We start from the raw sequence: 50,033 nt of genomic DNA, 5'->3' as shown, positions 1-50,033 counted from the left end.
AAACAGGCATCAAAATCAGTGATGCCCAGATGAAATCGATAGACATGGAACCCATTGGGCCATTTCCTCTCTGGAACTATCGAATCAATGGTTTTAAAAGATCAATTTAATTGCTTACAGTTCCTTAGTTGTGTTGAAACCAAGTGGTCAAAATGACAGCGCCCCGGCCATTGGCCAGGGCGCTTGTAACCTGTCATCAGATCAGTGCAGCTGCATACTGCTGCTGACAGATGGTGTTATCAGTTGTTATCAGGATCGGCCTGATAGGAGGTCTGCCCATCGCGTGGCAGAGCAGTGGCCTGTTCCTGACCTTCAAGATTGCTGAAATCGATCTTCTGAATGCTGTCCTGGCCACTGTAGAAGCTGGCAGGCATTTCAAAGTCACCCTCAACAGACTTGAGCAGGCGGCCCTCAAAGACCAGAACCAGGTTGGCAATGTCAGGGCGGGTCCAGCCTCTGCGGTCATAATGCACGTAGTACCAGCGGCTGTTGTCAAAGGCATCAGTGAGCATTGGGGTACCCATAATGAAGCGTACCTGCTCGGCGGTCATGCCCTGACGGAGCTGATTGATGGCTTCCTGTTCAACGTAATTACCCTGCTTTAAATCGACACGGTAAGCACAGCCATTAACAGCAACGGCAGCCAGAGCAATAGCGCATACAGAGAAAATCTTGGTGCTCAGTTTCATGTTTTTTAAAAAAGCCCCTGGTTGAGATAAGCAGCCGGGACAGGCTCGCAGCCAGAGCGAGGTCTCCGGATAAATATGGCAGAACCTTGCTGCCCGTTGCCATGTCCTGTTGGGGCTGCCGATAAAGCTCCAGCCTTGCTGTCAGCTCCCTTGCAGCGCCTTTGGGGGACAAAAGCCGCTCTATTTTAACAAAAAGGCAAAAGATTTGACCAAGCTCCCTTGAAATTGCCCGTCCATGGCTCCATATAAACTGGAGGTACTTCCCGCCTGTGGCTGGAAGTTCTTTTTCCTGTCTGCAAACTGCTGGTTTTTCCTCAGCAGAGCAAAGACCGGGACAGCAAGTTCTGTCAGTACCGTCATAAGAGCGCATGTTCAGGCACAGACTGCAGCATAAGCAGCCATTGCAGGATACTGTTACTGTGACATTACTGGCACTAAAACATCAGCTGTCATACGGGGCTTGTGCTGAGGAAAAGGTAGCAGTCAGCCGCACGGTAAGCGCTCAGGTTATCTGTCCCTGTCAGGCTTGCATCTGCGGCATGTTTGAGCAGGCACACAGATGCTCGAAGCCAGAGCTTCCGGTATATTGGTTTTTGTAAGACAGATTCATGCAGGAACAAGCAGATGCAAGATTTTGAGAATAACAAGAGTGTTCAGGATGCCATTAATACTTTAGAAGGTGCTGCCGGCACTGCTCAGGATCAGGCAGACTACGCTGCCCGCAAGGCTCAGGAGTATGCCCGCGCCCAGGCTGAGGCAAATGGCATTCAGCAGCCACGTTTCAGCAAGGCTGCCGCTTTTAATGCCAATGGCGATCCTACTGATGAGAACGTCGTCAGCGAAGATGATATTGAAGATGATGACGATACTGATTACACCCAGGATGACTGCGATACTGTCGAGGCTCCCCCTGTAGGGGATGATGCTGCCGCCATTATCAGCGACCTTCAGGGTCAGATTGAGATCCTCAAGCAGACCGTTGCCTCAGAGCATGACAAGATGATTCGTGCTGTTGCCGAGGCTGACAACATCCGTAAGCGTGCTGCACAGGACATTGAGCGTGAGCGCAAGTATGCTCTTGAGAAGTTTGTAAACTCCCTCATGCCTGTATATGACGCTCTGGAGAAGGCTCTTGAGTACAGCGATCGTAACAATGAGGCTACAAAGGCTACCCTGGACGGTGTAGAGAACACCCTTGCCCTTTTCTTAAAGGAGATGCAGTCCTTTGGTGTAGATCAGGTTGATCCAACTGGCCAGCCTTTTGACCCTAACTTCCACCAGGCTGTTTCCATGGTGCCATCAGCAGACGTTCCAAATAACCATGTTCTGTCCACCATGCAAAAGGGCTTCACCCTCAATGGTCGTGTAGTGCGTCCAGCCATGGTGGTTGTAGCCAAGAACGGCTAATCAGTCATGTGTATGGCTGCACTGTCTGTGCAGCTGACGTGGCCGGTGACTGAGCTCTGGCCGCAGGAAAACGGACCCGGATTTGACCACTGGTCATCCGGGTTCTGTTTTTTTTCAGCGCCCCTGGGGCGCTGACTGTCGCAACGTTCTGCCGCACGTCACGCCCTTGCGCTTAAAGTACTCATAGCCAGTTATGGCCAGTCAACAGGGGCATATGGCCCATCTTCGTGTGGCTGTGCCGGGCATCATTCCTGGGAAGGTGTGGCTGTGCCTGGTAAGGCCTGGTCAGGTGTGATGGCAGAGGCTGTAAGGATGGGCGGGCGCAGAAGTGCCTGGCAGCGGTCGCATGGACAGGCAGGGGCAGGTGGGACTGGCCGGGGCGGCTGGGATAGGCGGGCGCAGATGGCCTGTTTAAGGGATTCAGGCGGAAAGGGCTTAAAAAATTAAAAAATTTTTGTGATCTGTACTTGAAAAAATTTGGGGCTAACCCCAATTGATTAAACAGTTAGAGATAAAGATTTTTTCAGAACCAGTGCACTGTGAGCCGGTAGCGACAAGCAAAGACTTACAGCCTGCGCACCAGGGGCTCTAACTAAATAAGATGCCTTTCTGACGAATAGAAAGGGCAGCAGTGCTCAGGCATTCAGTGAAGCAGAAAGATGTAAGACTTAACTGACTGCTCCTGGTTCAGATACAGATTAATCAGCGGAGATAAAATCATGGGAAAGATTATTGGTATTGACTTAGGTACTACTAACTCTTGCGTTTCTGTTTTAGATGGTGACAAGGTTCGCGTTCTTGAGAACTCTGAGGGCCGCCGTACAACCCCATCTATCGTAGCTTATGCTGACGACGGTGAGATTTTAGTAGGCGACGCCGCCAAGCGTCAGGCCGTTACCAATCCTGAAAAGACCTTATTTGCCATCAAGCGTTTAATTGGTCGTCGTTACGATGATGCTGAGGTCCAGCGCGACATCTCCATCATGCCATTCAAGATTGTCAAGGCTGACAATGGCGACGCCTGGGTTAACGTAAATGACAACAAGCTGGCTCCTCCACAGATTTCTGCTGAAGTCTTAAAGAAGATGAAGAAGACTGCCGAGGACATCCTGGGTGAGGAAGTTACCGAGGCCGTTATTACCTGCCCTGCCTACTTCAATGACTCCCAGCGTCAGGCTACCAAGGATGCCGGCCGAATTGCAGGTCTGGACGTAAAGCGTATCATCAACGAGCCTACCGCCGCTGCTATTGCCTACGGTGAGGACAAGGCCAAGGGCGAGCAGAAGATCGCTGTTTACGACCTTGGTGGTGGTACCTTCGATATTTCCATCATCGACATCGATGAGATCGACGGCGAGAAGACCTTCGAGGTTCTCTCTACCAACGGTGACACCCACCTTGGTGGTGAAGACTTCGACAACCGCATCATCAACTACCTGGTTGAAGAGTTCAAGAACCAGCAGAATGTTGACCTGCGTCAGGACCCACTGGCCATGCAGCGTTTAAAGGAAGCTGCTGAAAAGGCCAAGATTGAGCTGTCCTCTTCCCAGCAGACCGACGTTAACCTGCCATACATTACCGCAGACGCCTCTGGTCCTAAGCACATGAACCTCAAGATCACCCGTGCCAAGCTCGAGGCTCTGGTTGAGGATTTGGTAAACAAGACTCTGGACCCTGTAAAGACCGCTTTAAGCGATGCCGGTCTGTCAGTTTCCGAGGTTGACGACGTAATTCTGGTTGGTGGTCAGACCCGTATGCCAATGGTGCAGAAGCTGGTTGCTGACTTCTTTGGCAAGGAGCCACGTAAGGACGTAAACCCTGACGAAGCTGTTGCCATGGGCGCTGCCATTCAGGGTGGTGTACTCTCTGGTGCCAAGAATGACGTTCTTCTGCTGGACGTTACCCCATTATCCCTGGGTATTGAGACCCTGGGCGGCGTAATGACCACTCTGATTCCTAAGAACACCACCATTCCTGCTCAGAAGTCTCAGGTATTCTCCACCGCTGAGGATAACCAGCCTGCCGTAACCATTCACGTACTGCAGGGTGAGCGTAAGCGTGCCTCTGACAACAAGTCCCTGGGTCAGTTCAACCTTGAAGGTATTGAGCCAGCCCCACGTGGCAATCCACAGATCGAGGTAAGCTTCGACATCGACGCCGACGGCTTAATCCACGTATCTGCCAAGGACAAGAAGACTGGCAAGGAGCAGAAGATTACTATTCAGTCTTCCTCCGGTCTGTCTGAGGACGATATCGAGCGTATGGTCCGTGAGGCCGAGCAGCACTCTGCTGAGGACAAGAAGTTCGAGGAGCTGGCCGCTGCCCGCAACCGTGCTGACAACACTATTCACATGGCCCGCAAGGAGCTCAATGAGAAGAATGTCAGCGGCGACGACAAGGCTGAGGTCGAGCGTGCCATCAACGGTCTTGAACTGGCCGTACGTGGCGACAACAAGGATGAAATCGAGAGCTCCGAGAAGAAGGTTCTCGAGTCCTTACAGGCTATCCTGGCCAAGCAGCAGCAGGCTCAGGCCGGCGCAGGTGCCGCTGGTGCAGGTGCTTATCAGCAGGCCGACCAGGGTCAGCCACAGGGCTCCAAGCAGGATGACAATGTAGTCGATGCCGAGTTCGAAGAAGTTAAGGACGACAAGAAGTAATTTCTTGAAGTAATACCTGAAAGTAATCCTTAACCTTTACTTTCCTAATTGCCGTGGTTCAGTTATGCAGATGTACAGCTGAGCCCGGTAAAAACAGCAAGAAAACGGGCGGCCCGGGATGCCGGGCAGCTCTGAGCTAAGGCGGAAGGAGCCTGCTGATCTGCTCTGATAAATGTTCAGGGCCGGTTTTCAGCCGGTTCTCTCCGCTTTTTAGGCTTTAGGGCTCTGCTTGAGGCTGATGTCATCATCAGAACTCTAAAGCCTAATAATGCCCTACAATCAGATTTTTCACGCATTCAATCCTGAGCTGTCGGCAGTATCCGTATGAGCAGGGCGCAAGAGGCGCCTGAACAGGAGACAGAGCGTGTACCAGATTTAATCGAGATAAGCATGGCAACAAAGCGTGATTATTACGAGGTGCTGGGTGTAGCACGAAGCGCGACTGATGATGAGATCAAGCGTTCTTTCAAGCGCCTGGCAATGAAGTTCCATCCGGACCGTAACAAGGATCCGGATGCCGGTGACAAGTTCCGTGAGATCAACGAGGCCTATCAGGTATTAAGTGATCCTCAGAAGCGCTCTGCCTATGATGCTGGCGGCTTTGATGCTGTTAACAACAGCGGCGGTCCAGGCTTTGATCCATTTGGCGGCGGTGGTGCTGATTTTGGCGACATCTTTGAGACCATCTTCGGCAGTGCCATGGGTGGTGGTGGCGGCCGTCGTGCCCGTCGCCCATCAGGTCCGGTAAGAACCCGTGGCCGCGATCTGCGCATTATGGTTCCTCTTACCCTTGAAGAGGCTGTTAAGGGCCTGACCAAGGAGGTCAAGATCAATGCCCTTACTACCTGTCCTGACTGTCATGGTGAGGGTACCAAGGATCCTAAGAGCCGCAAGGAATGTCCTGTATGTCATGGTCAGGGCGTGGTTATCGGCCAGCAGGGCTTCTTCTCCATTCAGCGTACCTGTGACCACTGTCATGGCGAAGGTTATGTAGTTACTGACCCATGTAAGACCTGTAATGGTCAGGGCCGTATCAACAAGGCCCGTACCGTTAAGATCAATATTCCAGGCGGTCTGGATACCGGCCAGTCCGTAGTAGTTGAGGGAGAGGGCGAGTCCGGAACTCATGGCGGACCAAGCGGCGATTTAATCGCCGTTATCCAGGTTAAGGACCATGAGCTGTTCAAGCGTGACGGTGACAATCTCTACTGTGAGGTTCCAATCACTTTCACTACTGCAGCTCTGGGTGGCAAGGTCACCGTTCCTACCCTGGATGGCAAGCTGGCTATTACCGTTGAGCCAGGCACACAGACCGGTACTACTTACCGTCTGGCCGGCAAGGGTATCAAGGCAACCTACACCAACCGTACCCGTGGCAATCTGTACTGCACCGTTGTAGTAGAGACTCCGGTCAACCTCAACGACTACCAGAAGGATCTGCTGCACAAGCTTGAGCAGTCCTTTGAGGATGACGCCAAGGACGGCAAGGAAGAAGGCGGCAAGCACAAGCCAGGCAGCAGCCAGAAGCCAATGAGCGACTCCTTCATTGACAAGGTAGGCAAGTTCTTCAAGGACCTGGGCAAATAGTCCAGGGGGTGGCGGCAGCAAAAATCACCGCGCAGCCTGCGCAAGGCGCATCCTGCGCTGCTGCGTGCAGTGCTGACAGGCCTTTGCCTGTCAGCATGCTGCCCGCCACCTTTACCTTTGCTCAAGAGCAGACTTACTACGGCTCTTTAGCCGTGCTCATACGAAAAAAGCTCTGTTAGATGTCAGCCATCCAATAGAGCTTTTTCATTATCTGCCTGAACAATTTTCTACTCTGGACCTCCCCACCACTAAAGTGAGCTCTGGATGCAGAGGGCATTGCTAATCTCCCTGTCTGGAGCCTTGCGATTCTCCCTGTCTGGAGCCTTGCGATATGCGACCCTGCCTGACAGGGCATGCCTTACGGGGCAGTACGTCCGTTATGATGGCACGACATTCCAGGGCAGGTCTTATGGTGGGCACTGTGCCCGGGTTATGACCTTATGAGATAAAATGGCATATTTTAGCCATTTTTGCAGACAGTTAGGGGCATAACTTTAAGTGGCTCAGTACGGGCCATGCTATAATCATGAAGTTCCGCAGCATAACCCCGGGACGGGCTTCGGAATATCAGGTCCCTGAATTTCTTACACGCCTGCTGCTGTGCAATAGGCGTTTTTTGTTGTTATAAACCGCAGCTTATGGTTTTTCTCCAGAGCTTGCTCAGCTGCCGGCTGCAGCTGTCCTCATACAGAGCTGAGTGCACTTAATCTGTCCAAGACAGAGGCAAGTTCAGTTCAGCGGTCATCAGGACGGCCTCAGATGCGGCGCCACGGGCAGGGAGAGATGATTGCCAGCAATAAGCAGGCAAGGCCATCAGAGCCTCCTCAGTTGAGCTGGGCGGTTAAATTTTTGAGGTTAACATGGAACAGACACCAATGACTGCACGTGGCGAGCAGCTCTTACGCGATGAACTGGAGCGTCTTAAGACTCAGGAGCGTCCACGTATCACAGCTGCCATTGCTGAAGCACGCAGCCACGGTGATTTAAGTGAAAACGCCGAGTATGATGCTGCCAAGGAAGAGCAGGGTCTGTGCGAAGCCCGCATCAAGGATATTGAGTCCAAGCTGGCAACTGCCAACATTATCGACGTTACCAAGCTGGCCCACGGCGGTCCTTTAAAGGTTGTCTTTGGCTGCACAGTAACCCTTATTGACGTTGATACCGATGAGGAAATCACCTACAAGATCGTAGGCGAGGACGAGGCTGATATCGAGAACAATCTCATGTCCTACAAGACTCCTATTGCCAAGGGTCTGCTGGGCAAGGTTGAGGGCGACGAAGTTGCCATCAAGATTCCTAAGGGCACCGTAACCTACGAGGTTGCCGAGGTTAAGTACATCGCCTGATGCCCAGGTAATACCCCGCATCCCAGTACTTTACAGAGGTGAAACCGCTGCCACTGATACATGGCAGTGGCAGTGGTGCCCAGCAGCTTTCTGTGACCTGGCAGTGCCAGGTGGTCTGGGCAACCTTCTGTAACCTGGCAGTGCCAGGTAGCCAGGGCAACTTTCTGTAATCTGGCAGTGTCAGGTTGCCGGGGCAACTTTCTGTAACCTGCCTTTGGGGCAATAAAAAAAGCTTAGTCATGCTCATGACTAAGCTTTTTTTGATCCCGTGCCGGCACGCCTTGCAGTGCCTGGGATCGGGCAATGATTCATTATGCCGGATATCAGCGTGGCAGAATGAAACGGCTGTCATCCTTGCGCTGTCTGAACAGGATAGCGACACGGCCAACTACATTGATAAGCTGGGCGCCTACTGCATCAGCTGCCTGCTGAGCCTGTTCCTTGCGGCCATCGCCGGCGTTTAACTTGATCTTGATCAGTTCATGATGCTCAATGGAGCTGTCAATTTCCTTAATCACGTTCTCAGAAAGGCCGTCGTTACCGAGCATGACTACTGGATTCAAGGCATGAGCCTCAGCCTTTAAGAACTGACGCTGCTTTGCATTTAATGCCATATTTTCTAGATTCCTGGTTAATTTGTCAGGCCAAACCTGAACACAAACGCATATTGTAGCAAAATCACAGCCTGTGCGGCAGCTGCCTGTTCCTCAAATTTGCCCTGAATTTACGATGAATACGCCAGCATTCTCCGTGCTTTTGCCAGTCATATTCCCGTCGGGTACTGTTCACCTGATGGCATCGGTCCAGTAATAGATTTAAGCGTCCCGGTCAGCAGCCTGAGAAGGCGCACAAGAGTGACTCAGTGCGCCATGGCCTGATGACAGAGGCTGCCAGCAGTCCATACATTCAGGCCCGCAGGCAGGCCTGCCGGCCTGACGGCCTGTCGGTCTGCCAGCCTGCCGGGCCTGCACACTTGCAGGCAGTGCAGGCTATGGTGCCTTACATGGGATGATGCTCCAGGGCCGGGGATGGTGGCACTTGATTATTGGGCAGGTGGGCAGGGAGAATCTGAATATTTGCCGGTATAAGTGATTATTGGCTGTAAAAGTAAAATTTGCTCAAAACCGGTGTTTTTTGAGCAAAATTGGCGCAATTGCCAAACAATTTGCCGGAAAATCTTTATCAGAGATGTTTTTAAACTGATGTTTATGCTTAAAATTAAAGCGCAGTTTGCATAGGGTAATGTGATTATTGCCCCGAAATTGCTGCTGTATTTTTACATACTGACAGTTTACTGAAATTCACATGCAGGGCCCGGGATTAACACCAGGAATAATGCACAGCTTAATGTGCGGCTGTTTTGCTCAAGTTTATCTGCAGTGGGCGCCCTCCACTGTGCAAAATACAGATCGCATATGTATAATTGAACACTTTATTAAGTGTTATTGATGGCAGTATGGCTGCCTCACTGTTTCAGCTGGGAAGCTGATTGGGGAAATGGCTGATGCCGGTTCGTAAAAGAAGCGCCAGTTCTACTCGCTGGCTCAAAGAACATTTTGATGATCCCTATGTAAAAGAGGCCCACAAGCGCGGCCTGCGCTCCCGTGCAACTTTCAAGCTCGAGGAGCTCCAGAAAAAGGATCGTTTAATCAAGTATGGCAATATCGTAGTTGATCTCGGCGCCGCACCTGGCGGCTGGTCTGAGTTTGCCATCAAATGCGTAGGCGAAAGCGGCCGTATTGTGGCCTGCGATATTCTGCCTATGAGACCAATTCGCAATGTTGACTTTTTACAGGGCGACTTTCGCGATAATGAAGTTTTCAAAACTCTATATGGCATGATTGGCGAGGGTGCCGACGTGGTCCTTTCTGACATGGCTCCTAATATGTCAGGCAACAAGGCCATTGACCAGCCACGCTCGATGCTGCTGACCGAGCTGGCCCTTGATATGGCACGCCGCGTACTAAAGCCAGGCGGCAGTTTTGTCGTCAAGGTCTTTACCGGCTCAGGCTCTCAGGAGTTCCTGGCTGAACTTAAAAAGGACTTCACCACAGTAAGAGTGCGCAAGCCAGATGCTTCACGCGATCGCTCTTCAGAGGTCTATATGGTGGCCACCGGCTTTAAGGGCCATGAGCTCTCCGGCGTCGCCCCTGAGTTTGATGACGAAGACCTCTAAGTGAGCCGTTGCCTCGCGGCAGTAGCCGGCAGCGCGCGCGGTCAGCGCAGCCTGGGCGGCCCTGGCAGTTCTGCCACGCAGCGCGGCATGAGCAGGACGCCGCAGTGCGCCCCCAGCGCAGCAGTGCGCTGCAAGGCCCGCTGAGGTCATGTTCAGCTAAGTCTGCACAAAGGCAGACATAATATACTCACTGTTTTGCAGGGAAAACGTTTTACATGCGCCTGCAGGCCACAGGGCCTGACCCCTGACCGTTATCTGCAGACTCTGTGATGTCACTGCACGATACGGAAGTTTATCCACAGACCTGTTCGTAAGCAGCCGTTAAGAGCTGCAACCTGTTTGCTAAGTTACAGCAACAGAGTCTGACAACTGTATTTGGTTGATAAGGAATATGGCAGCCGCTGCTGACAGTCAGCGCGGAGCCGTAAATCACTGGTGTATTAGCCAGGGGCATAAGGACTGCCGGTCATGGCCGCTTTGCTGGGGCACATGATGGACAGATGCCTGTAGCCTGTTAATACACAACAACGAGGATGGAATGGCAAAGAACTTAATACTATGGCTGGTAATAGCGATCATTCTGATGTCGCTGTTTGAGTCTTTCAACAGCTCGGAGAACAATGGTCGCAGCATTGACTACACCAGCTTTGTCTCATCTGTACAGAATGACCAGGTGCAGGAAGTGGTCTTTGACGGTGCCGTCATTAATGGCCTCAAGCGCAACGGTGAGCAGTTCACCACCGTTATGCCTATCCATGACAGTGCTCTGCTGGATACTCTGTTAAATCACAATGTCCGTACCTCCGGCACCCGTCCTGAGGAGCCAAGCCTCCTGACATCCATCTTCATCTCATGGATGCCTATGATTATCCTCATTGGCGTGTGGATCTTCTTCATGCGTCAGATGCAGGGCGGTTCCAAGGGCAATCCTTTATCTTTTGGCAAGAGCAAGGCCAAGCTGCTTTCTGAAAGCCAGGTAAAGACCACCTTTGCTGATGTCGCCGGCTGCGATGAAGCCAAGGAAGACGTGGTTGAGATGGTGGACTTCCTGCGTGATCCTTCCAAGTATCAGAAGCTCGGTGGCCGTATTCCACGTGGCGTGCTGATGGTAGGTCCTCCAGGTACTGGTAAGACCCTTCTGGCCCGTGCCATTGCCGGCGAAGCCAAGGTTCCTTTCTTCTCCATCTCAGGTTCCGACTTTGTTGAAATGTTCGTAGGTGTGGGCGCCTCACGTGTACGTGACATGTTTGCCCAGGCCAAGAAGAACGCTCCATGTATCGTATTTATCGACGAAATTGACGCCGTAGGCCGTAAGAGAGGCGTAGGCGTAGGTGGCGGTCACGACGAACGTGAGCAGACCCTTAACCAGCTGCTCGTTGAAATGGACGGCTTTGAAGGATTTGAGGCTGTGATTGTTATCGCCGCCACCAACCGTCCTGACGTTCTGGACCCAGCTCTGCTCCGTCCGGGCCGTTTTGACCGTCAGGTAACCGTAGGTCTGCCTGATGTTCGTGGCCGTGAGCAGATCCTCAAGGTTCACATGAAAAAGGTTCCTCTGGCTGAAGATGTAGATGCCGCTCTTCTGGCCCGTGGTACTCCTGGTTTCTCCGGTGCTGAGCTGGCCAATCTGGTAAACGAAGCCGCTCTGGCTGCAGCACGCAGCAATCTGCGTACTGTAGGCATGATTCAGTTTGAGCAGGCCAAGGACAAGCTCTTAATGGGCGCTGAGCGCCGCAGCCTCATCATGAATGATCATGAAAAGGCCAATACCGCCTATCACGAGGCCGGTCACGCCATTGTAGGCAAGCTCGTACCTGACCATGACCCTGTTTACAAGGTTTCCATTATTCCTCGTGGTCGTGCTCTGGGTGTGACCTCATACCTGCCTGAGCAGGATCGCTACAGCCAGTCACGTCAGTATCTGCTCTCACGCATTTCCGCCCTGTTTGCAGGACGTATTGCCGAAGAGCTGGCTTTTGGTGAGGATGCCGTAACTACCGGTGCCTCCAACGATATCGAAAGAGCTACTGATATTGCCCGTCGCATGATCACCCGCTGGGGCTTCTCCAAGCGTCTGCCTCCAATGCAGTTTGATCAGGACCAGGATCAGTCTCAGTACCTGGGTGGCGGTCATGTTTCCACCATGCCGGTTTCTGACAAGACCACTCTCATCATTGATGAGGAAGTATCTGAAATCATCAATTTCTGCTATGACAGAGCCAAAACCATGCTTACTGAGAATCGCGATATTCTCGAGGCCATGAAGGACGCTCTGCTCAAGTATGAGACTATTGATGCCGACCAGATCGACGATCTCATGAACCGTCGTGAGTGCCGTCCACCAGCAGCCGATGACGAAACCCGTAAGAAGGGACGTGGTCGTGGCAGCAAGACTGGCAGCAAGTCAGACAAGGGCGATGAGTCCGGCTCTGACAGCTCCGGAAAGGCTGACAGCAAAGAGACCGATAAGGTTGACAGCAAGGAAGGCGATAAGTCCGAAGCAGACAGAAAGTCTGATGCTGAGAGTAAGGCTGATACCGCGGCTGCTGCCCCAGAGGCTGCGGACAGCAAGTCTGAGGACAAGGCTGAAGCAAAGGGCGATACTCAGGTTGAGGCCGATGCTGATAACAAGGCTGAGGCTAAGGTCGAAGAAGAGAGTTCAGCTCCAAAGCGTGGCTGGCCATTTAACACTCCAAGTGGCAACAAGTCAGACAAGGACGATAAGTAGTTTGTCCACAGCGTCCTGTCATTTACAGGAGCGCTGATTAACACAAGACCCGGAAGGCATGTGCTTTCCGGGTCTTCGCATATGTGGGGCAGATAATTCATGGTCCTGATGGCTTTAGAAACAGGCTCCAGTGCGGCACAGCCGGGACCGCAAGGCTCATCATGGGCCGCGCGGCACGGCGCCGCGCGTCATGGCGCTGCCGGCGCATGCTGTCCGGGCTGGCCTTGAAGGCTGACCTGAATGGACGGCTGTAGTATGTGCACTGTATTGGATACTTTGCTATGTCGCAATGCTTTTTGTGGGCAAATAGTGGGCAAAAGGCACCTGTCTGGAGCATAAAGTTTGAGCATTGTCTCAAGTGCACCAATGTATTTGCGTCATAATGCTCTTTATACAATATGATTAACTTGTACCTCTGTCTGCTCTGCAGGCCGGGTCAGGGTAACTGAACAGGCCGGTGCTGCTCAGCAATGATGCAGCTGCGGAAGTGTCAGGCAAACAGATATCAGCTCAAGCGGAGATCGTTTTTATGCAGTTACAACTTAAAGACACCAGTATTACACTGCGCAGCTCCATGATTATGGGCATTATTGACATAAGTCATAAAAACCCTCTGTCTCTTGATGAGATTGTCGAAATCGCAGATGAGTACAAGGACTCTGGTGCTGCTTTCATCGAGTTAAGCGTAGACAAGTACACTGAGCACAGCTGTTCGGAGTTTGAGGAGACTGATATCCTCTGCGGTGCCCTTGAGGCCCTCAAGGACTGTGAGCTTATCGTCGGCGTTTATACCAGCCGTCCTGAGGTGATGAGAAAGGCTGCCGACTGCGGTGCACAGTTTGTAGTCGACCCTGATGCCCTGCGTCAGCCCGGCGCCATTGAAGTCATTGCTCAGACCGGTATGGCTGCAGGTCTGCTTTACGATCAGAAATGCTGCTTTAGTGAAAATGACGACGATGTTGACCCATGTGCCGTAGTCTCTGAGTTCTTCTACGAGCGCCTTGATGCCTGCATGAATGCTCATATTGACCGTCAGAAGATCTTTATTGACCCTATGATTGGTATCAACACTTCAGTTGATTACCGCCTCAAGCTTTTCGGCCGCCTCAAGACTTTCAACAGCTTTGGCCTGCCGCTGAGCTGCTCTCTGCCACGCATGGTTACTGACGATGGTTATGCCAATGAGCAGAGTATGTCCATTGTTACTGCTGTGGCTCTCTTTGCCGAGCAGCAGGGCATGCGCATTATCCGCACCCACAAGGTCTACGATATTGCCCTTGCCATCAACAGCTGGCACGCTCTTCATCAAAGTGCCCGCCCATTCAAGCTGACCCGCGCCATAGGTGAAAAACTCAAAAACCTGGCAAATCGCCGTCGCCAGCAGTAGTCTGCTGCTGCCCGACTCTCCTGCAGCTTCAGCGCAGGCCGTCGCCAGCAGTAGTTTGCTGCTGCCTGACTCTCCTGCAGCTTCAGCCCGGGCCGTCGCCTGCTGCTGCCACAGGCAGCAGACACGCTGAGAATGCATGGCGGGGCTGAGTTCCTGGGGGGCGGTAATCGCATGCTGTGCCATGGGTGTGCACTGCGTGCCCTTTGCATGATTTTGTTTTGCATAACAATGCCCGTAAAGAGCCACTCTTTGCGGGTTTTATTTTTTGGAAGTGTCAAAGGGATTTGCAGTGCGTGCAAGTGGTGTACAATCTTGGGTGCCTGAATTTTGCCCCTGAGCGCCTGTCAGGCTGCCCCAGTGCAGCCGGTGCCGTACACGCCTTGCTTAGGCTGTGGGGTAATATTCACTTAACAGCACGATGCCGTGCCGCATTATGGTTTTGTCTAAACCAGACCCGGTCTGAAGCGGGTAACGGGGCTGAAATCTTATCTGCCATATGGACTTGCAATGAGGTCCTTTCGGCAGCAATACGGAAAACAGACAGGGCGGGTTAGCCTGAAACGCAGAGCAGAGGACGCACGATGACGACATCTATCAAGCGCAAGTATTTCGGAACCGACGGTGTTAGAGGCCGTGTTGGTCAGTTTCCTATCACTCCTGACTTTGTGATGAAGCTGGGCATGGCTGCAGGCAAGGTACTGTTAAAGAATGATCAGGGCCGTGTCATTATCGGTAAGGATACCCGTCTGTCCGGTTATATGCTTGAGGCGGCTCTGGAGGCCGGTTTCAGTGCCTCAGGTGTCTCCACCGTGCTGCTGGGCCCTATGCCTACCCCGGCTGTCTCCTATCTGACCAGAGCTTTCCGTGCCGACCTGGGCGTGGTTATTTCTGCCTCCCATAACCCTTTTTATGACAATGGCATCAAGTTTTTCTCAAGCGAGGGCACCAAGCTGCCCGATGAGGTAGAGTCTGCCATTGAAGAGGCCCTTGAACATGAGGTACAGATGGCTGAGCCTGCCTCTTTTGGCCGTGCTTACCGCCAGAATGATGCCCCGGGCCGTTATGTGGAGTTCTGCAAGTCCACCTTCGATACTCACATGAATCTCGATGGCCTTAACATAGTGCTCGACTGTGCCAATGGCGCTACCTATCATGTGGCTCCGCTGGTATTCAGGGAACTGGGCGCCAACGTTCACTGCATCGGCATCTCACCTGACGGCATCAATATCAATGATGGCGTAGGATCCACTCACATTGGCCACCTCGCTGAAAAGGTCCTGGCTCAGAAAGCAGACCTTGGTATTGCATTTGACGGTGATGGTGACCGCGTGATGATGGTCGACCGTCATGGCCGTATTCTCGATGGTGACGCTCTGCTGTACATCATTGCCCGTGAGCGTGCTATCCGTGGACGCATGATGGGCGGCGTTGTCGGTACTCAGATGTCCAACCTGGGCTTTGAGCTGGCCTTAAAGCGCCATGGCATCGACTTTACCCGTACTGCCGTAGGTGACCGTTATGTAATGGAAGAGCTGATCAAGCGCTCATGGCGCCTTGGCGGTGAGAACAGCGGTCATATTATCTGCCTTGATTACACCTCCACCGGTGACGGCATCATCTCAGCTCTGCAGGTACTCAAGGCCTGTATCCGTCAGGGCCGTACCCTTGATGAGATGTGTGATGATCTGGTCATGTTCCCTCAGGAGCTTATCAACATCCGCCTCAGCACCTCTTTTGATGCCCTTAATGATGACAAGGTCAAGGCCGAAGTACGTGCCGTTGAGGAAGTGCTCAAGGACAAGGGCCGTGTACTGCTGCGCAAGAGCGGCACCGAGCCTCTTATCCGCGTCATGGTTGAAGGCGAGGACAGCACCGAGGTCCACAACATGGCCGTACGTATCGCCGACTGCATCCGCGCCCAGACCGAGTCCTGATTCGGCCGAACTGCAGTGGCCGGGCGGCCACCGCAGCCAGTGCAAAGACAAAACCCCGCAAGTTGCGGGGTTTTGTCTTTGCTGGGAAACCAGTTGAGCCTGGGGCCACTGCAGGGACTGAGCCATTAGCGACTGTGACATGGCTCTGGCAGGGGCTCTGGCCTTGCAGGTGCAGCCTGTGGACAGGCTGCATGGCGGCGCTGCATTCATTGCCGGAGCTTGAGGTACCTGTGATGGAGGGGCCGGGCTGCCGGACCGGCCGGCGGGGCCGTAAAAGCTGATAAATTTAAGGGCGAATCTTATTAGGTCTTGATAAAGTCAGCCGTGACGGGTATGATCCCACAGCTAAAATTGTCCATTTTGTGATTAATGGTTTTGCTATGTACGAAATTGTCATTGTATTACTCCTTTTAGTTTCTATTGCCATTGTTGCCCTGATTCTGGTGCAGCAGGGCAAGGGCGCAGGCATGGGCGCCTCTTTCGGTGCTGGTGCTGCCAATACCGTTTTCGGCTCAGCCGGCTCAGGCAACTTCCTGACCCGCTCCACATGGATTCTGGCCCTTATTTTCTTTGGCCTGTGCCTTTTCATCGGCTGGTTACAGAAGCAGAACACCAACGAGGCCGGTGACTTTACCAATATTGAAGCCGCAGCCACTGAGACTGTAGAGCAGTCCCCAGAAGACGTTCCTTCTCTGGGTGATGTTCCAACCCTGGGTACCTCTGACAGTGATGTTCCAGCTGTTGACGGTGCTGAGCAGGCCGGTGCCGACGCTGACGGTGCAGCTGTTGCTGATGACGCTGCTGCCGCTGAGGGCGAGGCTGCTGACCAGGGCGACAAGGCTGCCGCTGAGGGTGACAAGAAAGACTCTGCCACTACTGAGGAAGTAAAGGATGCAGCTGAGGCCGCCAACGAAGAGGCTGCCGAGACCGACGCTGAAGTCAAGGAAGCTGTAGAGAGCTCCAACAACAAGTAATCCGACCACCACGGTATCGGTGATCCGGCTGACAGTACGTAGCTAACAGCCAGTGCCGGATGCCAGAACCAGAGGTCACACCAGTCGCAGTCATAATCTGAACTGCGATGAAAAAAAGGGAGTCCCGCATGCGGGGCTCCCTTTTTTCATCCTGTCAGAGGTGAGCCTCACTGCCGCCTGCCTGTTATGCACTGTCCACTGTAGTACGCACCGTGCTGGCAGCAATCATCGCTGCCTTACTATCATCCTATGCCTGATGCCGCTCATCTGAGCCCGCCTGATTGAGCTCATCTGAGGCTTCCCTGTGGGACACATATAAGGGAGCTGATGGGCCGCATCAGCGGCAGTTTGTTTGAGGCGTTTCAGCTGTGGTCTGTGCTGAGTCTGCGGGTTTATCTTGTGGTAAAGCGGTAAAAGTGTGAGGGGGTAATGACTTCATCAAGGGGCATGTCCCATTCCTGACTTTCAAGGTCTTCTACGAGCTGAAAGTCATGGGCAAGGCCCAGCTTGAGGCATTGCGTCCTGATGCGCTTGAGCATGCGGTCATAGTAGCCGCCACCCATGCCAAGGCGATCGCCTTTTTTATTAAAGCCCACCAGCGGCACCAGCATGACCTCAATCTCCTCAGGCATTACCTGACGGGCGGTCCTGCTGTCAGGCTCCAGGATTTTAAAGCTGTTACGGATAAGCTCGCTGTCGCTGTCGTAATGGTAGAACTCCATCAGACCTTTTTCCTGAGGGTGAACTACCGGCAGAGCCATGCTGTGGCCCATATCGCGCAGCATGTGATTGATTGAGACCGTGTCTATCTCGCCTGCAAAGCTCATATAAGAGGCAATGATACGAGGCTGCTGCAGAGCCGGATGGCGCAGCAGTTCTTCCTGAATCACAGCTGAACTTAGCTGTACTTCAACCTCACTGAGCTCACGGCGGTGAGCAATAATCTGAGCACGCTTGATGCGGCGCCACTCTTTGTATGCACTTACTTCATCAGACATGAATGTTTCCCTGTCTCAACTTTAATGCCTCGCAATAAGCACAGCCACCATCAGCCCGGTCCAGCTCCTCATGGGGCATGCCCGATTGGCGAGGGTAAGACTGCCTGAAGTAGCTGTTTTCAGCGCTGAGCCGCTGCAGCGTCATTATAAGTCATGGCCTGCAACGGCCCAACATGATGCGTAAAGCAGGGTATCAGGCGCCTGATGCCTGTGACGGCCTGGTGTATGCGGCACGCATCAGTCAGATCTGACATGGACAGGCAGGAGATAGCTGATATCAGTGAGTGATAGTAAGCCGGGCAGCGGCTGTGAGATTGTCAGCCGGGCAGCTGCGCACCATGGTAACAGTGCTGGAACGTGGCTGTTGACCGGGTATAGCTGAGACGATACCTGTGACAGGGGCTTTGAGCATGCCTGTGAGGGAACTGTTGCTGGCTTTATCCTGGGAAGGCTGCAGCGGCTCTGTATTTGGCAGGTGGGGGCGGGCTATGTCTGTGACCGAGTGTAGGGGCTTTGTCTGGGGCCGAATGTGGCGGGATGTGTCTGGCTATGGCGAGCTGTGTCTTGGGGCAAATGTGGGGGCTTCGTCTGGTGGCAGCTGTAGCAGGCTGTGACTGGGGCGGCTGTGGCGGGCGTGTCTGGGGCGTGCAGGAGGGCAGGCGGCACTATTAGCAGTGCCGTGGGATTATGAGTCGATGTTGTTGAGGTTGCGCTTGATGCGGTGAATGAGCTGCATGGCCTGCTCCTGAAAAGGAGTGGAGGTTCCAAGGTAGCGCTGAAGCTGGCTCTGGCTTTCAATGGCTGCAATAATGGAGGCCTGCTGTGGAGTCAGGCTTGGATTATCACGCAGGATTTTGGCAGTGATTTCCTGGATTTTGCCCACTGCACGCTGCAGAGAGTCAGCCTGACTCTTATGGCAGCGCAGAGTGAAACTCTCACCCAGAAGAGAAACCACTACTGTCTTAATCTCGTCTTTATCCATTTTGAGGCAACTTCAGAGAAATCAAAATCAATTAAAAAACAATCTGGCACACATACGTCCCGGAAGGATGTCAAGACGCTTTCCATTCCGGTAAGTTTAAGGCAGGAAGTCCTGGCTTTGCTCCACAGGCAGACTCCGGATCTTCAATTGTGCAGGGACATTATCTGACAGTCATCAGGATCTTGCTGTATGCAATTACTCCACTGCCATTTTGCAGCCCTGAGGACAGCCTCAGAGTGATGAGCTGTTACATTCTAACATTCACTGTGATTTTCTGGCCGTGGACAGCGAAAAAAGCACGTAACACAAACAAAGCACTTAACAAAAAACAAGGCATGGCATATTAAGCTGTGCCTGGAGCTTAATGCTGACTGAACACCTTACTGTCTGCCTTATTGCATGGCATGTATCAGCTTTTTGTTTCAGTGCACAGGCCTGTGATGAGCACAGAGCTGCCCGGGCCTGTTCCTGATGTCCTGCACAAGACCATATAAGGGGACATACACAGCTGTTTGTCTGATACAGACTGTCCTTATGTCAGTAACGGACGCTTATGCTATCAAACGGTGACCATTTGTGCACGTACAATTCGCTATTTTACCGATTTTTTTGGACCTGTGCCCGTAATATTCTTATGGCCTATGGCATAATTATGGGCTTATCGCTTTTTCCTGCTGAACAAAGCCCTCCATCTGAGCAGAAGGCACACGCCACTGCTTCTGTCTTAACGCTGTGCAGCTGACACTCCTGAGCCTCCAGATTCAAATCGGCCCGCTGTGCTGTTTGTACTGTTACATGGATGTACGACGCATGAGACGCTTTAAGTCCATGCATTCAGATATTCTGGCGCAGACAGAAAACTCATCCTGCAGACCTTACTTGGCAGGATGCAGTTTAAATCAGATTACAGAGCTTTTTCACACCTGAAACTGCCACTCATGACCGGCATCTCCAAAAGAGATTCATTATGGTCACACCGTCAGGGGCAGAATCAGGTTTGCCAGCCAGCTGTCATCAGCTAAACCTGAGCTCATCAGGTTGCTCAGTGCGGTCAGGCAATTTACCCTGGAAAGGACATCTGATATCTGTTTCCCAGGGATTTCTTTCAGATAACACCTGAAAACAGCAGAAAGTAAGGACAGCCAGAGCCACAGAGCCTGGCATCAGCCGGCAGTGAGCTGGTCTTCGTGATCACAGAGCAGGTCTGCCTGAGCAGACATTATGTCTGCATGATTAGAGGCAGGTCTGCCTGAGCAGATATCATGTCTGCGTGAGCAGACAGCTTGACATTGGCATTGACTGCACAGGCACTGCTCAGCTGCGGACAAAAGCAGCTGTTTATCAGAGCCCGGGTGCACAGCACGCGCTGATGGCTTGCCAGATCCGGCATGGGCCTGAAATGAAAACAGGCCGACAGAGCGATACAGATAATTTGCAACGCACCAAGAAGGGATTCTTTAATATGCAGAAAAAGGCAGGTATGGGACGCTCAGGCAAAGGAAGCCGCAACAGTTCTTCAGAGCGCTCCTCAGCTCGTGGTGGTATGGACAGTGCCAGCAGCTGGCGTGATGCTTCATCTTCACGCAGCTCCATGAGCAGCCGCCCTGGTTCCATGGGAGGCCGTAATGGCGCTCATGGTGGTCGCTCCGGCTCAGAAAGCCGCTTTGGCAAGGACAGTGAGCGTGGAAGCCGCTCCTTTGCTGAGCAAAAGACCAGAGAGCGTGCAGAAGCCGCCCGCCGCAATGAAAAAGCCCGCATCGCAGCTGCGGTAAAAGGCAGTGACAGCGAGCGTGTCAGCGGCGTCAAATTACACAAATTACTGGCCAATGCCGGTATCGGCTCCCGCCGTTCCCTCGAGTCCATGATCGAAGAGGGGCTGGTTGAGGTAAATGGCAAGGTGGTCAACCTGGGCTTTCGTACCGATGATGAAAACATCACGGTCAAGATCAACGGCCGCATTGTCTACTCTCCAAAGAGCCGCCGTCTGGAAAACCGCTGCCTCATGTACTACAAGCCTGAGGGCGAAATTTCCTCACTGTCTGATCCTCAGAACCGTCCTACCGTATTTGACCATCTGCCACGTCTTGAAATTGGCAAATGGATCAATGTAGGCCGTCTGGATCTCAATACCTCCGGTCTGCTGCTGTTCACCACTGATGGCGATCTGGCTCATGCTCTGATGCACCCTCGCTATGGTATCGAGCGTGTCTATGCCGTACGTGTTTATGGCGATGTCAGCGAAGAGCAGCTTGAGCAGCTGCGCAATGGTGTGCTGCTTGAGGATGGTATTGGCAAGTTTGATTCTATTGAGTACCGTGGCGGTGATAACCGTAACCACTGGTTCCATGTTTCCCTGCGCGAGGGTCGTAACCGTGAGGTGCGCCGTCTGTGGGAGGCTGTAGGCCTGCAGGTCAGCCGTCTTATCAGAATTTCCTATGCCGGCTTTGACCTTGATCCCCGTATGAAGTCAGGTCAGTTCCGTGAACTGACCCTGTCAGAGGTTAACAAGCTGCGCTCCAAGGCTCACCTGCCAGCTCTGTCTCCAGAGGAGTATGCAACTACCCCGCTAAAGGTATCTGCAAGCCTCAACCGTCAGCGTAAGAATGTCTCAGCCCGTCCAAAGGACAATGCCGAGGATCGCAGCCGTGAGGGTCGTGAGGACAGGAAAGGACTGTCCGGACGTACAGGCACATCCTATGGTCGCGCTGCTTTCAAGGAAAAGAAGGGCTTTAAGGTTTCCTACTCCAGGGGCTCATCAGGCAAGTCAGGGGCAGGCAAGGGCTCAGCACGCGACAGCAAGGGCCGTCGTGACAGCAAGGGCCGTGGCCGTCGCTAAGTTCTGACGCCTGGTCAGGGCAGTGCTGCAGGCTGATACCTGCTGCCTGCCATGTCGTTGCCAGCATGCGGCCCTGGCATTTATCCCTGGCGGGCATGGCGGGAGCGCAGGCCTGGGGAAACCAGGTTTGAGCTCATTTTGGGCTGATATTCTGATTTTTACGGGGCCCTTCCCTATGTTCAGGAAAGGGCCCCAAACATATGCGGCAAATGGCTGCATGACATGGCTGTAACAACAGGATGTTATGATGACTTTATGGCCGCAAAACAGGCGCTGTTGTTCTGTAACTGCAAATGGCTTAAGCCTCAGTTATGATACAGTCCTGATGGTAATTCATATACGGCAGCAGGGCATCTTAAGTGCCCGGTCTGTCAGGTGGCGGAGCTGCTCTGTGACAACAGGGCGATATCTGAGCTTTCAGTAATGAGGCTGACTGAGGTTCTGCCGGTTAACAATCTGCACAAGTGGAATTTGTTTTCAGTCACCGAAAACAGCATGGGGATGTCAGGCGTCAGTCTTACATGACCGCTTACAGCTGCAGTATTCATCTGCCGACTGTTGTGCTGCTTCGGGCCCTGCAAATGTCTTTTGCAGTACTGATGCCGGGCTGACTGCTTTTTTAAGGTAAAAAATATTATGGATCCTACGGCAGTGCATCAGGTCATGTTCGATATGGCCTGGGTGTCTGATCCTACCGCCTGGATGGGTCTTTTGACCCTGGTCGTCATCGAAATTGTCCTGGGCATTGATAACCTCGTCTTCATCGCCATTCTGACAGCCAAGCTGCCAGAAAAGCAAAGAGACATGGCCCGTTACATCGGTCTTGCCGGTGCGCTGGGTATTCGTCTTATCATGCTGGCCTGTATCTCGCTCATTGTGAACATGATTGAACCTCTGTTCTATATAGGTTCCAAGGGCATTACAGGACGAGACATCATTCTCTTTATTGGTGGTGTGTTCCTGCTTTACAAAGCTGTACATGAACTGCACTCCAAGCTCGAAGGCTTTGATGAAGAGCTGTCCGTATCCAAGGCTGCAGGTTCTGCCATGTATCTGGTAATTCTGCAGATCATGGTGCTCGACGCCGTCTTCTCCCTGGACTCCATTATTACCGCCGTAGGTATGGTCGACCACGTCTTCATCATGATGTTTGCCGTGATCATTGCCATGACTGTCATGACCATGGCATCACGCTTCATTACCGAATTTGTCGCGCACCATCCAACTCTGGTTATTCTCTGTCTGGGCTTCCTGCTGCTTATCGGCTTCAGCCTGATTGTTGAGTCGCTGGGCTTCCACGTTCCTAAGGGCTACCTCTACGCCGCCATCGGCTTCTCTATCCTCATGGAGATTTTCAATCAGATTGCCCGCAAGAACACCCTCAATCTTGGTGAGGGTAACAGCAAGATCTCCATGCAGAGCCGTGAGATTGCTGCCAACCTGGTATTAAGACTGCTCGGTTCCAACCAGAATCAGGTGCATACCTTAAAGGAAGCCATTGTTTCCCGTACCGGATCCCAGGTCTTTAACAATACCGAAAAGGAAATGGTATCCCGCGTTCTGCAGATCAGCTCCCTGCCGGTAAAGGCTGTAATGACTGCCCGTACTGATGTGAATGCTATCGATATTTCCGACAATATTGATACCATCATCAATGAGCTCAAGACCATGCCAAGCTCCCGCCTGGTAGCTTACAAGGACAGCCAGCGTGATGTACCGCTGGGCTATCTCAAGCGCGATGAGATCCTGGCTACCCGTCTGTTCATGGCCACCGGTGACGTGGTGCTGTCAAGCCGTCAGAGCATTACCTCTGAGGCTCAGGAGGCTGCCCGCAATATAGCTGCTGACCGTGAGCATGCCGACAGCCGCTCCCTGCTGGAAAGCAAGATTCGCGAGCCTCTGTACCTGCCGGAAACCATTTCAGTTACCAAGGCTCTTGAGGAGTTCCGCCGCTCCAAGAAAAACTTTGCTTTCGTATTTGACGAGTTTGGCAACTTCGAGGGTATTGTGACCCTTCATGACATCATGGAGGAGATTGCAGGTGAGCTGCCTGATCAGAGCGAAATCCCTGAGCTGGTATGCACAAGCCCTGGCATTTACAAGATTGATGGTGGCGCTATCCTCAAGGACGTCTCCCGCATTACCGGCTTTAATGTTCCTATTTCAGAGAACTATCACACCATGGCCGGCTTCATTCTTGATTATCTCCAGCGTGTACCTGAGGCAGGTGAGGTTATCTCTCTTACCAAGTGGAAGCTGGAAATACTCAAGGTTGATGAAAATGCCATTGAGAGCGTCATGCTGGTAAACATAGCCAAAGCACGGGAAAATGAGAAAAACCGCGCAGCCGCTCAAGGTGCAGCTGCCACAGGCGCATCTGCCCAAGGCACTGGCCCCTCCGCCACTGGCACCGCCCACACTGGTGATGCCCAGGCTGCAGCCAAAGCACAGCAGAGCGCTACCGGCAAGTAGCAAAGGCATGCCTCATTTCATCTGACATCAAGCCCTGCAGCTCTGAGGCAAAGCCATGGAGCTGTCAGTGCTTAAGGCTGTTGTAATCAGCCTGGTAAAGCCCGGATTTATCCGGGCTTTGCTGTTTCTGGGCTAAATTGATTAAATCTGATCTCCTTACTGTATTTTTATACATTAAATATTATCAATGCATTCAATCCGTAATGAGCATTAACAGTTTCGTTGTCTCCAGGGACTTTGAGATTAGTCTGTCAGGTAAGTGAAAGGCAAGAAAATGCATCAGAGGCAGGACGACAGGCAGCATGGGGTTGTGCACAGAGACATGGATTTGGAGGCTGGGACCGTGCGTATGACGTCTTACCAATGCCTTTGATTGGCGTTTATGGGTTGATGGGGTTAATGGGGATGGGGTTGATGGGTTGATGAGGTTGGTGGTGGTGATGGGGCAGGAGGTTGGCGCCTCCTTCACAGATAGAGGCGCAGTTGGGAGGGGCAGTGTCCTGCCAGATTGTCTGGCAGGACGTGCAGGGCCGTATTCAGGTCAGAGCTGTGATCTTGATGCGGCCCTGTCAGGGCAGCTGCAAGCTACTTTTTGACGCTCTTTGTGGAGCGGGTGCTCTTGTTTGCAGTGGTCTTCTTGCGTACCGGAGTCTTGCTTTTCACTGCAGCCTTGCGGTTGGAGCTCCTGGCTGTGGATTTCTTGCTTGCAGTGCTCTTCTGGCGGGCAGCAGCCTTGCTGGTTGAAGACCTGGCAGAACTCTTTTGGGCAGCGGCCTTGCGAGTTGCAGCAGCATTTTTGGATGGTGCAGCCTTTTTGGATGAGGCAGCCTTGCGGGTTGCAACAGCCTTTTGGGATGAGGCAGTGGCCTTCTGGTCAGCTTGCCTGGCATCTTTCTTCAGCGCACCGGCAGCTACTGCTGCAGCTGCAGCACCCGCAGCACCGGCTGCAATGGCTGCGGCAGGCAGACCGTCAGCGGGCATGGTAAAGGCATTGCTGCCTGCGGTTGTACCGGCACTGCCTGGAGTGATTGCATCTACCCCGGCCGCTTGGGCAGCTGATGTGGCGCCGTTTTTATCCTTGCTGTCTGCAGTATTCTCTGTCTTTGCATCTGCTGCAGCTGCTGCTGGGGCGGCACCATCCTTACCGTCTGCTTTGGCAGGAGCGCTTTCCTTGCTGTCTGTTTTGGCGGGAGCTGCCTCTTTGGCGTCATTACTGGCAGCAGGGGCATCCTTTGCTTTGGCTGAGTCAGCTGCTTTGTCTTTGCCAGCCTCTTTTCCCCTGGCGGTCTGAGCTTCCCTGGTGTCGGTGGTACCACCTGCAGCAGCACCTGCGGCAGCCGCGCCTGCGGCTTCAGGGGCTGCAGCGTCGCCTTTTTCACCATCATTCTTCATGGCTGCGGCTTCGTCAGCTTTTGCTGCACTGACAGCATCGTACTTGAGGGCGGCTTCATTGGCTGCTACAGCCTCATCGTACATTGGCTTGATTGAAGGAGTTTCAGCCAGCAGTACATCGTGCAGAGGCATGATCTTTTTGCGGAAAGTGTCGACCTTGATGTCGAGGAATTTCACACCAATGTCCCTGGCTTTGGTACGGGCATCTTCTACAGCCTTATGCCAGGCATCGAACTCTACTTTCTGGGCCTTGAGGGCAGCCTCATCAAAGATGCGGCGCTCTTCGGCGCTCAGAGAGTTAATGAAGCTGTTGGAGACAACCAGCATGTCAGGGCACATCTGATGACGGGTGTAAGAGTAGAAGCGGGCTATATCGCCATGTTTCTGATCGACCAGGACAATTTCATTGTTTTCAGCACCGTCTACCACGCCCTGCTCAATGGCCTCCCTGGTTTTGCCAAAGCTCATAGGGGTAGCTTCAGCACCAAAGGCATGCATCATGGTGACATTCATAGGGCCAGACTGGACACGGAATTTCTTGCCCTTGAGATCATCGACATCGTAGATAGGGGCAGTAGAGTAGAAATTTCTGGTACCTGCAGTAAAGGCTACTACTGAGCGGAAACCTACATGATTGGCGTTTACTGACAGTCTGGCAGGAATGTCAGGTCGTAAAATGAAGTTTTCGTAGGCACGCTCTGAGGAAAACAGGTAAGGGATGGAGAACAGTGAGTAAAGCTTATCCAGTCTTTCAAGATTTGGGGTGGAGATGATCAGATACTGTACATTACCTTTCTTGAGCTCTTTTAGTACGCTTTCGTTTGTTCCCAGCTGAGCATCTGGATAGATTTTGATCTGGTATTTGTCGCCAAGGCTCTTTTCCACAGCTTCCTTAAAAGCCAGGGCTGCCTTGTGCTCTGGATGGCTTTCCAGCTGCGAATGAGCAAGGATAATTTCTTCGGGCTCTGACTTGCAGCCGGTAATAACCAGGGCAGAAAAAGCCAGAAACAGGGCGGTTAGCGTAAATTTGCGCATAGAAAAGTCAGGTATCCAGGTGAATATCCACAATTCAGGAGAGAGACAGAAAAGATGAATTTTCTGCCATGACCCTGCTGAAATTTAACCTCGTAGAATGAGGAGGGCTGTTCCCCGCTTCAGACACTGCAGCTGTCTGCTTTCCTTTGAAGTTCAGGCTTATAAGGTGTGAGTACAGGGAACAGGCAGTATCAGGAGGTACTGATTCAGTACAGGCGTGTACTGATTAAAAAATCACTACAGTATATCAGCCATGTGTCTTGCATAACATTTGCAGTTACAAATGTGTAAGGCATTTAATCAGCCTGCATGCTGCTCAGTCAGTGCAATGCTCCAGATTACCCCTTAAGAAGCCGGAGTTACAGGTTTTGGCCCTGAGGCCAGCAGTGTGAAGACGGTGGCAGCTATGACGCAGGAACGGCAGGGCGTGGGCCAGCCATGCCTGGCATGGGCTGGCATTGTCTTGTCTTGCATGGCCCGGGCCTTGTCTTGCATTGTCGGGCATGACCCTGGGCCGGGACATGCCAGTGTACCGGTGGGTGCCAGGCGTCAGGTACAAACGGGCCGGCCGGGATATTATCCCAGACCGGCCTGTATGTTAGATTTGGCAGCAGCTGATCCTGTCAGATCCTGACTGGCCGGGCTCATGGTAAAGCCCGTGACGACGCTGTCATTTGCATGGGGTGTAGTGCTGTCGGGCAGGGTTACTTGCTCTCCTGCTTGACAGCAGGTGCGCGTGAACAGTCCAGATTGTTCACAGCAGCACGACCGGAGATGAAGTAAGGGATCTCATCAATCATACGGTCAATGAAGAGCAGCACGTTTACGGTGCAGCCTTTGCGTGCAGTACGAATAGTCTTCTTGTCGTAAAAAACTGAGTCGTCAATACGCATGTCCAGGAGCATGCCTTTGTTCATGCTGGTAATGAAGAATGAACTGGTGGTAGGGTCAAAGCCGGTAGAGGAAACAGGGATATTGGTAAGGACCACCGGCAGCTTGCGCAGCTCACCGATGAGCTCGTTAAGAGTCTTCTGATTGAGCATGTCCATCAGCTGCTTGTAGGAAATGTAAAGACCGCCCTCACTTGAGAAGCGGGCCTTGTTATTGAAGTAGATACGGTCCTTGCCGGTATTGAAGTTGGCAATGGTCAGAACGCCCAGAATAGGGGTGTTAATCTTGCCTGTGTAGCCAGGGGAACCGGCAGGGAAGATAACAGTAGTGGACTGGTAGAGCTTGTCAAGACGGTTCTGAGTCTGGATCTCGCCTGTGATGGCTGACTGAGTTGGGCCGTCGAGATTCTCACCTTCCCCCAGTACGGCCTGATTGACGGCATAGTGCTCGCTTTTGAACACAGTCTTAATTTCATAAGCCTGGGCGGCCTGGGAGCCGGCAAGCATACCAAGGCACAGAGTGCCGGCAGTCAGCAGTGACTTAACAGCACTGGCAAATTTGGTCTTTCTCATAGTAAAAATCCATCCTTATTCCAGACATTTTCAGATTACCTTTCCGCAGCTTTATCAGTAATGACTGAACAGTTGCCTTGCGGTCATTACACAATGCAGGACAGGTCATACTTATGGCACAGAGTGCTGTGTATCTTTTAAGTTATGACTGAGTCTGCTGATAAGGCTCACCTGCCTGGTCTCACCTGCCGGTCCGGTGCTGTCTGCACAGCTCAGCACAGGCACATATGAATGCAGTAGAGATAAATGGGGAAAGGTCCTGACTGACCGCAGTCTGCCATATGCAGACCCACGGACCGCAGCAGCGCTCCATGGCCCTCAGCATGCTGAGGCGGAGCAGAATCATACTTGAATAAAACGGTAATACTCTGCACAGTGCAGTGCCGCATCAGAGATATATGCACTCTGCAGGCCAACAGCAGCGCGGCCGGGACAGCAGCGCTGCAGGGGCACAGGCGCAGCAGGGGGCATCAGCGCATGGTCTTTCCAGCGCCGGACAGTGTTTCTGCCTGTGCAGGAAAGCCAGTCCAGGTAGATGCTGCCATGCTTGAAGTGAGATTAAGACATATGTCAGTGTTTGGCAAGTTTGCAGTGCATTAATAAGTGCTCCGGTCGCATTAAATGAAAGTATGCCGTAGCACTGCACCGATCTGATCCTGTCAGGCATGAAGAGATGAAATGTGAAAATGTTGAGTTTGGCTCTATCCTTATGGACAGCAGGAGCCCCATGGACTGTCCTTGCCTCAGTGCGTCATGACCTTAGGTTATTTCCTGCGGCTGTGGCATGCAGCAAGCTGCCTGCAATGAAAAAGTTATCTGCTTTCCAGGGAATTGATTGCACATCAGCAGCTGCAAGGTGGTGCCAGGCTTTGCCGGGAACAGACGGTGTTACCTCGCTGGACCTGGAGCGGACGGGGCTGGGATGGGACGGGAGGGTACGAGGGCCTGAGCTGTGGGGAATTGCCAGGTTGAAAACGGGGGAAAGCTCGTGTTCTTATTGCCCCTGTGCATATAAAGAACCAAATTCTATACAGACTTTGCAGAAAGCTTATGCGATAATTACCCGCTAGAGGCTTTATGAGGCTCTGCTGTGTGCTCGTGTGAGTACACAGCAGAGCCTATTTTTATGTCTGGTTGAGCTTTTGGAGGTCCTGATGGAAAACACCAGAGTATTACTGCCTGTTGAGGTTGATATTGACAAGTGCATCTCCCTGAACTCCGCCTGGAAGGGAGCCCGTCTGGACAGTGAGCGTCTGACCCGTTTAAAGGAAAGCTGCGTCAGCATTGAGGGTGATGTTACTGCCACCGTAACTTTTGAGACTGATGCCAATGGCATGCGTATGATTAAGGGTATCTGCGAGGCTGATTTAACCCTGGTCTGCCAGCGCTGCGGTGAAAACTATGTCCAGCACCTGCAGTCCAAAATTAACTTCACCCCTGACTATGACAAAGCTAAAGCCTGCAATATTGAAAACCGCTATGATTTTGTCGAGCCTGGTGAAAACGGCCTGATTAATATCTACGACCTCATCGAAGACGGTCTGATTCTTGAGATTCCTACCGTACCTAAGCATGATGAAGAGGATCCACAGTGTTCCCGTCATGGCGATCAGTGGGAATATGGAGAGCTTGCCGAGGAAGCAACAGCCAGTCCATTTGCAGCTCTGGCAGCCTTAAAGGATTCCCTTGGTGCCAAAGAGAACAAGTAAGGCAGTAAGCTCCGCAGTGCAGTTAAGGCGGTGTCATCTGTATCGGCAGGTCCGACAGGTTCGACAGACCAGGCCTGCAATGAAGTGCTGCACTGTACGGCACTGACCAGTAGTGCGATTTACTGCAGATGTTGAGCTGCTGTCTCCAAATATGAGGCCTGCCTGTCACCGACAGTCAGGCTTCATTCATATGTGCCCGTGGTGCACAGCTGTAAGGGCGGGCGCCTGTATGTACATGGAGATGGAGAGGGAGAGGGAGAGTGGGCTGGACAGCAGTGATAAATATGCTTGAAATAATTACTTAATCTCCATATAATATCGCGTCCGTGATCATGGCTTGGGAAAGCCCATTGTTCATGCGATTTAAATTTTTGATCAAAAAGAAACCAGGCATAACAGCCCCGCAGTGGTCTTGAGGACCATATTGCACAGCGGCTCTTATTGCACTTTATAGTATTTAGGAGACTATAATGGCCGTTCCACAGAACCACCAGTCCCGTTCCCGTCGTGACAAGCGTCGTACCCATGATGCCTTAACTGCCCGTCAGTTATCCAAGGATCCACAGACTGGTGAAGTTCACATCCGTCACCACGTAACCGAGACCGGCTACTACCGTGGCAAGAAGGTTATCGAGCTGTAAGCCATTTACTGGCATGCTTTAGCGCTAAAGCATAAGCAGTCCACAGCAGACTGCAACAACGGGGCCTCATGAGCCCCGTTTGTTTTTTCTGCAACTGCAAAAGTCTGCTCCATGAGCCACGGGCTTATGGGGCTGACAGGCGCACTGATTATCCTTTCCCTCTCCTGTTTCCTTTACCTGCTCTTCTTTCCCTTCTCACTTCTGCTTCATTCCTGCTCCTGCTTCCATTCCCGTACCTCTTTCCTATCTTACTCTCAGCTCTTTCTCCATCATTTGCTCAGAGCTTTATGGGCTGATGCTGCAGGTCCGTCTCTCTGTCCTTATGTCTGAATGACTTTTACTTCTGGACGCATTGCGGACCACGGTACATTGCTTTGCCTCGAACATCTCATGCCTTGCAAGGACTGGCTGTGTCGGGATGGCCGATGTGGGGCCTGGGAGTGAGCGTTTGTGGCTCAAGGCGGAGCTCTGGAAAAGTGAGCATTGACACGCAATTGTGTTTCCTGTTCTGATAAGCTGTATGCCCGTAAGTGTGCCCACGCTGATTGCACTGGCAGCATGGCTCAGTGGCAATGAAATGTGGGACTGGCGGTTAATGATTTTTTCTTAACCTGCTCTGCATTGTGGTAATGCGGGGCGGGCGCTGCGGCATGGCTTTATCAGATGCAGGACAAGATGGAAATGGCTGGAAAAGACGATCTCGGTAGTACGGTGGAAAATCCGGTAGTAGCGCTGGACGGTACAGGAGGTGACAGCAAGGATACCCGTCCTGTGGTTGATGCCGTGCGCTTTGCCATGACCATGGATCCCTCCTTAAACCTCATCATCTTTGGCAGCTCCCAGCTCAAAAACGATCTGGAGCGTGCTCAGATTAATTCAGGGCGCTATGAGTTCCGTCTGGCCCAGCAGGCCATTCCTCAGGATGAGCATCCGCGTTCAGTACTGCGCAACTTCACAAACTCAGCCATGTTCCGTGCTTTACAGTGCGTAAAAAATGGTGAGGCTCACTCCATGCTCTCAGGCGGTGGTACCGGCCCGCTGGTAACCATTGCCCGCCATTTGCTGGGGGTTCAGAAACTTTCCCCTTCCCAAGCAAAGCTCAAGCAGCGCATTGGTATTCCGGTGCGTGACGGTCAGGTACGTCCATGTTTTGCTGCCCGTATTCCAGCAGGTCCAAGACGCTTTGCCCTCATGCTTGATCTGGGGGCCAATGCCAACTGTCAGGCCGCCGATCTCTTTGACTTTGCCTGCCTTGGCAGTGCATTTGCCAGCATAGCCCTGGAAATCGACAGTCCCCGTGTTGCCCTGCTCAACGTCGGTACCGAGCAGGACAAGGGATCTGTCATGGTAAGACAGGCCCGCAGCTATCTTGAACAGGTGCGCAGCCTGCAGTTTACCGGCTATATCGAGCCTAACCGCATTTTCCGTGATGATGCTGATGTTATTGTCACTGACGGTTTTACTGGCAATATTGCTCTCAAGGCAGCTGAGGGTGTTGCTGATTTATATGCCAGCTCCACAGGTGTAAAGAAGATCTTTGGCAAAATGGCCCGTCCAGACTGGCTGCTGCCATGGCAGTACAATGGCTCGGTGCTCCTTGGTGTTAACGGTCTGGTAATCAAGTCTCACGCAAGTGCCGGCAAGGAAGCCCTTGCTGTGGCCGTGGTTGAGGCTGCCCGAGCTGCCGGCAAATCACTCTCTGTACGCATGCAGCAGCATCTGAACTCCGCCCGCTGATGCGGCGCATGCATCCGTAGTGCATGAAGCCTTAGCGCAAGCAGCAGCGCATGCAGCTGTAGCGACTGACGCAGCGCAAGCGCAGCTGGGGCCGACGCAGAACAGCATCGGGCAGCTTTGTCAGCTGCATGATGTGGGGCTGTGGGTGTGAAATGGATGGAGCGGGGATGTGGTAATACAGGGTTGGCTTAGTTTGCTGCAGGGCGCATGGGTATGGGCTTTGAGCGGAGCGGGGTCTGAGATTTTTTGCCTGATATCTACCATAATCCCTATTTTGCTGGCAAAATATGCGATTTAGACTGTGACTTTCTTTAGCCAAGCATCGAGTGGTGAAGCATTTGTATAGCAGAATTTTAGGTACCGGTGGTTATTTACCATCACAGGTCAGAACTAACGCCGATTTAGAGAAGATGGTCGAGACATCCGATTCCTGGATTGTCGAGCGTACCGGTATTCATGAAAGGCGTCTGGCCTCAGACACCGAGACAGCCTCCTTTATGGGTATTGAGGCTGCCCGTAAGGCTCTTGAAGCCGCCGGGCTGGAAGCTTCTGCCATTGATGCCGTTGTCTGCGCCACCACCTCCTCAAAGAATGCTTTCCCGTCTTCAGCATGTGAAATTGCTCTGGGACTTGGCATTCAGGGCGCTATTGCCTTTGACGTGGCTGCAGCCTGTGCCGGCTTCAGCTATGCCTACAGTGTTGCCCACAACATGATTATTACCGGTCAGGCCCGCAACGTGCTGGTTATCGGCTCTGATACCCTGGCCCGTGCCTGTGATCCTCAGGATCGCGGTACCATAATTCTTTTTGGCGACGGTGCCGGTGCTGTGGTGCTTGGTGCCTCTGAAGAGCAGGGCACTCTGGCCGTCAAGCTCTCCTCTGATCCAACCTGCGGCGATCTGCTGCGTCTGCCATTCCCTAAGCGTGGCTGTGCTGATAACAATGACGCCTGGCTTACCATGAAGGGCAATGAAGTCTTCAAGCATGCCGTAACCATGCTGGCCAACCTGGTCAAGGAAACCCTTGAGATGGCAAGTTTAAAAGAAGACGAGCTTGATTTCCTCGTACCGCACCAGGCCAATCTGCGCATTATTGCTGCCACTGCCCGCAAGCTCAAGCTCGATATGTCCCAGGTAATTGTTACCCTGGATCGTCATGGCAACACCTCTGCAGCCTCTGTACCTCTGGCCCTTGATGAGGGCATTCGTCAGGGCCGCATCAAGCGTGGCGACAATCTGCTGCTTGAATCCTTTGGCGGCGGCTTTGTCTGGGGCTCAGCTCTGGTACGCTACTGATAACAGTTCCTGAGCGACACATTACGTGCGTACTCAGGCTTAATAAGGTGTTACCTGAGCAATGTCCAGAGTAACGCCAGTCTGCAGGTATGATGCATAGCCTGCAGACCTGTTAATGTCCTTATCCTTTTTTCTGATCACTGCCCAAAGTCTGGTGTCGTACCCAGGCCGTACAGCCGAGCGCTGCAGCCTGACCGAGGCGTACAGCCGGGCGCTGCAGGCTGACCGAGGCGTACAGCCTGACACTGCAGTCTGACCCAGGCTGCCCGTAGGGCTGCACAGTGCAGGCGCAAACTGCGTGGCCAGGCACAGGCCATAGCTTGCCTGTCGCCATGGGTGGCTTAAGCAGGCAATGCCGGATCGCTCTGAATGCCGGGCGGCGGATTGCGGGCAGTGACTGTCATTATTGCCTGATCGCATATGGATACTTGTGAAAGCGGTGAGTATTGTCCACCACAGGTGTCTTTAATGGCGATCAAGGTACATTCCTTGTAAGTTTTATGCTTTTTCCCTGTTGTTACAAAATCAGCCTGTTGATCAGAATCACTGAGTAAATCATATGCATGACGCATAAGCGTCAGGCTCATTTGTGTCAGCAGACATTGCCTTTGAGGCTTTGAGCCTTTGTGTGCTTTGCTGGTCTGATGAAACAGGGATGCGGGCAGCTACAGTTTTTTATTCTTTATCAGGAGTCAGGGCGGCATTTTGCCAGCCTGAGGATAACTATGAAGTCATTTGCAGTTGTATTTCCAGGTCAGGGCTCTCAGTCCGTTGGTATGCTGGAATCTTTCATGTCCAATAAGATCGTTGCTCAAACTTTTGAAGAAGCCAATGAGGCTCTGGGCTACGACTTAAAGAAAATTGTCCTGACCGGTCCGGATACCGAGTTAAACAAAACTGAAATCACTCAGCCAGCTATTCTGACTGCTTCTGTAGCTGCTTGGCGTGCTCTGATGGCTGCTGCCGGTGGCGATCAGCCAAAGGCCTGTGCCGGTCACTCTCTTGGCGAGTACACCGCTCTGGTTGCAGCTGAGGCTATTTCCTTTGCTGATGCCGTACGTCTGGTACGTCTGCGTGGTCAGGCCATGCAGGAAGCTGTTCCAGCCGGTACCGGTGCCATGATGGCCGTTCTTGGTCTTGATGACGATGCCGTTGTAGGCGGCTGTGCTGATGTAAGCAAGGAAGGTGACGCCGTCTGGTCTGCAAACTTCAACACTCCAGGTCAGGTAGTTATTTCAGGTTCAAAGGATGCTGTGGCCCGCGCCGGTGAGTACTTTGCCGAAAAGGGTGCCCGTCGCTGCGTAGCCCTGCCTGTATCAGTACCTTCACACTGCCCTATGATGCAGCCTGCTGCTGACAAGCTGGCCGCTGCTCTTGCTGATATTGAGCTTTGTGATGCCTCCATCCCTGTATATGCCAACGTACTGGCCCGTCCAGTTGTGGCTCAGGGTGAAATCATTGACTGTCTGGTCAGGCAGCTGGTCGGCTCAGTAAGATGGGTTGAGACCGTGCAGAACATGAAGGCTGACGGTATTGAGGCTCTGATTGAAGTTGGTCCGGGCAAGGTATTAACCGGTCTGAACCGCAAGATTGACAAGACTCTGGTTACCGGCAATATTGCCAGTGACGAGGAGCTGGCCAAGGTTTTAGAAAGCCTTAACGCCTGATTAATCTGACTTCCGTCCCGGCATTATCCTGGCCCTGTTATGGCCGGGAGGGACGGGCAGCTGCAGCTGACTGTCTGGCCTTAAGGCCGGCAGCCCGGTAAGCCTGGCCATGTCATGGCTCATGAGGCTTTGAGCTGCACAGTGCAGCGGCTCTGCGCTGATGCGGGTTTGCTTTGATTTAAGGCGGACTGCAGGCGCAGGGCTGACACGAGTACACAGAGTACATTTAGCTGATCAAATACAGGATTGATTCATGAATTTTAATTTTGCTGGCAAGGTTGTTCTGGTAACTGGCGCCTCACGTGGTATCGGTAAGACTGTTGCTGAGGAGTTTGCAAAGCTCAACGCTACTGTTATTGGTACTGCTACTTCTGAAAGCGGTGCTCAGGCCGTAACCGAGAGCCTGAGTGCTCTTGTTGAGGGCAAGTCCTTTGGTATGGTATTAAATGCCCTGCAGCCAGAGACCTTTGCTGACTTCGTTAAGGCTGCTGAGGAAAAGGCCGGTGCCACCATCGATATTCTGGTGAACAATGCCGGTATTACCCGCGACAATCTCTTCATGCGCATGAAGGATGAGGAGTGGGATCAGGTTATCTCCTGCAATCTGACTGCTGCTGCAAAACTGGCTCAGCTGACCATGCGTGGCATGATGAAAAAGCGTAATGGCCGCATCATCAACATAACCTCTATCGTAGGTGAGACCGGTAACGCCGGTCAGTGCAACTATGCCGCCTCCAAGGCCGGTATCATCGGCTTCTCAAAGTCTCTGGCCAAGGAGCTGGCTCCACGTAACGTAACTGTTAACTGTGTTGCCCCTGGCTTTATCGAGACTGACATGACCTCTGTATTAAACGAGAACATTCAGGCCGAGCTGCTCAAGTCCATCCCTATGGGCACTATGGGCTCTACTGCTGACATTGCAGCTGCCGTGCTGTTCCTGGCATCTGACGGTGCCCGTTACATCACCGGTACTACCCTGGACGTAAACGGCGGTATGTACTGTAACTAACATCGGCACCGGGCGCGCTTTAAGGACCTGGTTGTGTTCAGGCCAACATAATCTGTGGCCAGGGCGTGACCGCTGCCGGATGTGGCGGCTGAGCCTGGGCGCTGACCGCTGCCGGATGTGACGGCTGATCCTGAGCGTGACCGCCGGCGGATGTGGCGGCTGTGCCAGGGCGTGACCGCCGCCGGATATGGCGGCTGTGGCCAGGGCGCTGAGTGCGACCTGGATCATGCGGCGCACTGGCTGAGTTAATTTGTGAACCCTGACAAAGTAATACAATTTCCGGCCCATTTTAACGGGCCTGATCTACCATTAGAGGCTGATATTGTATATAATCAGCCTCGAACAGTTCTTGTCAATTTGATAAAGATGACCTGTAAATATCAGGTTCATTCTGCAGATCATGACAACTGACGTCAGCTCCGGACATGCGGAACGGTTAACGCCGGTACTGTCAGAGAGATATCACCCCGGACGGTGATGGATCTCAGAACGGGTTCCATTTACAGGCGCAGACAATGCTGCGGCACTAACGCGGTAACCAGAGGGCTAAAGAGCTTTTCTGGCCGGTCAGCGCTGATCACTGCAGGTGAGGTGAGGCTGTCTCCAGCTGTCACAAAGCCAGTTATTTTTTTATCCCGGCTCTTGTCGGGTGACATTAACTAAAGGACAGAAGTGCCACGGCACTCTGACGGGGAAAAATGAGCGATAACAACATTGAAGAACGCGTAAAGAAGATTATTGTTGACATGTTAGGTGTCAATCCAGAAGATGTCGTTCCTGAGGCATCTTTTGTTAATGACCTCGGCGCCGACTCTTTAGATACTGTAGAGCTCGTAATGGCTTTAGAAGAAGAGTTCGAGACTGAGATCCCTGATGAGGAAGCCGAGCAGATCAACACTGTTCAGGCTGCTATCGACTACATCAAGTCTCACCAGGAGTAATCTCAGTGGCGGATTAGTCCGCTGCTTTCCTGTGTGAATCCGGCGGCGCGACCTGTATCAGGTCGAGCCGTTGGAGACAGTTGTACCTCAATCAGCCATGTGTTCATGGCCATAACAGCAAGCCCCGGCTTGCTTGTTTTGTTTCTGGGCCCCTCATTTTTCATACAAGTGACGGTTTTTTTCACAGCAATCTGCATTGTATTTGAGGATTATCCCGTATTGTGGTACTGTTAGCTGTGCTGCGTTTCACGCCTGCAAGGCCTGTTAGAATCAAGTTTGTATCATGGTATGCGGCAGTGAAAAGAGCATACTTACTGTCTGAGAATGCTGCCTGAACTTATCAGGTACAGATGCAGCTGAGACAGGATGACGTCCCGGGAGTTAAAGGGACGTGCACGGAGCCCGGAAATCCGGGACCTGCTGACGCAGACATTGACTGTCGGTGCCGCGCATGACTGTAATTGCGGCTCTTAACACCCGGCACCGGTTGGGCCTGAGGTCAAAGATAACTGTTTATCCTCAAAAGCATATGCCATTTGCATGCTGATACAGCAACAGAGCATTACAGCGCTGTACATATAACCGGATAACAGCATGACCAGTGCAGGTACGAGTCAATGAAGATAAGTTAGAATTTCTTATTTATGGAGGCACAAACGGTGCAAAAGCGCAGGGTAGTAGTAACCGGTCTTGGCATGTTAAGTCCAGTGGGTAATACCGCTGAGGATTCATGGAAGGCCTTACTTGCAGGTCAGAGCGGTATCTCCACCATTGAGCATTTCGACACCAGCGCCTTTAGCGTGAAAATCGCCGGCCTGATTAAGGGGTTTAACCCTGAGGACTGGGGGATCACCCGTAAAGACGAGCGCAAGATGGATCCGTTCATCCAGTACGGTATTGCTGCCGGCTTAATGGCCTTCAATGATTCCGGCCTGCAGATTACTGATGACAATGCCGAGCGCTGTGGTGTGATGATTGGTTCTGGTATCGGTGGCCTCGGTCTTATCGAGCAGAATATCAATGGTCTGGCTCAGAAGGGTATCAAGGGTATCAGCCCGTTCTTCGTACCTTCCACCATTATCAACATGGTATCCGGCCATCTGTCCATCTTAAAGGGCCTCAAGGGTCCTAACCTTTCCAGCGTAACTGCCTGTGCTTCCGGCACTCACGCCATTGGCCTGTCTGCCCGTTTAATTGCAGCCGGTGATGCTGATGTCATGCTGGCCGGTGGTGCCGAAAAGGCCTCTACCCCAATGGGTATCGGTGGCTTCAGCGCCTTAAAGGCTCTGTCCACCCGCAATGATGAGCCGGAGAAGGCTTCCCGTCCATGGGATGAGGGTCGCGACGGCTTCGTTCTGGGCGACGGCTCCGGTGTAATGGTTCTTGAAGAGTACGAGCACGCCAAGGCCCGTGGTGCCCGCATTTATGCTGAGCTGGTAGGCTTTGGCATGTCTGGCGACGCTTTCCACATGACCGCCACCCCAGAAGACGGCGACGGTGCCCGTCGTGCCATGGCCAACGCCATTAAAGATGCCGGTATTGAACCAGGTGAGATTGGCTATATCAACGCTCACGGTACCTCCACTCACGTAGGCGACATCTCCGAGCTGCGCGCTGCCAAGGCTATCTTCGGTGATGCTCCAGCCAACACTGTCATGAGCTCTACCAAGTCCATGACCGGTCACCTGCTGGGTGCAGCCGGTGCCATTGAGGCCATCATCACCGTACTGGCTGTACGTGATCAGATCTGCCCTCCAACCATCAACCTTGAAAATCCTGCTGAGGAAGTAGGCGGCTTTAACCTGGTTCCTAACAAGGCCCTCAAGCACGATATCAAGTACGCTATCTCCAACAGCTTCGGCTTTGGCGGTACCAATGGTTCCCTGATCTTCAAGCGTATGGAAGACTGATATCAGCCTTGCATGCCGGCTCAGTGACCAGGGCCCGGGTACGATCCTGATCATGTATCACTGAGCACAGCAAAAAGCCCTGAGCGGATAACCGTTCAGGGCTTTTTGTCAATTCAGGGCCGACATTTATCTCCAGCGCCAGCGCCCCACCGTTGCTTGTCGGCACCGGCAGCTCCGCCCTGACGTTGACAGCACAGCCCTGATTTCATCAGCTCCGTGCATATGGCGGCAGCACCAACATAAGGTCTGCAGCATGCCATGCTGCATCAGATCTGTGCTGATGCTGTAGCACCGTCATGATGTCATCAGCTCCGTGCTTATGGCGGTAACACCGCCATAAGGTCTGCAGCATGCCATGCTGCATCAGCTCCGTGCTGATGGCGGCAGCACCGTCATTATGTCATCAGCTCCGTGCTTATGGCGGTAACACCGCCATAAGGTCTGCAGCATGCCATGCTGCATCAGCACCGCCCTGTGGGATGGCTCTGGTTTCAGTCAGCAGGCTGCGCACTTGCTGCCGGACATTCAGGGGCAGTGCGTGCACGGCGCTTGACGGTGTTCAGGGAGCCGTAGGTGAACCAGTCGCTATAGCGCTCGATAATCTCATGACACAGCTTGATTACATCACGCAGGTGATCGGTTATGCAGTCCTGGCATGCTTCGATTTCACCATTTAACAGGTGGTTGAAAATCAGCTCATGTTCATCAGTGATAACGTCGACAGGGACGAAAGTATCCAGTGAAAGAAAGCGGATACGGTCCATCTGGCCCTTTATGCTCTGTACGGTATTCCAGGCCATGTCAGAACCTGACAGTGAGCACAGGCACTCATGAAAGCGGTCATCAAGAGTAAGGTAAGCTGATCTCATACCGTCATCACGGCGCACATTGCGCTGCTGATCGACAATGCGGCGCAGCTGGGCCATACGGTTCTTTCTGGTATTCTCATCAAGATTGACTATGTTGGCTACACAGGCCTTTTCTATGGCAGCGCGCAGGAATGCAGTGTGCTCAAGCTCATTGACACAGATACGCTCTACTATTGAACCGCGCTGAGGCAGGATGGAGAGCAGGCCTTCATAGCTAAGACGCATCAGTGCCTCGCGTACAGGCTGGCGTGATACGCTGAACTGCTCGGACAGCGAGTTTTCTGAAAGAGTGGTGCCGGGGGTAATGGTCGTATCAGTAATGTGACGGCGCAAAAACTCATAAATCTGGGGACTTATGGCTTTTTGGGGGTTAATACGTATCTTAGGTAATACTACTGTACATGCTACAGACATTACTTTCCTCTTTTCCTTGTAATGCCGTCAGGGAGGCCAGGGCTTTACAGCACAGCCAGTGGCAGTGGCTGTGAGGTTCAGACAGAGGGCCATATGGAGAGCATGAATGTGCAAAGGCACAGAGCACTACTCAGTTGTAGACAGTTGTATTGATTAAGACCTGACGGGCTTTTACCATGTGACTGCCAGTCCTGTCTTTCAGGTCGTAACAGTCATATGTATCGAATTGATGTATTGCTTTTGCCACAGGCCTGTCTTTGCATTTGTGCAGACTTGCAGTTACCTGCATCAGAACAGCCACAAGGCAATAATTTCTAAAAACTCATCTTTCTGAAAGAAAACGGCTCCGGTCTGGTATCAGCAAGAAGTAACGCCCCTGAGACCTTATGGATATACAAATCCTGGTTATGCGGCTCAGTTATATTGACTGGTTTTCTGATACAAGACAGTTATATGCATGTTTGAATGTTTTGAGGGGAAAAGATCCCTCAGGAATACGGACAGCAATTGCACCTGCACGGCCAGTTAAGGAAAGTTCAGAGCTCCGGCCTTACATACAGGGACAAAGATCCTTATGAGCGAATACTATAAAGCATTTTAGTATTTATCGGCAGATTTCTGGACGTTTTAATGAATCCCCATGAAAAATATTGTGCAAATTTCACTGATTTGTCAGTAAATTTTTATATACCACGGTGCTTGCCCAAAGCCTGAAAAATAGCGATTTTCCAGACAAGAGCATGATAAAGCCCATAATTACATATTTCGTGCGCACACGTGCACGCACTTCCCTGTCTTTTACATTGTTTTGCGGTGATACACCTGTCTGACAGGTCCCGCCCCGCAGGCGAACCGCGCTGCTCAATTAGTGCAGCATCTGAACAGAGCAGGCAGACAGCGCAGCCGGCAGAAGGACAGCCAGAAAGTCATATAGCCAGCAGGCAGCGTAGCGGCAGGAAGACTGCCCGGCAGGACGGCAGACAGCCCGGCAGGCAGCGCAGCTGACAGTATGGCGTACATTCAAGAACAACAGCAATGCAGGATCTGCAGGGCCAAGGAAAAACAAAGGGGCTGTCTTCAGGACAGCCCCTTTGTTCAGAGGGGCCCTCAGGCCCCGAGCTTGACTTGCTGTTGCGCGCCTTTGTCAGCTTAGTGCAGCAGCGATGCTGCATCAGCCTGCAGCGGGGCGCAGCAGCATGCTGCTATTTGGCATTTGCAGCTTTGCCTGACTCCGGTGCGGCTTTAACTGGCTCCGGTACATCTTTGGCTGCACCATTGGACGCGTCATCAGCAGCTGAGGCTGCTGCGGCTGTGGCTACAGCTGCATTGTGAGCGTTTACAGGATCAACACTGGCGCAGTATTCACGAATCTGACGGGCTGATGGGACAGCTTTGTCAAACCACTCCCATACTGGTTTGGCAGCCTCAATCATATGAGCCTTGAGTTTGGCATCAGGCACAGTGATCTTCACGCCGTTCTGTCGCAGAAACTCAACAGTATTAGCCTCTTCACGCTCTGAGACATCCCAGTTATAGGCAATGGCGTGGGTCATGCTCTCATCAAAGAGGGCACGTGACTTTTCATCAAGAGACTGGTACCACTTTTCGTTTACCAGGATAAAGGTAGGAGAGAAGACATGGCGGGTTTCGAGCATGTACTTGTTTACCTTCCACCAGTCCATGGACTTGACCATGGCATAAGGATTGTCCTGACCGTCTACAGTGCCCCTGGCAAGGGCCTCATAAAGATTGGTAGCTGGCAGAGGTACAGCTTTGGCGCCGGCTGCAGTGAACAGCTTGACGAATACCTCATTGAGGGGAACACGAATCTTCATTTTGGCCATTTCTTCCATGTTGCGCACAGGGAAGCGGGAAGAGACCTGACGGAAGCCATTTACAATCACACCTGCAATACGGGCACCTGAGCGGGCGGTGTAGTTACCCTCAAAGCGCTTCATGCCTCCAGAGAGGAATACAGCACGTGCATGTTCCCAGTTCTTAATGACAAAAGGCTGCTCCCAGCCGCCAATCATTGGCTCATCATTTTTGATAAGACCACCAACCTGCGCTACCTGAATGGTGCCGCGCTTTACCAGAGCCATAATCTTTTCTTCACCGCCAGCAATGGAGTCAGGCTTTAAGGTGACCTTGAATTTGCCGTCAGATGCTAATTCAATTTCCTCCTTAAAGCGACTCATCATCTGGGTGTTTGGATGATCAGGGCCGAAAAATCCGGCAAAGATAATACGTTGAGGCTTACCATCTGCGGCGCTGACGGGGGATGCGGCCATGAAAAGGGCTGTTCCCAGACAAGCGAGTGCTTTTAAAATCTGCATAATGAAATCTCCTCGTATTGCGGCCAGGGCGGCAGTGTTCAGCAACGTGTAACTGAACTGCAATAAAGACAGAAAATACTTACATGCCCGATTCATCTCAGGCAGGGGATCCACATCAAGACGGCCTTAAGGCCGCAAGTCCTCAGGCTCAGGTCTGCAATGCAACAGGCTTGCAGAAAACATGTCGCTGCTGCGCAATAATTATGGCGCAATGCCAGGGACAACGGTACAGGGCTGCAGGCGGATGTCAGGAACATCAGTACAGGGCCGCAGGCGGATGCCAGGAACATCAGTACAGGGCTGCAGGCGGATGTCATGAACATCAGTACAGGGCAGCAGCGCAAGGCAAGGAGCAGCAGTACAGGGCTGCAGGCGGATGCCAAGAACAGCGGTACATGACTGACGAATGCCAGGAACAGCGGTATATGACCGGCGAATGCCATGGAGCATGATGCAGGGTGCTGGCGCAAGGTCCGGGAGAAACGTCACAGAGCCATGGCCAGGACACTGGCCCTTGCTCTGGCCGTCAGGTCTTGCAGCTGTAATGGGCTGCAAATACGTGCCTGATCGCATGCCGGACAAAAGCTCAGGCATGGACGGTAAGGTATACCTTCCCACAGGTGTTTGAAAAGGGCTGTTATTAATCAGGCGCTACAGCACAGCTCTTTGAGCATTTCTGCCATAGATCGGCTGTTGAGGAATTGCTGTGACCTCGAGTGTCAATTGTACTCAGCCATAAGTTAAGCATGTGGATATGGCTTAAAGCCCGGTAGTCTCAAGTAATAAGGACACGGGCAGAGCAGGCAGCGCTCAGGTCAAAGACGGGATTTAACTGCCGGAAAGACAGGGAATAAACCTGCACAGGTCCTGGTCATAACTTTATGTCACAGAACATGGGCTGTTGCAATACTGCAAGTACTGAAAGGGCATTCAGAGGCCTGAATATCTGCCAGACAGAGCGAACTGTGAGAGCTCTGCCCGTCATGGGCTAAGGGCCACTGCAGCCGGATCCTGCAAGTGTATCTTATATGATAGCTCAAAGCGCGCTTCGACGCCTGGTGCTGCATCACGGATCAGACAACCTGGGAGTACACACACCACACCTCTGACACTTATCAATCGGTCTTTTCGGTATCAGTGCTCTTATGACCACGGAAAGCATCAACGTTATGTTTTCATGTTTCGGAGGTACATGCTCTGGCGCTCGCCCGTGCGGCTCTGCCATGGAGCCGGTCTTGCTCTGATTATGGCTCTGAAATGGCGCAAGGGCTGATTCGTGATTTGGCTGGCAGAGCTGTGCCTGTCAGTGGTCATGACTATTTGGGCCGGGCATTTGGTATGTGGCAAGGATTTATCCTGTGCTATACAGGCAAAGTCCTTGGCAGCGTAAGGACAGTGACGGCTTCGTATGCTCTACTGTTGCAGATGGCTTTGGCCTCGTGAACGGAGCCAGGCCCTGGATCCAAGATGTTCATTTTGTGGACTGTGCAGTTTAGATTTGCGCTAAAAAGGCGTATGCTAATGGACGGTATTATTTTTGTCCGTGCCAAATTTCGTGCAAAAGCACATACAGGGGCGCACAAGGCTGGATCCAGCACTTTTAATTAAGTCGTTTCCAGGCATGCAGATGCTGCCTGTATCAGGCGCGGTCAAACAACAGGGCGAGCATTGCCATACCCTTTTATTCTCACTGAAGGGCACCTGCAGGATGACCTTGAGAGGGATGTACAAGGAAGCGGCGCGACAGCGCTGCGGATGTGATATTGCCTGGGAATGATTTACCGCTTGCTGAAACGGGCTGCAATTGCTCATTTCAGTGTCCTGTTATTTTCCAGTTACTTTTGAATGCATTCCATGCTGTGCAGGATCCCTGGATCCAGCGCAGATACCGGGATTTGTATTATCACAGACCGGTGCAGGTTTTGCGCTTATGTATTCAAGGTCTTATGCTGCAGTCGCTGATGCGGCGCGTCCATTACAGCAGATGCCATTGCATCAGTGTGCATTGAGGCTGATGGCATTGAGGACGACGCCACTGCAGGGGCCTGCATTGAGGCAGATGCCTGTGCAGAGCCTGCACTGCTGCGTCGGCCTGTTTAAGGATCTGTGTATTCTGCCATTTCGGGCAGCAGTGGTCAGGCCATGATGATGTCAGGCCAGAACAGCAGAGATTCAGGATAACCATATGCAACTTCCACGACTGAGACTCTCAACCAAGACTACGATCTCATCGCAGATTTACGTATTTCTGCGTTATCAGATAACCTCCGCCAATATCAGGCCTGGTGCCACCATTTCTGAAAATGAGCTCTCGGCTCATTTCAAGGTATCCCGCCAGCCGGTGCGTGAAGCCCTCAACTCCCTTGAGCATGATGGTCTGATTTCTGTAATTCCTCAGAAGGGTACTGTAGTTAAGAAGATTTCTGCCAGTGATCTGCGTCAGGTGGTCTTTATCCGCTCTGCTCTGGAGTGCAGCAGTATTGATAACATTGCCAATCTTCCTGTAGGCAAGTACACCCGCATTCTCAACAAGCTCAAGGAAAATTTCCATGAGCAGAAAGAAAAGAGCGATCCGGCCAATGTGGCCGGCACTTTCCTGCCTCTTGATGACAAATTCCACGAGATTATCTGCTCTTTTTCTGACTGCGCCATGACCTGGCAGGTAGTACAGTCCTGCAAGGGACAGCTTGACCGTATCCGTTATCTGGCCATGGGTGTTGAAGCTCCTCTTGACGGTCTGATTGATGAGCATGAGCAAATCATCAGCTGCATTGAGGGCTACGAGTATGACAAGGCCAAAGAAATGCTCCGTGGGCACCTCAACTCAGTAATGGGCACCTACAAATCCATTAAGAAAAAGTATGCCGACTGGTTTGAGCAGGACAGCTGACAGGCGGCTCCCACCATGCTGAGCAGAGCCGATAACAGGCAGCACCCATCAGTATGAGCATGACAGCTGACAGGCGGCTCCCACCATGCTGAGCAGAGCCGATAACAGGCAGCACCCATCAGTATGAGCATGACAGCTGACAGGCTGTTCCCGCCATGCTGAGCAGAGCCGATAACAGGCAGCACCCATCAGTATGAGCATGACAGCTGACAGGCTGTTCCCGCCATGCTGTGCAGAGCCGTTAACAATCCGCTCCAATGGCTTAGCAGACTGCTGCAGACAGTTTGAGCAACTGTAAAAACAAAGACCCCGTATCGAGATATATGCGATACGGGGTCTTTGTCTTCAGGGGCACCAGTCATGTGCCCGGGCAGTGGCTGCAGCTGCCCTGTGCGGCTGCAGTCGGGCCGGTTGGGAGGTCGGCTGTCAGTTACGGTAGTCGCTGAACCAGTCTTCGTATTTTGCCTCTGCGATGATGTACTTGTAGATCTCAAGTGGCTGGTTAAGAGTCTGGCGCAGGCCCTCTATTGCGCCTGTAAGATCATTGTTCTTGAGGCACTCAACTATTTTGCTGTGGTCATCGATAATGATCTGATTGTAGTCAGGTTCAGTCAGGGACAGGGCCAGATAGCTGATGCGATCACTTTGAGCGGTAAGGGTGCTCACTGTGTTCCAGGCAAGCTCGGAGCCGCTGATATCACAGATAGCCTTATGGAAAGCGTCATCAAGAGCCATCAGGTTAAGACGGCGGTTTTCATCATCTTCAGGAAGCTCACGGGCCTTGTTGATACTTCTTTCAAGCTGATTGATGCAGGTACGGCGGGAGCGAGGTTCAAGTTCGCCAAAGCGCTTGAGGCAGCCCTCTTCAATACAGTAACGCACAAAGATATTGTGTTCGGTCTGAAGAATGGAGACAGGACGTACAGTAGTGCCTCTCTGGGGCATGATGGTCACCAGTCCCTCAGTGCTAAGCCGCTGCAGGGCATCGCGTATAGGCTGGCGCGATACACTGAAGTGTTCAGACAGTCCGTTTTCTGAAAGAAGTCCGCCTGGTCTTACTGTAGTGTCTACTATAACCTGACGCAGAAACTGGTAAATCTGAGCGGCAACTGTAGTGCGCTGAGAAAAGCGCATTTTAGGAAGATTGATACTAGGTGAAACTGACATCTTAAGCTCCTGAGTTGTTCGATCTGCATGCATGGTCATGACAGACCATGATGAGCCCTGGCACAGGTTAAGGCTTGATACAGCAATGTGTGATTATAAATGGTCCTGGAACTGTAAATTGTGTCATTGTGCACTGCACGAGTTAAGGGAGCATAAAGCCGTGACCATATGCTGATATATTACCCCACCGCGCACTGGCATTCTAGTTAACAAGAAATAATTTATGGCCTGCATCCGTCATTATCAGCCCGCAAAAGGCTGTTTTTTCCTTGTCCCCACCGTATCTTCAAACCCCTCCCCGGCATATTGCATATAAAAGCACGCAAGAGGCACGCTGCCCGTAAAATGCACATACAGACAGAATTTGGGTCATACTGAACAACAAGTATTAGTCTTGTCCTCAGCCTGGTGCAGGCATGATCAGGCAGAGGTATTTAATCCTCACAAAGGCATGCTTATCAGAGTGTACATATGGCTTGAAGATATTGCAGTGGCCCGGCTGATGATATGGTCTGTGGGAAGGCTATAAGGTGGAGGGGCACAGTCATGAGCACAGTCAGAGGCGCAGGTGGCCATGACCTGGCATGGTATTTCTGTGCTCTGTACGCTGGGCGGAAAGCAAAAAGCCCGGCAGGGGCCGGGCTTTGTATGCTCAGTGCGTTGCACTGAGCAGGGCTGTCAGCGGATCGGCTGCAGTGCTGTGCAGCCGGCTGCTGATGCGAGGAGCTGAATTAGAAGTCAGCGTTACGTGGGGTACGTGGGAATGGAATGGCGTCACGTACGTTACCAACACCGGTAATGTAGACAATCAGACGCTCAAAGCCCAGACCGAAGCCGGAGTGAGGCACGGAGCCATAGCGGCGCAGGTCACGATACCAGTAGTAGGAGTCCTTGTTAAGGCCCATCTCTTCCATACGCTTGTCGAGCAGCTCAAGACGGTCCTCACGCTGGGAGCCGCCGATAATCTCGCCAATGCCTGGAGCCAGCACGTCCATGGCAGCTACAGTCTTGCCATCGTCGTTCTGGCGCATGTAGAAGGCCTTGATGTCCTTAGGGTAGTTCTTAACAACTACAGGGGACTTGAAGTGCTCTTCGGCAAGGTAGCGTTCGTGCTCAGACTGCAGGTCGATACCCCACTTAACAGGGTACTCAAACTTCTTGCCGCAGTTCTTGAGAATCTCAATGGCGTCGGTGTAGTCAACGCGGGCAAAGTCAGCCTTGATGAAGTCCTCAAGACGGGTGATGGCGTTCTTGTCGACACGCTCGGCAATGAAGGCCATATCGTCAGCACGCTCAGTAAGGATGCGCCTGAAGACATACTTGAGCATGTCCTCAGCTACAGAGGCGCAGCCGTCGAGATCGGTAAAGGCCATCTCAGGCTCAAGCATCCAGAACTCGGCCAGGTGACGGGTGGTGTTGGAGTCTTCGGCACGGAATGTAGGACCAAAGGTGTAAACCTTGGAATAGGCACAGGCATAGGTCTCTACGTTGAGCTGGCCAGATACGGTCAGGTAGGCGTGCTTGCCGAAGAAGTCCTGGCTGTAATCAACCTTGCCCTGATCGTTCTTTGGCAGATTCTCAAGGTCAAAGTTGGTTACGGTAAACATCTCACCGGCACCCTCACAGTCAGAGGCGGTTACGATAGGGGTGGAGACCCACATGAATCCGCGCTCCTGGAAGAATGAGTGCAGAGCATAAGCCAGGGAGTTACGGATACGCATTACAGCACCAATAAGGTTGGTGCGTGGACGTAAGTGGGCGTATTCGCGCAGGTACTCGACAGAGTGGCGCTTGGCAGACATTGGATAGGTGTCAGGATCCTCAACAAAGCCCAGAACCTGAACCTTGGCGGCCTTGATTTCAACATCCTGGCCCTGACCCTGGGATTCAACCAGCTCACCTTCGACCATTACTGAGCATGAGGTTGTCAGCTTTAAGATTTCGCTCTCGTAATTGCTCAGATCTGCACCTGCTACTACCTGGATATTATTGAAGCAGGAACCATCATTGACAGCCAGGAAAGAAAAGCCGGCCTTAGAGTCACGGCGGGTACGAATCCAGCCTCCGATAGTGACTGTATCACCTACAGAACACTGATGGTTTAATACATCTTTAATAGCAACAAGAGACATTATGTGCTCCTAAATTAAAACAACCAGGCCCCGGCATCGGGCTTGTTCAGCACGTGGCCCATTACTTATGTTTTCCCTGCAAATGCAGAAAAAAATCAATCTTACATCGTAAGATAGCACGCCAAACTATGCAAGCTGTTTTTTATCAGCATCACGGCCAAAACAGGAGGCAGTCAGCCGGTCCTGCAGCCATTGCCGCTCTCTGTCCCGGACAGCTGTCCCGGGCTGTCTGAGCAGCTGCTCACAACACTCAGGAGGTTTGAGGCTTAGAGGCTCAAAAGTGCGCATAGTCCTTAAGATTCACTGTTGCGGTGCAATTTACAGCTGCTGCAGACCTGTAACAGGGGCATAGCATATGCCCATACTGAATCATGGACAGCAAAACGGCGTGTTCCTGACTGCTACAAAATGAACAGGGCCGGTCCCTTAAAGAAACCGGCCCTGTGTGGATCTCAAAGGGGCGGGCGCTCATTTACAGGCGCAGCCCTGAGATGCCAGAAAACGAGCTTAAGCATTGTCAGCATCGGTGCTGGCAGCCTCAGCTGCTGCAGCTGGCTCAGCTGACAGCTCATCCTGAGCCTGTACGGCCTGCTGCTCCTGCTTTTCAGATGACTCAGAGGCCATTTCGGAAGCGTTAGCAACAGTATCTGCTACTGGTTCACCGGCATCAGCTGGAGCTGCAGCAGCTTCGTCAGCAGCTGCTTCAGCGGCGACTACAGCGGCTGCGGCAACGGCAGCTGCGGCAGCGCCGGAGCCGAAGCCTGCAACAGCGCCTGCAGAATCAGAGGCAGTTTCAGATGCGCTGGTCTTATCGGTATTGGCAGCCTGCTCTGGCTGCTGGGACTTGAGAGAAGCACTGTCCTCAACAAAGTGACCGTTCTTGCATTTGATGGTGAACATGCCACGTGGGCGGCCGGTGTTGGCGCCTACAATCAGAGCAGGCAGCATGGTCTGCTTCTTGTCCTGAAGGAAGCGGTTGATTTCGTGTGCCGGAGCCTCACCTACCAGGCGGGACTCAATGTGGATAATGCCAAACTCAGGTACATCAATGGTGCCCTTGATAACGGTAATGCCACGAACAGGCTCGCAGCTTTCTACAGAGGCTTCACAGTAGGTGCCGTTGTTAAGGAGGTTCTTGATACGGCGGCTGATGAAGAAGGACTTGAAAGCCATTATGGCAAACAGACCTGACATAAACAGCTGCAGATAGCCGTCCTGGCCCTGGGAGCGCACGTAAAAAGCAAGGGAAAGGG

30 protein-coding genes and 2 pseudogenes (1 of these 32 cut by a window edge) are annotated in these 50,033 nt (G+C 52.4%); 20 read left to right on the top strand and 12 right to left on the bottom strand.

The window, feature by feature from the left end; all coding sequences use genetic code 11:
• Positions 1-239 precede the first annotated feature (239 nt).
• Entirely contained in the window at positions 240-689 is a 450-nt protein-coding gene (gene bamE, locus MXE39_RS02250; protein WP_246976594.1) for an outer membrane protein assembly factor BamE, read from the bottom strand.
• A gap of 624 nt (positions 690-1,313) precedes the next feature.
• On the opposite strand from bamE, the gene grpE reads away from it, so the two are divergent.
• The 4 genes from grpE (at position 1,314) to greA (ending at position 7,686) form a co-directional block, all read left to right on the top strand.
• The gene (gene grpE / locus MXE39_RS02245) at positions 1,314-2,096 is read left to right on the top strand and encodes a nucleotide exchange factor GrpE (RefSeq protein ID WP_246976597.1); all 783 of its coding nucleotides are present in this window, start codon (positions 1,314-1,316) and stop codon (positions 2,094-2,096) included.
• Positions 2,097-2,815: 719 nt separating this feature from the next.
• On the top strand, positions 2,816-4,753 hold the full coding sequence (gene dnaK, locus MXE39_RS02240; protein ID WP_246976600.1) for a molecular chaperone DnaK: 1,938 nt from the start codon (positions 2,816-2,818) through the stop codon (positions 4,751-4,753).
• A gap of 390 nt (positions 4,754-5,143) precedes the next feature.
• Complete coding sequence (gene dnaJ, locus MXE39_RS02235; RefSeq protein ID WP_246976603.1) at positions 5,144-6,340, top strand: molecular chaperone DnaJ; 1,197 nt, start codon at positions 5,144-5,146, stop codon at positions 6,338-6,340.
• Between the two features lie 860 nt (positions 6,341-7,200).
• Positions 7,201-7,686 (top strand): transcription elongation factor GreA, encoded by a 486-nt coding sequence (greA, locus tag MXE39_RS02230; RefSeq protein ID WP_246976606.1) that lies wholly within the window; start codon positions 7,201-7,203, stop codon positions 7,684-7,686.
• Between the two features lie 323 nt (positions 7,687-8,009).
• On the opposite strand, the gene yhbY is transcribed toward greA, so the two are convergent.
• Positions 8,010-8,300, bottom strand: a complete 291-nt coding sequence (gene yhbY, locus MXE39_RS02225; protein WP_246976609.1) for a ribosome assembly RNA-binding protein YhbY — start codon at positions 8,298-8,300, stop codon at positions 8,010-8,012.
• Between the two features lie 890 nt (positions 8,301-9,190).
• Here yhbY and rlmE point away from each other — a divergent pair.
• The 5 genes and pseudogenes from rlmE to secG form a co-directional block, all read left to right on the top strand.
• Complete coding sequence (gene rlmE, locus MXE39_RS02220; RefSeq protein WP_246976612.1) at positions 9,191-9,862, top strand: 23S rRNA (uridine(2552)-2'-O)-methyltransferase RlmE; 672 nt, start codon at positions 9,191-9,193, stop codon at positions 9,860-9,862.
• A gap of 538 nt (positions 9,863-10,400) precedes the next feature.
• A pseudogene (ftsH, locus tag MXE39_RS02215) lies at positions 10,401-12,395 on the top strand (ATP-dependent zinc metalloprotease FtsH); the annotation flags it as partial.
• 724 nt (positions 12,396-13,119) lie between these two features.
• Positions 13,120-13,977 (top strand): dihydropteroate synthase, encoded by an 858-nt coding sequence (locus MXE39_RS02210; protein ID WP_246976618.1) that lies wholly within the window; start codon positions 13,120-13,122, stop codon positions 13,975-13,977.
• 593 nt (positions 13,978-14,570) lie between these two features.
• Positions 14,571-15,911: a phosphoglucosamine mutase gene (gene glmM / locus MXE39_RS02205; protein WP_246976844.1), complete on the top strand. Its 1,341-nt coding sequence runs from the start codon at positions 14,571-14,573 to the stop codon at positions 15,909-15,911.
• Between the two features lie 380 nt (positions 15,912-16,291).
• A pseudogene (gene secG / locus MXE39_RS02200) lies at positions 16,292-16,585 on the top strand (preprotein translocase subunit SecG); the annotation flags it as partial.
• A gap of 692 nt (positions 16,586-17,277) precedes the next feature.
• Here secG and MXE39_RS02195 read toward each other — a convergent pair.
• Positions 17,278-17,883, bottom strand: a complete 606-nt coding sequence (locus tag MXE39_RS02195) for a 5-formyltetrahydrofolate cyclo-ligase (protein WP_246976621.1) — start codon at positions 17,881-17,883, stop codon at positions 17,278-17,280.
• 685 nt (positions 17,884-18,568) lie between these two features.
• Positions 18,569-18,865 carry a cell division protein ZapA gene (gene zapA, locus MXE39_RS02190; RefSeq protein ID WP_246976624.1) on the bottom strand — a complete coding sequence of 99 codons (297 nt, stop codon included), beginning with the start codon at positions 18,863-18,865 and terminating at the stop codon, positions 18,569-18,571.
• Between the two features lie 1,432 nt (positions 18,866-20,297).
• On the opposite strand from zapA, the gene rluB reads away from it, so the two are divergent.
• Positions 20,298-21,701 carry a 23S rRNA pseudouridine(2605) synthase RluB gene (gene rluB / locus MXE39_RS02185; protein WP_247073743.1) on the top strand — a complete coding sequence of 468 codons (1,404 nt, stop codon included), beginning with the start codon at positions 20,298-20,300 and terminating at the stop codon, positions 21,699-21,701.
• Between the two features lie 636 nt (positions 21,702-22,337).
• Positions 22,338-24,173, top strand: coding sequence for a transporter associated domain-containing protein (locus MXE39_RS02180; RefSeq protein WP_246976630.1), 1,836 nt, complete (start codon positions 22,338-22,340; stop codon positions 24,171-24,173).
• A 585-nt stretch (positions 24,174-24,758) separates the two neighbouring features.
• Here the strand turns inward: MXE39_RS02180 and dctP are convergent.
• Together dctP and MXE39_RS02170 are read right to left on the bottom strand one after the other, a co-directional pair.
• Complete coding sequence (gene dctP, locus MXE39_RS02175) at positions 24,759-26,600, bottom strand: TRAP transporter substrate-binding protein DctP (RefSeq protein ID WP_246976633.1); 1,842 nt, start codon at positions 26,598-26,600, stop codon at positions 24,759-24,761.
• 704 nt (positions 26,601-27,304) lie between these two features.
• On the bottom strand, positions 27,305-28,063 hold the full coding sequence (locus MXE39_RS02170) for a hypothetical protein (RefSeq protein ID WP_246976636.1): 759 nt from the start codon (positions 28,061-28,063) through the stop codon (positions 27,305-27,307).
• Positions 28,064-29,217: 1,154 nt separating this feature from the next.
• Here MXE39_RS02170 and MXE39_RS02165 point away from each other — a divergent pair.
• The 4 genes from MXE39_RS02165 (at position 29,218) to MXE39_RS02150 (ending at position 33,445) form a co-directional block, all read left to right on the top strand.
• Positions 29,218-29,772, top strand: a complete 555-nt coding sequence (locus MXE39_RS02165; RefSeq protein ID WP_246976639.1) for a YceD family protein — start codon at positions 29,218-29,220, stop codon at positions 29,770-29,772.
• Positions 29,773-30,242: 470 nt separating this feature from the next.
• Positions 30,243-30,413 carry a 50S ribosomal protein L32 gene (gene rpmF / locus MXE39_RS02160; RefSeq protein ID WP_246976642.1) on the top strand — a complete coding sequence of 57 codons (171 nt, stop codon included), beginning with the start codon at positions 30,243-30,245 and terminating at the stop codon, positions 30,411-30,413.
• A 681-nt stretch (positions 30,414-31,094) separates the two neighbouring features.
• A complete protein-coding gene (locus MXE39_RS02155) occupies positions 31,095-32,150 on the top strand; it encodes a hypothetical protein (RefSeq protein WP_246976645.1) in 1,056 nt (351 codons plus the stop codon).
• 338 nt (positions 32,151-32,488) lie between these two features.
• Positions 32,489-33,445 carry a beta-ketoacyl-ACP synthase III gene (locus MXE39_RS02150; protein ID WP_246976648.1) on the top strand — a complete coding sequence of 319 codons (957 nt, stop codon included), beginning with the start codon at positions 32,489-32,491 and terminating at the stop codon, positions 33,443-33,445.
• Positions 33,446-33,786: 341 nt separating this feature from the next.
• Here MXE39_RS02150 and MXE39_RS02145 read toward each other — a convergent pair whose 3' ends face one another.
• Positions 33,787-34,032 (bottom strand): hypothetical protein, encoded by a 246-nt coding sequence (locus MXE39_RS02145; protein ID WP_246976651.1) that lies wholly within the window; start codon positions 34,030-34,032, stop codon positions 33,787-33,789.
• Positions 34,033-34,170: 138 nt separating this feature from the next.
• Between MXE39_RS02145 and fabD the strand changes: the two genes are divergently transcribed.
• The 4 genes from fabD (at position 34,171) to fabF (ending at position 38,972) form a co-directional block, all read left to right on the top strand.
• A complete protein-coding gene (fabD, locus tag MXE39_RS02140; RefSeq protein ID WP_246976656.1) occupies positions 34,171-35,112 on the top strand; it encodes an ACP S-malonyltransferase in 942 nt (313 codons plus the stop codon).
• A gap of 253 nt (positions 35,113-35,365) precedes the next feature.
• Positions 35,366-36,121, top strand: a complete 756-nt coding sequence (gene fabG / locus MXE39_RS02135; RefSeq protein WP_246976659.1) for a 3-oxoacyl-ACP reductase FabG — start codon at positions 35,366-35,368, stop codon at positions 36,119-36,121.
• A gap of 698 nt (positions 36,122-36,819) precedes the next feature.
• Positions 36,820-37,062 carry an acyl carrier protein gene (gene acpP, locus MXE39_RS02130; protein ID WP_246976661.1) on the top strand — a complete coding sequence of 81 codons (243 nt, stop codon included), beginning with the start codon at positions 36,820-36,822 and terminating at the stop codon, positions 37,060-37,062.
• 659 nt (positions 37,063-37,721) lie between these two features.
• Positions 37,722-38,972, top strand: coding sequence for a beta-ketoacyl-ACP synthase II (gene fabF, locus MXE39_RS02125; protein ID WP_246976664.1), 1,251 nt, complete (start codon positions 37,722-37,724; stop codon positions 38,970-38,972).
• A 491-nt stretch (positions 38,973-39,463) separates the two neighbouring features.
• On the opposite strand, the gene MXE39_RS02120 is transcribed toward fabF, so the two are convergent.
• Together MXE39_RS02120 and MXE39_RS02115 are read right to left on the bottom strand one after the other, a co-directional pair.
• Positions 39,464-40,255 (bottom strand): GntR family transcriptional regulator, encoded by a 792-nt coding sequence (locus MXE39_RS02120; RefSeq protein ID WP_246976667.1) that lies wholly within the window; start codon positions 40,253-40,255, stop codon positions 39,464-39,466.
• Between the two features lie 1,202 nt (positions 40,256-41,457).
• The gene (locus MXE39_RS02115; protein ID WP_246976670.1) at positions 41,458-42,591 is read right to left on the bottom strand and encodes a TRAP transporter substrate-binding protein; all 1,134 of its coding nucleotides are present in this window, start codon (positions 42,589-42,591) and stop codon (positions 41,458-41,460) included.
• Positions 42,592-44,776: 2,185 nt separating this feature from the next.
• Between MXE39_RS02115 and MXE39_RS02110 the strand changes: the two genes are divergently transcribed.
• Complete coding sequence (locus MXE39_RS02110) at positions 44,777-45,481, top strand: GntR family transcriptional regulator (RefSeq protein WP_246976673.1); 705 nt, start codon at positions 44,777-44,779, stop codon at positions 45,479-45,481.
• Positions 45,482-45,907: 426 nt separating this feature from the next.
• On the opposite strand, the gene MXE39_RS02105 is transcribed toward MXE39_RS02110, so the two are convergent.
• From MXE39_RS02105 to MXE39_RS02095, 3 genes are all read right to left on the bottom strand, one after another.
• The gene (locus tag MXE39_RS02105; RefSeq protein ID WP_246976676.1) at positions 45,908-46,648 is read right to left on the bottom strand and encodes a GntR family transcriptional regulator; all 741 of its coding nucleotides are present in this window, start codon (positions 46,646-46,648) and stop codon (positions 45,908-45,910) included.
• A 731-nt stretch (positions 46,649-47,379) separates the two neighbouring features.
• Entirely contained in the window at positions 47,380-48,780 is a 1,401-nt protein-coding gene (gene asnS, locus MXE39_RS02100) for an asparagine--tRNA ligase (protein ID WP_246976679.1), read from the bottom strand.
• 507 nt (positions 48,781-49,287) lie between these two features.
• A protein-coding gene (locus MXE39_RS02095) for a hypothetical protein (RefSeq protein ID WP_246976682.1) crosses the window boundary here: on the bottom strand, positions 49,288-50,033 show its 3' portion. The gene runs 97 nt beyond the window's last position; only the last 746 of its 843 coding nucleotides appear in the window; its start codon lies off the right edge, out of view — the gene reads right to left on this strand; it ends in the stop codon at positions 49,288-49,290.

It is taken from the genome of Anaerobiospirillum sp. NML120511, from assembly GCF_023050955.1.
Lineage (GTDB): Bacteria > Pseudomonadota > Gammaproteobacteria > Enterobacterales > Succinivibrionaceae > Anaerobiospirillum.
Note: the sequence above shows the minus strand (reverse complement) of the source record. Positions and strands in the feature narration are given on the sequence as shown.

Excerpts from the sequence above, each read along its gene's own strand:
- rpmF (WP_246976642.1), top strand. The coding sequence starts at position 30,243 with ATGGCCGTTCCACAGAACCACCAGTCCCGTTCCCGTCGTGACAAGCGT.
- fabD (WP_246976656.1), top strand. The coding sequence starts at position 34,171 with ATGAAGTCATTTGCAGTTGTATTTCCAGGTCAGGGCTCTCAGTCCGTT.
- MXE39_RS02115 (WP_246976670.1), bottom strand. The coding sequence starts at position 42,591 with ATGCAGATTTTAAAAGCACTCGCTTGTCTGGGAACAGCCCTTTTCATG.
- MXE39_RS02110 (WP_246976673.1), top strand. The coding sequence starts at position 44,777 with ATGCAACTTCCACGACTGAGACTCTCAACCAAGACTACGATCTCATCG.
- dnaK (WP_246976600.1), top strand. The coding sequence starts at position 2,816 with ATGGGAAAGATTATTGGTATTGACTTAGGTACTACTAACTCTTGCGTT.
- MXE39_RS02210 (WP_246976618.1), top strand. The coding sequence starts at position 13,120 with ATGCAGTTACAACTTAAAGACACCAGTATTACACTGCGCAGCTCCATG.
- zapA (WP_246976624.1), bottom strand. The coding sequence starts at position 18,865 with ATGGATAAAGACGAGATTAAGACAGTAGTGGTTTCTCTTCTGGGTGAG.
- MXE39_RS02165 (WP_246976639.1), top strand. The coding sequence starts at position 29,218 with ATGGAAAACACCAGAGTATTACTGCCTGTTGAGGTTGATATTGACAAG.
- MXE39_RS02145 (WP_246976651.1), bottom strand. The coding sequence starts at position 34,032 with ATGAGCCTGACGCTTATGCGTCATGCATATGATTTACTCAGTGATTCT.
- MXE39_RS02170 (WP_246976636.1), bottom strand. The coding sequence starts at position 28,063 with ATGAGAAAGACCAAATTTGCCAGTGCTGTTAAGTCACTGCTGACTGCC.
- asnS (WP_246976679.1), bottom strand. The coding sequence starts at position 48,780 with ATGTCTCTTGTTGCTATTAAAGATGTATTAAACCATCAGTGTTCTGTA.
- bamE (WP_246976594.1), bottom strand. The coding sequence starts at position 689 with ATGAAACTGAGCACCAAGATTTTCTCTGTATGCGCTATTGCTCTGGCT.
- fabG (WP_246976659.1), top strand. The coding sequence starts at position 35,366 with ATGAATTTTAATTTTGCTGGCAAGGTTGTTCTGGTAACTGGCGCCTCA.
- MXE39_RS02180 (WP_246976630.1), top strand. The coding sequence starts at position 22,338 with ATGGATCCTACGGCAGTGCATCAGGTCATGTTCGATATGGCCTGGGTG.
- dctP (WP_246976633.1), bottom strand. The coding sequence starts at position 26,600 with ATGCGCAAATTTACGCTAACCGCCCTGTTTCTGGCTTTTTCTGCCCTG.
- greA (WP_246976606.1), top strand. The coding sequence starts at position 7,201 with ATGGAACAGACACCAATGACTGCACGTGGCGAGCAGCTCTTACGCGAT.
- MXE39_RS02155 (WP_246976645.1), top strand. The coding sequence starts at position 31,095 with ATGGCTGGAAAAGACGATCTCGGTAGTACGGTGGAAAATCCGGTAGTA.
- yhbY (WP_246976609.1), bottom strand. The coding sequence starts at position 8,300 with ATGGCATTAAATGCAAAGCAGCGTCAGTTCTTAAAGGCTGAGGCTCAT.
- MXE39_RS02195 (WP_246976621.1), bottom strand. The coding sequence starts at position 17,883 with ATGTCTGATGAAGTAAGTGCATACAAAGAGTGGCGCCGCATCAAGCGT.
- MXE39_RS02105 (WP_246976676.1), bottom strand. The coding sequence starts at position 46,648 with ATGTCAGTTTCACCTAGTATCAATCTTCCTAAAATGCGCTTTTCTCAG.
- dnaJ (WP_246976603.1), top strand. The coding sequence starts at position 5,144 with ATGGCAACAAAGCGTGATTATTACGAGGTGCTGGGTGTAGCACGAAGC.
- rlmE (WP_246976612.1), top strand. The coding sequence starts at position 9,191 with ATGCCGGTTCGTAAAAGAAGCGCCAGTTCTACTCGCTGGCTCAAAGAA.
- acpP (WP_246976661.1), top strand. The coding sequence starts at position 36,820 with ATGAGCGATAACAACATTGAAGAACGCGTAAAGAAGATTATTGTTGAC.
- grpE (WP_246976597.1), top strand. The coding sequence starts at position 1,314 with ATGCAAGATTTTGAGAATAACAAGAGTGTTCAGGATGCCATTAATACT.
- MXE39_RS02120 (WP_246976667.1), bottom strand. The coding sequence starts at position 40,255 with ATGTCTGTAGCATGTACAGTAGTATTACCTAAGATACGTATTAACCCC.